The sequence below is a fragment of the Bariatricus sp. HCP28S3_A4 genome, from assembly GCF_052066395.1.
GTDB lineage: Bacteria > Bacillota > Clostridia > Lachnospirales > Lachnospiraceae > Allocoprococcus.
In genome coordinates, this window is the sequence record NZ_JBQHSE010000012.1 from 1 (window position 1) to 57,671 (window position 57,671).

The 57,671-nt window shown below is 43.3% G+C and carries 51 protein-coding genes, 4 pseudogenes and 1 riboswitch (1 of these 56 running past the window's edge); of the genes and pseudogenes, 42 read left to right on the top strand and 13 right to left on the bottom strand.

Annotation, left to right across the window (positions count from 1 at the left end; genetic code table 11):
* Positions 1-568 precede the first annotated feature (568 nt).
* From ACTNBF_RS07790 to ACTNBF_RS07835, 10 genes are all read left to right on the top strand, one after another.
* Complete coding sequence (locus ACTNBF_RS07790) at positions 569-1,384, top strand: carbon-nitrogen hydrolase family protein (protein ID WP_342999608.1); 816 nt, start codon at positions 569-571, stop codon at positions 1,382-1,384.
* 22 nt (positions 1,385-1,406) lie between these two features.
* Positions 1,407-2,339 (top strand): DUF1177 domain-containing protein, encoded by a 933-nt coding sequence (locus ACTNBF_RS07795; protein ID WP_117557174.1) that lies wholly within the window; start codon positions 1,407-1,409, stop codon positions 2,337-2,339.
* Positions 2,340-2,373: 34 nt separating this feature from the next.
* The gene (locus ACTNBF_RS07800; RefSeq protein WP_427820171.1) at positions 2,374-3,990 is read left to right on the top strand and encodes an ABC transporter substrate-binding protein; all 1,617 of its coding nucleotides are present in this window, start codon (positions 2,374-2,376) and stop codon (positions 3,988-3,990) included.
* 94 nt (positions 3,991-4,084) lie between these two features.
* Entirely contained in the window at positions 4,085-5,047 is a 963-nt protein-coding gene (locus tag ACTNBF_RS07805) for an ABC transporter permease (protein WP_427820170.1), read from the top strand.
* The gene (locus ACTNBF_RS07810; RefSeq protein WP_055156032.1) at positions 5,047-5,952 is read left to right on the top strand and encodes an ABC transporter permease; all 906 of its coding nucleotides are present in this window, start codon (positions 5,047-5,049) and stop codon (positions 5,950-5,952) included. Before ACTNBF_RS07805 ends, ACTNBF_RS07810 begins: the two co-directional genes overlap by 1 nt.
* Before the next feature lie 13 nt (positions 5,953-5,965).
* Positions 5,966-6,976 (top strand): ABC transporter ATP-binding protein, encoded by a 1,011-nt coding sequence (locus ACTNBF_RS07815; protein WP_055156033.1) that lies wholly within the window; start codon positions 5,966-5,968, stop codon positions 6,974-6,976.
* Positions 6,976-7,971, top strand: coding sequence for an ABC transporter ATP-binding protein (locus ACTNBF_RS07820; protein WP_427820169.1), 996 nt, complete (start codon positions 6,976-6,978; stop codon positions 7,969-7,971). Before ACTNBF_RS07815 ends, ACTNBF_RS07820 begins: the two co-directional genes overlap by 1 nt.
* A gap of 162 nt (positions 7,972-8,133) precedes the next feature.
* Positions 8,134-9,336, top strand: coding sequence for a PucR family transcriptional regulator (locus ACTNBF_RS07825; protein WP_427820168.1), 1,203 nt, complete (start codon positions 8,134-8,136; stop codon positions 9,334-9,336).
* 320 nt (positions 9,337-9,656) lie between these two features.
* Positions 9,657-10,727, top strand: a complete 1,071-nt coding sequence (gene rsmH / locus ACTNBF_RS07830; RefSeq protein WP_427820167.1) for a 16S rRNA (cytosine(1402)-N(4))-methyltransferase RsmH — start codon at positions 9,657-9,659, stop codon at positions 10,725-10,727.
* A 39-nt stretch (positions 10,728-10,766) separates the two neighbouring features.
* Positions 10,767-11,024, top strand: coding sequence for a hypothetical protein (locus ACTNBF_RS07835; RefSeq protein WP_441027125.1), 258 nt, complete (start codon positions 10,767-10,769; stop codon positions 11,022-11,024).
* A 252-nt stretch (positions 11,025-11,276) separates the two neighbouring features.
* Here ACTNBF_RS07835 and ACTNBF_RS07840 read toward each other — a convergent pair whose 3' ends face one another.
* The 3 genes from ACTNBF_RS07840 to ACTNBF_RS07850 form a co-directional block, all read right to left on the bottom strand.
* Complete coding sequence (locus tag ACTNBF_RS07840) at positions 11,277-12,347, bottom strand: DUF3810 domain-containing protein (protein ID WP_427820166.1); 1,071 nt, start codon at positions 12,345-12,347, stop codon at positions 11,277-11,279.
* Positions 12,334-12,855 (bottom strand): SanA/YdcF family protein, encoded by a 522-nt coding sequence (locus ACTNBF_RS07845; protein WP_441089048.1) that lies wholly within the window; start codon positions 12,853-12,855, stop codon positions 12,334-12,336. Before ACTNBF_RS07845 ends, ACTNBF_RS07840 begins: the two co-directional genes overlap by 14 nt.
* A 276-nt stretch (positions 12,856-13,131) precedes the next feature.
* The gene (locus tag ACTNBF_RS07850) at positions 13,132-13,620 is read right to left on the bottom strand and encodes a hypothetical protein (protein ID WP_427808352.1); all 489 of its coding nucleotides are present in this window, start codon (positions 13,618-13,620) and stop codon (positions 13,132-13,134) included.
* A 195-nt stretch (positions 13,621-13,815) separates the two neighbouring features.
* Here ACTNBF_RS07850 and ACTNBF_RS07855 point away from each other — a divergent pair, with 195 nt between their 5' ends.
* The 3 genes from ACTNBF_RS07855 to ACTNBF_RS07865 all read left to right on the top strand — a co-directional run bounded on the left by ACTNBF_RS07855 (position 13,816) and on the right by ACTNBF_RS07865 (position 15,954).
* On the top strand, positions 13,816-14,283 hold the full coding sequence (locus ACTNBF_RS07855; protein WP_427808354.1) for an HAD family hydrolase: 468 nt from the start codon (positions 13,816-13,818) through the stop codon (positions 14,281-14,283).
* Positions 14,284-14,371: 88 nt separating this feature from the next.
* Positions 14,372-14,728: an arsenate reductase family protein gene (locus tag ACTNBF_RS07860; protein ID WP_427808356.1), complete on the top strand. Its 357-nt coding sequence runs from the start codon at positions 14,372-14,374 to the stop codon at positions 14,726-14,728.
* 23 nt (positions 14,729-14,751) lie between these two features.
* Positions 14,752-15,954, top strand: a complete 1,203-nt coding sequence (locus tag ACTNBF_RS07865; RefSeq protein WP_427820165.1) for a class I SAM-dependent rRNA methyltransferase — start codon at positions 14,752-14,754, stop codon at positions 15,952-15,954.
* Positions 15,955-16,019: 65 nt separating this feature from the next.
* Here the strand turns inward: ACTNBF_RS07865 and ACTNBF_RS07870 are convergent, their stop codons facing one another.
* Positions 16,020-16,502, bottom strand: coding sequence for a hypothetical protein (locus ACTNBF_RS07870; protein ID WP_427820164.1), 483 nt, complete (start codon positions 16,500-16,502; stop codon positions 16,020-16,022).
* A 327-nt stretch (positions 16,503-16,829) separates the two neighbouring features.
* Between ACTNBF_RS07870 and ACTNBF_RS07875 the strand changes: the two genes are divergently transcribed.
* The 9 genes from ACTNBF_RS07875 (at position 16,830) to ACTNBF_RS07915 (ending at position 30,948) form a co-directional block, all read left to right on the top strand.
* On the top strand, positions 16,830-17,123 hold the full coding sequence (locus tag ACTNBF_RS07875) for a peptidylprolyl isomerase (RefSeq protein WP_441084653.1): 294 nt from the start codon (positions 16,830-16,832) through the stop codon (positions 17,121-17,123).
* Between the two features lie 38 nt (positions 17,124-17,161).
* Positions 17,162-17,659: an N-acetyltransferase family protein gene (locus ACTNBF_RS07880; RefSeq protein WP_427807931.1), complete on the top strand. Its 498-nt coding sequence runs from the start codon at positions 17,162-17,164 to the stop codon at positions 17,657-17,659.
* A gap of 35 nt (positions 17,660-17,694) precedes the next feature.
* Positions 17,695-20,538, top strand: coding sequence for an NYN domain-containing protein (locus ACTNBF_RS07885; protein ID WP_441089016.1), 2,844 nt, complete (start codon positions 17,695-17,697; stop codon positions 20,536-20,538).
* Positions 20,539-20,643: 105 nt separating this feature from the next.
* Entirely contained in the window at positions 20,644-21,714 is a 1,071-nt protein-coding gene (gene rsmH, locus ACTNBF_RS07890) for a 16S rRNA (cytosine(1402)-N(4))-methyltransferase RsmH (protein ID WP_441089017.1), read from the top strand.
* Positions 21,715-22,631: 917 nt separating this feature from the next.
* Entirely contained in the window at positions 22,632-24,332 is a 1,701-nt protein-coding gene (locus ACTNBF_RS07895) for a Na/Pi cotransporter family protein (protein ID WP_441089018.1), read from the top strand.
* A 178-nt stretch (positions 24,333-24,510) separates the two neighbouring features.
* A complete protein-coding gene (locus ACTNBF_RS07900) occupies positions 24,511-25,557 on the top strand; it encodes a hypothetical protein (protein ID WP_427807923.1) in 1,047 nt (348 codons plus the stop codon).
* A 42-nt stretch (positions 25,558-25,599) separates the two neighbouring features.
* Positions 25,600-27,057, top strand: coding sequence for an SPFH domain-containing protein (locus tag ACTNBF_RS07905; protein ID WP_441089019.1), 1,458 nt, complete (start codon positions 25,600-25,602; stop codon positions 27,055-27,057).
* 67 nt (positions 27,058-27,124) lie between these two features.
* Positions 27,125-28,252 carry an exonuclease SbcCD subunit D gene (locus ACTNBF_RS07910; RefSeq protein ID WP_427820157.1) on the top strand — a complete coding sequence of 376 codons (1,128 nt, stop codon included), beginning with the start codon at positions 27,125-27,127 and terminating at the stop codon, positions 28,250-28,252.
* Positions 28,249-30,948: an AAA family ATPase gene (locus ACTNBF_RS07915; RefSeq protein ID WP_441089020.1), complete on the top strand. Its 2,700-nt coding sequence runs from the start codon at positions 28,249-28,251 to the stop codon at positions 30,946-30,948. The genes ACTNBF_RS07910 and ACTNBF_RS07915 overlap by 4 nt, the downstream gene beginning before the upstream one ends.
* On the opposite strand, the gene ACTNBF_RS07920 is transcribed toward ACTNBF_RS07915, so the two are convergent.
* The 5 genes from ACTNBF_RS07920 to thiS all read right to left on the bottom strand — a co-directional run bounded on the left by ACTNBF_RS07920 (position 30,879) and on the right by thiS (position 34,516).
* Positions 30,879-31,505: a thiamine phosphate synthase gene (locus tag ACTNBF_RS07920; protein ID WP_427807915.1), complete on the bottom strand. Its 627-nt coding sequence runs from the start codon at positions 31,503-31,505 to the stop codon at positions 30,879-30,881. The two genes, ACTNBF_RS07915 and ACTNBF_RS07920, sit on opposite strands and share 70 nt — an antisense overlap.
* A gap of 95 nt (positions 31,506-31,600) precedes the next feature.
* A complete protein-coding gene (gene thiH / locus ACTNBF_RS07925) occupies positions 31,601-32,842 on the bottom strand; it encodes a 2-iminoacetate synthase ThiH (protein WP_441089021.1) in 1,242 nt (413 codons plus the stop codon).
* Positions 32,843-32,854: 12 nt separating this feature from the next.
* Positions 32,855-33,631 carry a thiazole synthase gene (locus ACTNBF_RS07930; protein ID WP_427820154.1) on the bottom strand — a complete coding sequence of 259 codons (777 nt, stop codon included), beginning with the start codon at positions 33,629-33,631 and terminating at the stop codon, positions 32,855-32,857.
* A 30-nt stretch (positions 33,632-33,661) separates the two neighbouring features.
* Entirely contained in the window at positions 33,662-34,306 is a 645-nt protein-coding gene (gene thiF, locus ACTNBF_RS07935; protein WP_441089049.1) for a sulfur carrier protein ThiS adenylyltransferase ThiF, read from the bottom strand.
* A 6-nt stretch (positions 34,307-34,312) separates the two neighbouring features.
* The gene (gene thiS, locus ACTNBF_RS07940) at positions 34,313-34,516 is read right to left on the bottom strand and encodes a sulfur carrier protein ThiS (protein WP_441089022.1); all 204 of its coding nucleotides are present in this window, start codon (positions 34,514-34,516) and stop codon (positions 34,313-34,315) included.
* 208 nt (positions 34,517-34,724) lie between these two features.
* A riboswitch (TPP riboswitch) is annotated at positions 34,725-34,832 on the bottom strand.
* A 343-nt stretch (positions 34,833-35,175) separates the two neighbouring features.
* On the opposite strand from thiS, the pseudogene ACTNBF_RS07945 reads away from it, so the two are divergent.
* The 5 genes and pseudogenes from ACTNBF_RS07945 to ACTNBF_RS07965 form a co-directional block, all read left to right on the top strand.
* Positions 35,176-36,552: pseudogene (locus ACTNBF_RS07945) on the top strand (IS1634 family transposase); the annotation flags it as partial.
* A 207-nt stretch (positions 36,553-36,759) separates the two neighbouring features.
* Entirely contained in the window at positions 36,760-37,320 is a 561-nt protein-coding gene (locus tag ACTNBF_RS07950) for a DUF234 domain-containing protein (protein WP_441089050.1), read from the top strand.
* A complete protein-coding gene (locus ACTNBF_RS07955; protein WP_441089023.1) occupies positions 37,298-38,383 on the top strand; it encodes a nucleotidyltransferase family protein in 1,086 nt (361 codons plus the stop codon). Before ACTNBF_RS07950 ends, ACTNBF_RS07955 begins: the two co-directional genes overlap by 23 nt.
* Before the next feature lie 90 nt (positions 38,384-38,473).
* Positions 38,474-39,751, top strand: coding sequence for a HipA domain-containing protein (locus ACTNBF_RS07960; RefSeq protein ID WP_441089024.1), 1,278 nt, complete (start codon positions 38,474-38,476; stop codon positions 39,749-39,751).
* Between the two features lie 9 nt (positions 39,752-39,760).
* Positions 39,761-40,048 (top strand): hypothetical protein, encoded by a 288-nt coding sequence (locus ACTNBF_RS07965; protein WP_427806189.1) that lies wholly within the window; start codon positions 39,761-39,763, stop codon positions 40,046-40,048.
* A gap of 97 nt (positions 40,049-40,145) precedes the next feature.
* Here the strand turns inward: ACTNBF_RS07965 and ACTNBF_RS07970 are convergent, their stop codons facing one another.
* A complete protein-coding gene (locus tag ACTNBF_RS07970; protein WP_441089025.1) occupies positions 40,146-41,522 on the bottom strand; it encodes a DUF4832 domain-containing protein in 1,377 nt (458 codons plus the stop codon).
* A gap of 186 nt (positions 41,523-41,708) precedes the next feature.
* On the opposite strand from ACTNBF_RS07970, the gene ACTNBF_RS07975 reads away from it, so the two are divergent.
* From ACTNBF_RS07975 to ACTNBF_RS07995, 5 genes and pseudogenes are all read left to right on the top strand, one after another.
* Positions 41,709-43,181, top strand: coding sequence for an ABC transporter ATP-binding protein (locus tag ACTNBF_RS07975; RefSeq protein ID WP_441089026.1), 1,473 nt, complete (start codon positions 41,709-41,711; stop codon positions 43,179-43,181).
* A gap of 258 nt (positions 43,182-43,439) precedes the next feature.
* Positions 43,440-44,994 (top strand): annotated as a pseudogene (locus tag ACTNBF_RS07980) (AAA family ATPase).
* Positions 44,995-45,027: 33 nt separating this feature from the next.
* Positions 45,028-45,153: a hypothetical protein gene (locus tag ACTNBF_RS07985; protein WP_441089027.1), complete on the top strand. Its 126-nt coding sequence runs from the start codon at positions 45,028-45,030 to the stop codon at positions 45,151-45,153.
* A gap of 199 nt (positions 45,154-45,352) precedes the next feature.
* A complete protein-coding gene (locus tag ACTNBF_RS07990; RefSeq protein WP_427806185.1) occupies positions 45,353-45,940 on the top strand; it encodes a 50S ribosomal protein L25 in 588 nt (195 codons plus the stop codon).
* A gap of 250 nt (positions 45,941-46,190) precedes the next feature.
* On the top strand, positions 46,191-47,015 hold the full coding sequence (locus ACTNBF_RS07995; protein WP_441089028.1) for a deoxyribonuclease IV: 825 nt from the start codon (positions 46,191-46,193) through the stop codon (positions 47,013-47,015).
* 64 nt (positions 47,016-47,079) lie between these two features.
* Here the strand turns inward: ACTNBF_RS07995 and ACTNBF_RS08000 are convergent, their stop codons facing one another.
* Entirely contained in the window at positions 47,080-48,135 is a 1,056-nt protein-coding gene (locus ACTNBF_RS08000) for a LacI family DNA-binding transcriptional regulator (protein WP_441089029.1), read from the bottom strand.
* Positions 48,136-48,180: 45 nt separating this feature from the next.
* Between ACTNBF_RS08000 and ACTNBF_RS08005 the strand changes: the two genes are divergently transcribed.
* The 7 genes and pseudogenes from ACTNBF_RS08005 to ACTNBF_RS08035 all read left to right on the top strand — a co-directional run bounded on the left by ACTNBF_RS08005 (position 48,181) and on the right by ACTNBF_RS08035 (position 53,669).
* Positions 48,181-49,140: an ABC transporter substrate-binding protein gene (locus tag ACTNBF_RS08005; protein WP_441017409.1), complete on the top strand. Its 960-nt coding sequence runs from the start codon at positions 48,181-48,183 to the stop codon at positions 49,138-49,140.
* Positions 49,141-49,155: 15 nt separating this feature from the next.
* The gene (locus ACTNBF_RS08010; protein ID WP_427806181.1) at positions 49,156-50,028 is read left to right on the top strand and encodes a carbohydrate ABC transporter permease; all 873 of its coding nucleotides are present in this window, start codon (positions 49,156-49,158) and stop codon (positions 50,026-50,028) included.
* Positions 50,028-50,888, top strand: coding sequence for a carbohydrate ABC transporter permease (locus ACTNBF_RS08015; RefSeq protein WP_427806180.1), 861 nt, complete (start codon positions 50,028-50,030; stop codon positions 50,886-50,888). Before ACTNBF_RS08010 ends, ACTNBF_RS08015 begins: the two co-directional genes overlap by 1 nt.
* Before the next feature lie 15 nt (positions 50,889-50,903).
* Positions 50,904-52,256 (top strand): glycoside hydrolase family 32 protein, encoded by a 1,353-nt coding sequence (locus ACTNBF_RS08020; RefSeq protein WP_427806179.1) that lies wholly within the window; start codon positions 50,904-50,906, stop codon positions 52,254-52,256.
* Positions 52,257-52,477: 221 nt separating this feature from the next.
* A pseudogene (locus tag ACTNBF_RS08025) lies at positions 52,478-52,585 on the top strand (aspartate 1-decarboxylase); the annotation flags it as partial.
* A pseudogene (locus ACTNBF_RS08030) lies at positions 52,578-52,676 on the top strand (pantoate--beta-alanine ligase); the annotation flags it as partial. The pseudogenes ACTNBF_RS08025 and ACTNBF_RS08030, both read left to right, overlap by 8 nt.
* A gap of 3 nt (positions 52,677-52,679) precedes the next feature.
* Complete coding sequence (locus ACTNBF_RS08035; protein ID WP_441089030.1) at positions 52,680-53,669, top strand: bile acid:sodium symporter family protein; 990 nt, start codon at positions 52,680-52,682, stop codon at positions 53,667-53,669.
* 67 nt (positions 53,670-53,736) lie between these two features.
* Here the strand turns inward: ACTNBF_RS08035 and ACTNBF_RS08040 are convergent, their stop codons facing one another.
* Both ACTNBF_RS08040 and ACTNBF_RS08045 read right to left on the bottom strand, forming a co-directional pair.
* Positions 53,737-54,306 (bottom strand): hypothetical protein, encoded by a 570-nt coding sequence (locus ACTNBF_RS08040; protein ID WP_441025219.1) that lies wholly within the window; start codon positions 54,304-54,306, stop codon positions 53,737-53,739.
* 420 nt (positions 54,307-54,726) lie between these two features.
* Positions 54,727-55,362 carry a helix-turn-helix domain-containing protein gene (locus ACTNBF_RS08045; RefSeq protein ID WP_441089031.1) on the bottom strand — a complete coding sequence of 212 codons (636 nt, stop codon included), beginning with the start codon at positions 55,360-55,362 and terminating at the stop codon, positions 54,727-54,729.
* A gap of 248 nt (positions 55,363-55,610) precedes the next feature.
* On the opposite strand from ACTNBF_RS08045, the gene ACTNBF_RS08050 reads away from it, so the two are divergent.
* The 3 genes in view from ACTNBF_RS08050 to ACTNBF_RS08060 are tightly spaced (at most 4 nt apart) and all read left to right on the top strand, a layout consistent with a single transcriptional unit that may run on beyond the window.
* A complete protein-coding gene (locus tag ACTNBF_RS08050; RefSeq protein WP_441089032.1) occupies positions 55,611-55,790 on the top strand; it encodes a polyprenyl synthetase solanesyl diphosphate synthase in 180 nt (59 codons plus the stop codon).
* A gap of 4 nt (positions 55,791-55,794) precedes the next feature.
* The gene (locus ACTNBF_RS08055; protein ID WP_441025213.1) at positions 55,795-56,166 is read left to right on the top strand and encodes a hypothetical protein; all 372 of its coding nucleotides are present in this window, start codon (positions 55,795-55,797) and stop codon (positions 56,164-56,166) included.
* Positions 56,163-57,671 carry the 5' portion of a bifunctional DNA primase/polymerase gene (locus ACTNBF_RS08060; protein WP_441089033.1) on the top strand. The gene runs 375 nt beyond the window's last position, so 1,509 of the gene's 1,884 nt are visible here — the first part of the coding sequence; it begins with the start codon at positions 56,163-56,165; the stop codon falls past the right edge of the window. The genes ACTNBF_RS08055 and ACTNBF_RS08060 overlap by 4 nt, the downstream gene beginning before the upstream one ends.

Below are 57,671 nucleotides of genomic sequence, written 5' to 3' on the forward strand. Positions count from 1 at the left end.
GTTCCTTTGCAACTGGCATAAAAATACTCCTTTTCGATAAAAATTGTCATATCTGAATTCTTACCAAAAAGGAGCCATTTTTTTCAAAAACACAAAATATTTTACACTACCTAATAACACCTCGAAAAACAACCTGAAAACATAGCTTTATTCAGTTGCTAAAGTGCGCTATGTGATGTCAATACTTTTGACACCTTTGATACCAGATTGCTACGTGCTTTGCACTCTTGCAATCCTCAAAAACATTCGTAATCCGCTCATTTTTCTTTGAAAAATGGCTACTTACTCATGTTTTTGACGGGTCAAGAGGTCAAAAATCCTCTTGCAAGCAAGCTTGCATCGGCTTTCTGACCTTTTGACCCTGGTATCATCATATTTATTAAAAAAAATAATAATACGAACCTTAAATTTGTTCAGTCAATAGGTAAAAAGAAAAATTATGCAATATGCACAACTCAAAACTGTATATGCACAAAAATAGGGCGATTTGTATAAAACGCTTTACGCTGATAGAGTGATAGAGTATACTGGGTTTAAACAAATTAATATTTTGAAGGAGGAAGGTAAAATGGATGGTCAGTTAAAAGTAGCAGCTGTTCAAGTTACAGTCGAACAAAATAATATTAAGAAAAATATGGAAAACGTTGAGAAAATGGCAATGACAGTTGCTGAAAATGAAAAGAATGTTGATTTAATTCTTTTTCATGAAGCCTGTTTGGAAAGCGGCGTCCAACTTCCAGAATTCGATAAGAAATTATCTGATGAAATTCATGACTTTTGGAAGAGCATAGCGAAAAAAGTAGGAACAAATGTTTTGGCAGGTCGGTTAGAACGAAAAGAAGATGGCATTTACAACAAGGCAACGGTATATGCACCTGATGGACGTATTCTTGCAGACTATGCTAAAATCCATTTATTTAATAGTGAGCGTGAAACACTGATTCCTGGAAAGGAACTGGTAATGTTCGAACTGAATGGAATTAAAATCGGCATCATGATTTGTGCAGACTTTGGATTCCCGGAACTTTCCAGAGCGTATGCGGTGAATGGATGTCATATGTTAGCAGTAACAAGCAGTTGGGCATATCCGGATGATGATCTGTGGACAATTTGTAACCAGGCACGTTCTTCTGAAAATGGAGTCTACTGTGTTTCGGTTGACAGAATTGGACCAGCCGGTAATGGTTGTATAAAAGTAGGACGTTCTATGGTATGTAATCCGGATGGACTCATTATCGCGAATTTATGGGAAAAAACAGATACCTATTATGTACAGACAATTTACAGAGAAGAAGTTGAAAAACGTCACCAAACAATGAAATGGCTTGAATGGTTACGTCCGGATTTGTATACAGATTGGCTGAAAACATATAAATGGGATTAATACTCTGGGGGGAGAAAAAAGTATGTTAATGCGTCAGGTTTTAGATGTTTATGAGCTGCTGGATAGAGCAGATGCTTCAGGAGAAAAAATGGAAGAATACTTAAGGCATCTGGGAGCAGAAGAGGTTGAAGTTACAACTATTGAAGGTCCAAAAGGTAAGACGGATATGATTCGTGTAACCATTCCCGGAACGAATGGAAAAAGTGCAGGCGGAAAGGCTCCTACATTAGGTGTTTTGGGAAGGTTAGGCGGACTTGGTGCAAGACCGGAACAAATTGGCTTTGTATCAGATGGAGATGGTGCACTGGTTGCACTGGCAGTTGCGGCAAAGTTACTCGATATGAAGAGTAAGGGAGATCAGCTGGAAGGGGATGTTGTATGTTGCACGCACATTTGTCCGGATGCGCCTACCAGTCCTCATAAACCGGTTCCATTCATGGGTTCACCGGTTGATATGGCAACAGTGAACAAACATGAGGTAAATGGAAGTTTAGATGCAATTTTATCAATTGATACGACAAAAGGTAACCGAATAATAAATACTAGAGGATTTGCTATTTCGCCTACCGTAAAAGATGGTTATATTTTAAGAGTAAGTGAAGATTTATTGGATATTATGCAGATGACGACAGGAAAAATGCCATATGTGTTTGCTCTTTCAACGCAGGATATTACACCATATGGAAATAATCTATTTCATTTGAATAGTATTCTTCAACCATCGACAGCGACAGAGGCACCGGTTGTAGGAGTCGCGATTACCACAGAGGTTCCTGTGGCAGGATGTGCGACCGGAGCAACACATGCCGGAGATCTTGAAGAAGCTGCAAGATTTGTGATTGAAACAGCCAAAGCTTACGGGCGCTGCGAATGTGAGTTTTATGACAAAGAAGAATTTGGAAGGATCGTTTCAAAATATGGAAACATGAAACATATACAGACTCTAGGAAAATAACTGTAAATTTGATTGGTTATAAAGGAGGAGCTTTATGAAGAAAAGAAATAAGTTAGTAGCAGTTTTGTTGAGTTGTTGTATGGCAGTAGCATTATTTGCCGGATGCGGTAATAATGATAAAGGTACCGCTGAAAATGATAACAATCAAGGAGAGCAGATAGAAGTAAGTGAAGAAGACAAATATGGTGGAACATTAAGAATTGGGATGGCAGCTGTAGCGAATAATATTGATCCGGTTAAATATACAGGAATATATGAAAATGCAATTATTGAAAATATAGGGGATACACTTGTTGTCTACAGTGATGATTTATCAGAGTTTCTTCCTAGTCTGGCAACAGAGTGGGAAGTAAATGAAGCAGGAAATGAGTACACATTTAAACTTCGTGAGGATGTTTACTTCCACCCGGGTAAATTTCAGGATGGTCGTCAGATGACAGCAGAAGATGTTAAATATTCACTGGAGCGATCTCATAATGAATCTGCATTGGCAAGATTGGCAATGCTGGATCATTGCGAAGTTATTGATGATTTTACTGTAAAATGTGTTCTTCCAAATCCGGATGCATCCTTTTTAGCGGCACTTACTAACAGTGGAAATGTAATTGTTCCAAAAGAAGAAGTTGAAGGTTGGGGAGATGAGTTTGGAGCTCATTTCGTAGGAACCGGTCCTTTTATGATGAAGGAATGGAAAACAGATGAAGCTGTAGAATTTGTCAGATCAGAAAATTTCTGGGGCGGAGAAGTTTATCTTGACGGATTAAATTTCGTATATATTACAGATATCAACCAGAGAGTTAATGCATTAAAAAATGGAGATATAGATATCGCTTGTGATCTTGCAGGAGAAGGTATTGATGAAATCAAAGCGGATAATAATCTTGTAATGAGCCAGGAACCTGGTATGGGAGTAAACTATATCTATTTTAATATGGAGAATGGTCCAACGGCAGATATCAAAGTTCGTAAGGCTTTGCAAATGGCAGTAGATCGAGATGCTATGTGTGCAGCACTTTATCAATATGGTGAATGTAGTCCGGCATACTTGCCTTTACCGCCTGCATCATGGGGATATGATGAATCATTAGAAGATTTAGTACCAAAATATGATGTTAAAGGTGCAAAAAAATTACTTGCAGAAGCAGGGTATCCGGATGGATTTGAACTTGAATATTATACAAGTGATTCGGCTTCATCTAAGAAAATCGGAGAAATTTTACAGCAATTTTGTGCTAAGGTTGATGTTAAAGTGAATATACATCAGGCTTCATGGGGAACATTTAGTGAAATTGGTGCATCAGGAAATGCGGATGCTATTGGAATGAGCTGGACATGGTTCCCGGATCCTTATTTCTACTTGAACAAAATGTTCCATGAAGAATCGCTTGGTACTTTGGGTAATGGACAACAGTTTAATATACCGGAAGTTAATGAATTGTTAGACAAAGCTGTTGAAGTCAGTGATCAGGAAGAAAGAGCTAAACTTTATAAAGAAGCCTTAAAACTGATTGTTGAGCAATATCCACAAATTGATTATTGTTTAGCTAACATCAACACAGGTTTGAATAAAAAAGTTCAGAATTATGTTGTTCGCCCTGATAAGACAATTGAAATCGCAGGTGACGGACATAACGTATGGTTGGCTAAATAAGCAGCCGAATGAAAATTAGGAGTGCCGTACTACAGGCACTCCTAATTTTTAAATCACTAATTACAATTTTCAACGATGAAAGGAGAACAACGGTATGATAAAGATGATATTAAAGCGTATCTTCCAGTTGATTCCAGTACTGTTGATCACGATGAGTATGACATTCGTTATTACTCGAGTTCTTCCGGGAAATCCTGCAGTATCAATTCTTGGTCCACAGGCAACAGCAGAGGATATCGCTAAAATGGAAGAAGAAATGGGACTGCACGATCCGATGCCGGTTCAATATATCAATTATATGAAGAGAATTTTAACCGGAGATTTAGGAACTTCTTATCGATATAACCGACCGGTAGCAGATCTTATTTTTGAAAAACTTCCAAATACATTACAAATTGCATTGGCAAGTTTAATTATAGCTTTACTTATTGGGGTTCCGGTAGGCATCATTTCAGCAGTAAAGCAATATTCGGTATTTGACTATATTTCGATGATAGCTGCGCTAATAGGAGTATCAATGCCGTCATTTTGGTTAGGATTAATGCTTGTTCTTATATTTAGTGTTAATCTGGGATGGTTTCCGACTATGGGAATGGGAGCTATCAGCAATGGAATTGGTGACGTTATATCACATTTATTTTTGCCGTCACTTTGTCTTTCCTTCGGAAGTATGGCTAACTTCGCAAGAATTAGTCGTTCCAGTATGTTGGAAGTAATCGATCAGGATTATATGAAAGCTGTCCGGGCAAAGGGAATTCGCGAGAATGTTGTCATCATTAAACATGGTTTAAAAAATGCCCTTCCACCAATTGTTACAGTACTGGGTATGCGTATAGCAGCACTTATGACAGGCGCAATCATGATTGAGACGATTTTCGCATGGCCTGGAATCGGCCGATTGATTGTTGATGCAATCAATAATAATGACTTTGAAATGATTCAGGGTACTGTATTATTTATGGCAATTCTATATGTAACAGTAAATCTTGTGGTGGATATTATCTATCTGTATATCAATCCAAAAGTAAGCTATGAATCCGAAAGGAGGGCCGGCTAATGGAAAATAAAGAAGTAAAAAGAGATTTAAGCGAAGCTAGTCAGCAGGAAATGTTGTTAAAAGAACGAAAAGCAAACAGTGCATGGAGAAAACTTCGCAGAAATAAATCTGCAATGTTTGGTTTGATTCTGGTAGTGTTTGTAACTTTGTTTTCTTTAGTAGGACCATTTATATATAGAGTAGATCCTGCTGCAATGGATTTTTTAAAAGTAAATGCGAAGCCTGGTACACCGGGTCTTCCATTAGGGGCTGATAATTTAGGAAGAGATTTGCTTGCAAGGTTGATCCATGGAGGTCGTGTCTCCTTGATCGTGGCAGTCGGAGGAATGGCGGTTGGTGCTGTGATCGGTATTCTGGCTGGCTTAATTTCAGGATATGCAGGTGGAAAAGTAGATATAATTATCATGCGAGTGATGGATGGTATGTCAGCATTCCCCTTTACATTATTAGCTTTAATGCTTATGACTGCTCTTGGAGCAGGAATCGAAAACGTTATTCTTTCCATTGGTATTGCAAGTGTTCCGGGATATGCCAGAATGGCCAGAGGACAGGTACTTGTTGTAAAAAATGAAGAATATATTAAAGCAGTGAAAGCGTTTGGAGCAAGCAATAGTCGCATTTTATTTAAACACTTGCTTCCAAATATTGTATCATCGTTAATTGTATATGCAACACTGAATGTTGCAGGTGCAATTTTGACAGAAGCTTCACTTAGTTTCCTTGGAATGGGAATTACGCCTCCGGATGTATCTTGGGGTGCAATTTTGAAAGATGGACAGGATGTTATCAGAAGTGCCAGTCATATTGCAACTTATTCAGGACTTGCTATTTTAATCACAGTATTAGGCTTTAATCTATTGGGAGATGGAATACGTGATGTATTAGACCCTAAGATGAAAAAATAAAAGGGGAGATAATATGAATAAAGAACCATTATTAAAAGTGGATAATTTAAAAACACATTTTAACACTGCTACTGGTATAGTGAAAGCAGTAGATGGTGTTACTTTTTCATTGGATTCCGGACAGACATTAGGAATAGTAGGAGAATCCGGGTGTGGTAAAAGTGTAACTTCTTCTTCAATTATGCGTCTTCTGCCTAAAAATGGTCATATTGTTGAAGGATCTATTCTTTTTGAAGGCAAGGATATCGTTAAACTCAGTCAGAAAGAAATGCTTCAAATACGTGGAAATGATATTTCAATGATTTTTCAGGATCCGATGACTGCGCTTGATCCGGTTTATACAATTGGCTCACAAATAATGGAAGTAATCAATGCACATCAAAAGATGTCAAAAGCAGAAGCAAAAGAATATGCTGTAAAAGTGTTGAAAATGGTAGGAATACCAGAAGCCGAAAAGCGTTTGAAATCCTATCCGCATGAATTCTCCGGCGGAATGCGGCAACGTGTAATTATCGCAATGGCAATTGCCTGTAATCCGAAACTTATTATTGCAGATGAACCTACAACAGCATTAGATGTTACTGTTCAGGCCCAGGTGTTGGGATTAATGAAAAATCTGCAGAAAGAATCGAATTCGTCAATTATTCTAGTAACACACAATTTGGGTGTGGTTTGGAAAATGTGTGATACAGTTATGGTTATGTATGCGGGAAAAACAGTAGAATATGCAGATGTAAAAATGATATATTCCGATGCACGACATCCATATACATGGGGATTACTTAAATCAATGCCTAAAGTAACGGATGATCCGAATATTCCTTTAGCTTCTATTCCTGGAACACCGCCAGATCTGAAGTTAACCGGAGGAAGCTGCAATTTTCATAATCGTTGTAAATACTGTCAGGAAATATGCAAAAATAAATGTCCTGAAATGAAAGAGGTAGAGCCGGGACATTTTGTTGCCTGCCACTTCTCAAAAGAAGAATTAGTTGAGATGGAACGGAGAGGAGGGAATGATTAATGGGTGAAAAACAAGATGATATTATCTTAAAAGTTGATCATTTGACAAAGACATTCCAGGTGAAAAGTCCAAGACTTTTTGAAAAACCACTTGCTCTAAATGCGGTAAATGATGTTTCTTTTGAAGTGAAGAGAGGAGAGACCATTGGAGTTATCGGCGAATCAGGGTGTGGGAAATCAACATTGGGGAAAGCAATTCTTCAATTGATCCCGGCAACTTCAGGGAATGTGATTTACAATGGGCAATCACTGATGAAACTTAATCAGAAGGAAATGAATGAACTTCGCAAAGAGATCAATATGGTATTTCAGGATCCATATTCATCCTTAGATCCTCGTATGACCACGGGTGAATTGATAGAAGAACCTATGATTATTCATAATATTGGGACTCCTGAAGAACGAAAAAAACGAGTAATTGAATTATTGAAATTAGTCGGATTAGATTACTATCATTCCATTCGTTACCCGCATGAGTTTTCCGGGGGACAGCGCCAACGTATCAATATTGCCCGAGCACTGTCAATGGATATAAAACTTCTTGTCTGTGACGAACCGGTTTCCGCTCTGGATGTTTCTGTTCAGGCACAAGTGCTTAATTTGTTGAAAAAACTGAAAGATGAACTTGGACTGACATATATTTTTATTTCTCATGATCTAAGTGTAGTAAAATATATCAGTGATCGAATCATCATTATGTATTTGGGAAGAATCATGGAGATTGGTGACGCAAAAGAAATATATGCAAATCCGGCACATCCTTATACAAAGGCATTATTTTCAGCAATTCCTCCGGTAAGTCCATATGAAAAAAAAGAAACGATCGAACTCAAAGGAGAAATTCCTAGTCCGTTAAATATGCCGCCGGGATGCCCATTCGGAAACAGATGTCCATTCTGTACTGAAATATGTAAGCAGAGTGTTCCGGAATTGAAAGCAATTGGAGATAACCACGAAGTTGCATGTGTGAGATATCAAAAGGGAGAAATATCATAAATATAATAAGGTAATACATAGAATTCTTTGCAAGCACAATTGGTTTAAGAGATGGGCAGAGTTTTATATTATTCATAATTCACAAAGTACATTTTTTTGAGTAGATAATATTGTGTAAATATGCTATTATGAAGAAAAGGTTTTGTGGAAGGATGAATAAAATTGGCAATTACAGTGAAGGATATTGTAGAAATAGCCCAAAAAAAAGGTTGTGAGCTTGCAACAGGGGAAGGCAAACTGTATAAAGAAGTGTACTATGTTGATACAATGGAGATTCCGGATATGGAAGCATGGATGAAACCAAATGTCTTATACATTACAACAGGATATGCTTATAGTGGGACAAAAGAGAAGGTTTTGTCACTGATAAAAGGTTTACATGATGTAAATGCAGCAGCACTTGCAATTAAATCCCGTTTTATCGGTGCTTACATGAAAGATTTTTTAAAACTTGCCAGAGAATATGAATTTCCGATTATCATAATGCCTGAGGAGCTTCCTTTTGTGGAACTGAATTATGCGGTTATGGAAGCACTTGTTACATCACAACATCATGAAGAGTTAAAATTAAAATCAGAAGAGCTAAATAAAAGAAAAGCAGATAGAAAATTATTTTCTGATCTTTTAGCGGGAAATGTTGTGATCAATGAGGAACAGAATCAATATTTTCATGAGCAAAACTGGCCAAAACCACCATACTATATTATGCTGATAGAATTTGAAAGACTCACGGGCAGTTATACTGATAAGGAATTTAGAAATCTGGAACAATGTATTCGTAAGGTCTTTGCAGAAGAACAGTTTGATTCAATTGTATTATCGAACAGGAAGATATTTCCTTGTATTATTAAGAAAGACGAAAAAAAATATAATCAGCAATATTTTGAAAGAATTAAAAAAGTGATTGCAGAGCGGTCTGGACATAATATTTTAATGGGTATTTCTAATGAAAGCGAAACATATAAAACGTTTCAGGTGACTTATAAAAACGCGATGAAAGCACTGGAGATTGCTCGTATTCGAAAAAAAGAATGCCCGGTAGTTTGGAGCGAAAAGATTGGATATTGGAAACTACTCAAGGAAATGAGCCAACAACAGCAGTGTAAAGAATTTGTTTCAAAAAAAATAGATGCTTTAATTCAGTATGACAAAGAAAATGAAAGTGATCTCATTGAAACCTTAGAAGCTCTTGTAAATCATTTAGGAGCCAGAAATACAACGGCAACAAGTTTGTATCTACATAGAAATACCTTAATGTATCGAATAAAAAAAATTGAGAATCTGACAGGATATGATTTATCGGATCCGGAAAGTATTTTAGAATTATCGCTTGCTTTAAGATTGAATAAATTTATGAATCATTGAATAAGTATTTTAAAGTGTTGCAGATGATATGATTAATACTTTAAAAGGCAGATCATCAAAATGGAATCAATGGATTTAATAAAAAATCCGCTATACTGGAGAGAAGTTGCTAGTGCAGAATTGGCAGTAGCGACGGACGATTCATATAGCGGATTTTTTATATGAGATGATTGCGAAAATAGAAAGTGGAATTAAGTCAATGGATGAAACGGGCAGTGTTAGCTGGATAGTGGAAAAGTTCCAAATGAGTCAACAAAATCGATGGAGTGGACCAGAGATTCGAAAAACCAAAAATAAATCAACAAGTAAGGAGATAATGTATGGCAGAACAGGAAAAGAACATTGAACAAGGTGTTCACAAGCGCCGCACAAGGTACAAGGGAAAATATCCACGAAAATTTGAAGAAAAATACAAAGAATTACAGCCGGAGAAATATCAGGACATGATTGCCCATGTCATTCAGAAAGGAAATACACCTGCCGGAATGCACATTTCGATCATGGTGCAGGAAATTCTTGACTTCTTGAAGATCCAGCCGGGAGAGGTGGGATTTGATGCAACGCTTGGCTATGGCGGACATACAAAAGCAATGCTGAAATGTCTGGAAGGAAAGGGGCACATTTACGCGACAGATGTAGATCCGGAAGAATCTGCAAAGACAAAAAAACGTCTGGAAGAACAGGGATTTGGGGAGGATATTTTAACAATCCGTCTTCAGAACTTTTGTACTATCGATGAGATTGCAAAAGAAGTTGGGGGATTTGATTTTATTTTGGCTGATCTGGGTGTGTCTTCCATGCAGATTGACAACCCGAAGAGAGGATTTTCTTTCAAAGTGGACGGACCTCTGGATCTGCGACTGAATCAGGAAAAAGGGATCAGTGCAGCCGAGAGACTGGATACAATTTCAAGAGAAGAACTTGCCGGGATGTTATATGAAAATTCGGATGAGCCGTACTGTGAAGAACTGGCAAAGGCAATCACCGAAGAAATCCGGAAAGGACACCGGATTGATACTACGACAAAGTTACGTCAGGTGATCGAACAGACCTTGTCTTTCCTTCCGGAAAATAAGGAGAAAAAAGATATCATCAGGAAGACCTGTCAGCGGACTTTCCAGGCACTTCGAATTGACGTGAATCATGAATTTGAAGTACTCTATGAATTTATGGAAAAACTGCCGGGCACTTTGAAACCGGGAGGAAGAGTAGCAATTCTGACATTCCATTCAGGAGAAGACAAACTGGTGAAGAAAGCTTTAAAAGCAGGATATCGCGAGGGAGTTTATTCCGAATATGCCAAAGATGTAGTTCGACCTTCGGCAGAAGAGTGTGCACAGAATGGGCGTGCAAGATCTACGAAGATGCGCTGGGCTGTGAAGGCGGAGTAAAAGTAAGTGTAGGCTGATTAGAATATTGACAAAACAAAAATCAAGGATCATAATGCGGTGCAGGAAGAAAAGTTTTTGAATGTGTTAAAATCCAGAATGGTAGATGGGATCATTTATGTCAGTTCGGATTATGCGACCAGTAACAAGCTACTTGCAGATTTATCAATCCCAGTTGTATTTATTGATCGTAAGATTGAAAAGAGTGGTAATAAGGGAAGTGTGCAGATTGATAATTATCAGGCTATGACGGAAGTCGCTGAGTATATCAGTAAAAAAGGATGCAATGGATCGGATTGAAAATATTCTTGGATTTAAGAGATTTGAGCGTCACGTTGGATAAAAAAAGAAGAGTAGAAAGATGCTGCAAAGTTATCAAAACAGATAACAGAGCGGCATCTTTTGTTATTTGAAAAATGATTAAAATATATAACAGAAAATTATAAGCCGATTTGTACTTTAGTCTACAAATTCAGATGCCGGCAGGAGGTAAGATTATGGAATTTTTCGGAGGCTTAGCTGTATTGATGGTATCGATTTTGCCGTGAAATTCTATTCATTATAATATGCCATAATCAAATCGACCATCCGGTCATAGCTGGCAACTCCGTCATCTTGACCATTTGCCTTCAGATAACTGTCATTGATCTGATTGGATACTTCAGCAATCTGTCCGTCATATGTATTCCAGAACTGCGTGTTTGCCGCAAGATCAATCTGTGACTGATTGTTGAGCATGGAATGTATCCGTTCGTAGGCTTCGTAATCTGCATGATAGAGCTGGTTGGTTGCGTAAAGCCAACCCAACATATAGCCGCTGTATTGGAACTCAGGAGAGTCCGCGTTGACGCATGCCAGAAACGCAATAAAATTCGCTTCTTCCTCCTGCATAAAACCCCGTAAATGAGAAAGCTCGTGACAGGCGGTAAAGGGAAGATTGTACTCCGTCATGTCATCGTTATAATTTGCTTCTATTGTAAAAGGCGAATAGATGCCGGACAGGTTCTGGTAGGAAAGTGTCTCGGAAACCGTCAATCGCTTTGGAAGAGGATAATATCCATCAAGTTCATCATAAAGCGTGCCGATATGCTCCATAGCCTTTTTGGCATTCCGGGGAACCATCTTCTTTCCCATAAGAGAAGTACCGTCTTCGGCACAGGAAATTTCAGGGGCAAGCCGGTTTAAGTGATTCGTAAGAAGCTCACATACGGAAGCAAGTTCTTCTGCGGTATAGGAAGAAGTAGTAATTCCCGTTGCCACAGAGAAGGACTTATGGCCGTAATTGATCCCGCAGCACAGGGTGTATGTAAAGAAGAGAATCGAGGCGAAAAGAAGTACATTTGCTCCCCATCTGCGCAGGCGTTTCCTGCGGATTGCGTAAATAAGAGACAGTATCAGCACAAAGATAGCCAGATAAAGTCCGAATTCTACCGCGGAAAATGGAAATATTCCCCAGAATCTCCCGAGCGTTTCTACCAGAATGGAATAAACATGAGCTGTGTACCAGTCGGCAAAAGCCGGAATATTCTGAGCAGCGTAAAGAAGGCACAGGCTTCCTGCAGCCAGTATGACGGCAGTGAAGGCTCGTCTCAGGTCAGAAATTGCTGAATCAGTTTTCATCATTCGTCAAATCTCCGTCTCCGGCGATGGGGATGACATCGCCAAGATATTTAGGTAGTGGTTTGAAAATAGATACGAAGAAATCCTTATCTCTTGCCAGAATTTCACGGAAGTCCCGATAAGCCTGTCCGCTGTACCTGCGGGTATCGGCGGATATGCCCCATGCGTCAAGTCCCAGAGAACGTGCGATGTAAAGGGCACGATAAAGATGATATTTCTGGGTGACGATGATCACCTTTCTGGCCTGGAAAACATCCCGTGCGCGGTAAAGACTGTCATATGTGGAGAAACCGGCGTGATCCATGAACACATCTTCGGAGGGAACCCCTTGGTCAAGGGCGATATCCTTCATCGTTTGCACTTCATTATATTTTTTTCTTCCGTGATCGCCGCTCATCAAAAGCTTCGGCGCAGCACCGTTCTGGTAAAGTTCGATTCCGGTGTTCAGACGATCCTGCAGCATAGGAGATGGAGAGCCGTCAGTACGGATTCCGGCGCCAAGGACCAGAATACAATCTGCGTCGGAAACGGAAGAAACATCCTCTCCTTTGTAGGGTCAATCTAAATGAGTCCATATATTTTCATTATATATGGCGTGTGAAAATGTGTAAATGAGAAGTCGGAAGGTTCAGGAAAATTTAAGAAATTATGTAATTGTTCAACGCCCTTTTTTGACAAATCCGCTTGGCTCTGAACAGTTACAAAATTATCGAGACTGTGCGGTACTGACAAAAAAATCGGGAACCCGGAGATAAGAACAGGGCTTCCCGATTTTACAGGTTCGTTGTTAAGACTCCATGCCGAACGTAAAATCAAGCTTCTCTTCGGCGGCATCCAGAAGTTCCTCAAGATTTTCAATTTCCCTTTCTTTTTCCAGAAAATACGCTCTGGAAATGTTTGAAGACCGGTAATCATTTTCCAGAGAATCTTCAAAACGATCTAATTCTGTTTCGAGCTTTTCCACTTCGTTTTTTAAATCCAGATATTGCGTCCGATGCTCTTCGGCCGTTCCTGTCGGAGAAGAATTGTCGATTTTGGAAATCATGCCGGATGTCTGGGAAGTCAGATCACTGAGCGAGGCATCATGTTTTTCAGTGAGGGATTCATTTGTGGTGTCGGAAGATTCCGAGTTTCCTGCAGATGCCGTATTTTCGGTTGAATTGGAAGCACCGGAAGAGGTTCCGTCTGAAATAGTCTGGCTTTTGCATCCCGCAGCAAGGAACGTCAGAACAAGAGTTATTGTCAGAAAGAGTTGTGTTATTGCGCTTTTTTTCATAATACGTATGTCCTTTCCGTAATTTGTCAATATAGTTTATTGTAACGATGGTAGTATTTCCGATTGCTGAAAAAATATGAATCACAAAAAATCTGCCCGGAATAAAGTTTTCTGTGTGAAAACGGTTTATCTCTGGTATTTTTATGTTATTATATACATGAAAAAAATCAGGACATATGAAAACGAGAGGTGCTTATGAAAATAGTAATTCCCGAATACAAAACATTGGATATAGATACGTTGTTTCTGGACTTTAACGGAACGATTGCAGTGGACGGAATCATTCCGGCGGGAGTAAAGCAGAGACTGACTGCATTGGCAGAACTGTTCCGCATCTATATATTGACGGCGGATACCAATGGAAATGCGAAGGATCAGTGCGAAGGTCTGCCCGTGATTTTACAGACGTTTCCTACAGGCAATGCCAGAGAATATAAAAAAGAACTGATCAAGGCGACCGGCAGCAAACATTGCGCGGCGATGGGAAATGGGCGAAATGATGAACTGATGCTGAAAGAAGCGGCGCTTTCCATTGCAATCATGGATAAAGAAGGAATGTATGGAAGACTGTTTAAAGAGGCAGATATCTGTGTCCGCTCCATGCAGGACGGGCTGGATCTGTTCCTGTATCCGAACCGGATCATTGCAGGACTGCGCGGATAGAATGCCGGGACATACTATAGTAGTCAATTGATCACCGGATGCGGGTGATAAATGAGAATAGATATTTTATTTTGAAAGGAAGAAAGAGATGAGCATATTATTTGTAGAATATCCAAAATGTACGACATGCCAGAAGGCAAAAAAATGGCTGGAATCTGAGAACGTAACATTTGAAGACCGACATATCGTAGAGAACAATCCGTCTGTGGAGGAATTAAAAAAATGGCACAAAATGAGCGGACTTCCGCTTAAGAGATTCTTCAATACCAGTGGAATGAAATATAAAGAACTGGGACTTAAGGATAGGATTCCGCAGATGACAGAAGAAGAACAGTATGAACTGCTTGCAACAGACGGCATGCTGGTGAAAAGACCGATTCTCGTAGGAGATACGTTCGCTTTCCCGGGATTTCGGGAAAAAGAATGGAAAGATCTGATTGGATAAATGTGCGGTGAGGGAGGAACAAGATGAGTCAGGCAATAGTGACATTGAAAAAAGGGGAAGGACGATTACTGAAATCCGGAGGCGCATGGGTCTTCGATAATGAGATCGCTTCTATCGTCGGAGAATTTGAAAACGGGGACATTGTGATCGTTCATGATTATGACGGCTATGGAATGGGACGCGGATTTATCAATATGAATTCCAAAATCCGTATCCGTATGATGACAAGAAAACAAGAACAGGAGATCAATTATGAGTTTCTGGAAATGCGTGTGCGCGATGCGTGGGAATACCGAAAGAAAACGGTGGATACAGGCAGCTGCCGCGTGATCTTCGGTGAAGCGGATTTCCTTCCGGGACTGGTAATCGACAAATTCGAAGACGTGCTGGTCGTGCAGTCCCTGGCCCTTGGAATCGACAAAATGAAAGAAGAGATCATCGATATTCTGAAAACGGTTCTGAAGGAGGATGGAATCGAGATCCGCGGCGTCTACGAGAGAAGTGACGCCAAGGTAAGAAAGCAGGAAGGAATGGAACTGGCAAAAGGCTTCATCGGCCCGGAATTCGATACCAATGTGGAAATCACAGAAAACGGTGTCAAATACCTGGTCGATGTCAAAGAAGGGCAGAAAACCGGATTCTTTCTGGACCAGAAATATAACCGGAAAGCGATTCAACGGTTGTGCAAAGGCGCGAAGGTTCTGGACTGCTTCACCCATACAGGTTCTTTTGCACTGAATGCAGGAATTGCAGGGGCAGACAGCGTACTCGGTGTGGATGCATCCGAACTTGGAGTAGAACAGGCACGCCTGAATGCACAGCTGAACCATCTCGAAGACCGCGTCAAATTCAAATGCGCCGATGTATTCGAACTGCTCCCGGAACTCGAAGAAAAAGGCGAAAAATTCGATGTAATCATCCTGGATCCGCCGGCATTCACCAAATCCAGAAATTCGGTGAAAAATGCAGTAAAAGGATACCGCGAGATCAATCTCCGCGCAATGAAGATGGTGAAGGACGGCGGCTATCTCGCCACCTGTTCCTGCTCCCACTTCATGACACCGGAATTATTTACGCAAACGATCGCGCAGGCGGCAAAAAATGTACATAAGAGACTGCGCCAGATCGAATACCGGACACAGGCACCGGATCACCCGATCCTGTGGGCGGCAGATGAATCTTATTATCTGAAATTTTATATTTTCCAGGTAGTAGATGAGAAGTGATTTTGAGAGTATTAAAAATGCTGAATTAGTTAGGGGCTGCTGTAAATAGCAACCCCTTTTATTTTTTATTCAATATTTTGACCATCAATTACAGTAAAGTAATTTATTTTTTTTGAATTTATATCTGTTTGGAATTTCATTTCAATTTTATGAGTAACGGTTATATCCCCATTTTTTAGTTTGAGAAATGCGGTTGCTAAATATCCATTTTTTTCTTTAGTAACAATTACCTTTGTAATATAATAAGAATCATATTTTTGTAATATGCGAATAGGGATATATTCAAAAGCATTTCTGAATGATTTATAAATTTTAAAATTAGTGAAATAATTTTCCAATCGATCTTCCAGAATAGAATCATATGTTCCTGTTAAAATGGCATTTTGATAACTCGTTTGAATTTTTTTATCATCAGTAAACCATTCCGTAACAAATTTTTTGATATTATATTCTTCATAAAAAAAATTGTAAAATATGGAAGTTGAACATACTATGAAAAGTAATATTAAAATAATTAGAAATCCGATACTTCGATGAATCCTTCTCATAACAATACTCCTTTCTTTTATAAATTTACTTCAAACAAAAATGCACATAAATTCTGGATTCAAATTAACATATATCTGATTACTTGTCAATGATATCTTAAAATACTAATTATTATAATTTTGAATTATATATATTCTGACATTTAATGGGAAATAGGGACGTTCCTTTTGACCCCAGCATCTTGCCACGACCATCGCCCATTGGCTTGCCAGCCGCGATGAAGGTGTGCTATACTGACTTCACGGAAAGTCGGGAACACATAAAAGGCGGCCTACCCCTCCATACTTAGAAGGGGCATCACCGTCCAGACGAAAGAAAGGAGGGTGATGCCATTGTTTGTTACATATTCGGATCTGATCCAGATAGGTATATTCATTGTCACTCTCGTAGGATTGTGTTATACAGTCTTTGGCAAAAGAACCGTCCCTGCGATCACAATTATTGTGGGACCGGTGAAGACACAGTTCGGCTATCATTTGATTAAGGTGGAGAAGAAAAATGAGGCGTCCAAGGTTCCATTTGCGGAGGCGGAACCGGGAATCAGACAGAACCTTATGCAGCAGAAGCAGAATGTGGCTTATACGGCAAAGGTGGAAGCGCTGAAAGCGAAATATATGTGATTTTATTGGAGCTTTTTTAATTTCAGGAGAATGAGTGAATGATAATAAGAAAATCAACAATGGAGGATCTCCCGAAGATCATGGAGATGTATGAAGAGGCCCGACAGTTCATGAGGGATAACGGGAATCCGGATCAATGGGGGACTTCAAATCCAAAAGAGGAATGGATCGTTCTTGATATAGAAGACGGAGACAGCTATGTCTGTACAAAAGACGGAGAGATTGTCGGCACGTTTTATTTTAGAATCGGAGAGGATCCGACATACAGACAAATCTATGATGGATCGTGGATGGATGATTCGCCTTATGGTGTTGTGCATCGGATTACCACGGACCGGAAAGCACGGGGGACGGCGACGTTTTGCCTGAACTGGGCGGTACGGCAGGCGGGCGGTCATCTTCGGATCGATACGCACGAAGATAACCGCCCGATGAGAAAGCTTCTGGAAAAGCTTGGATTTTCCAGAAGAGGAACGGTTGTCGTGGAGGACGGAACCGAAAGAATTGCGTTTGAAAAAGTGCTGATCGGTGAATAAAGAATAGATTCATAGCAATAGAAGGGGACATTTGGATGGCTGATACTTCAGAAAACACAACAGTAACAAAACAACATATATGCACAGCGCTGCTCGCCCATGTAGATGCCGGGAAAACAACGCTTTCCGAGAGTATCCTGTATTTGTGCGGAAATATCAGAAAACTGGGACGAGTGGATCACGGGAACGCATTCTTGGACACGAATTCTCTGGAACGTAGCCGCGGTATCACGATTTTCTCAAAGCAGGCAGTGGTGGAGCTGCCGAAGAAGCAGATGAAAATGACGATTCTGGATACACCGGGGCATGTGGATTTTTCCGCGGAAATGGAACGGACGCTGCAGGTGCTGGATTACGCCATCCTTGTCATCAGCGGGGCGGACGGCGTGCAGGGGCACACCCGCACGTTATGGAATCTGCTGAAACGCTACCGGATTCCAGTTTTTCTATTTATCAATAAAATGGATCAGAACGGGACAGACAGAGCAGCCCGTCTGGAAGAATTGAAACAGAAATTGGATGACGGATGCATTGCATTTGACGGGGCGGAAGAGAAGGACACATTCTGGGAAAATATCGCCATGTGTGATGAAGATGCGCTTGGAGAATATCTGGAACATGGAGAAATCTCAAAAGAAATGCTGATCCGCCTGATCGCAGAACGTAAAGTGTTTCCATGTTATTTCGGATCGGCACTGAAAGTAGAGGGAGTGCAGGACTTATTGGAGGGACTGGAAGAATATACACGCCCTGCCCGTGCTTTACTCGCGCCCGGGAAGAAGATCGATGATCTGTCAAATGAATTATTTGGGGCAAGGGTTTACAAAATATCCAGAGACAATCAGGGCAACCGACTGACCCATTTGCGGATCACTTCCGGGATCTTGAAGGTGAAAGATACGCTGGAAAATGCGCCGGAGTCGTCGGAACACTGGGAGGAGAAGGTGAACCAGATTCGGATTTATTCCGGTGAGAAATACGAGATGGTACAGGAAGCGGGGGCCGGAATGATCTGTGCCGTAACCGGACTTGGCTATACCAGGCCCGGTGAAGGACTTGGCATCGGGCAGGAGGCAAAAGGCCCGGTCCTGGAACCGGTGTTGAATTACCGTGTGATCCTGCCGGAAGGGTGCGATGTCCATACGATGCTTCGGAACTTAAGACTTTTAGAAGAAGAAGATCCGATGCTGCGGATCGTGTGGAATGAAGAGCTTGGCGAGATACATGTGCAGCTGATGGGGGCTGTGCAGACGGAAATACTTCAAAGCCTGATTAAAGACAGATTTGGCGTGGAAGTGACATTTGGAACCGGAAATATTGTTTATAAAGAAACGATACGAAATGTAGTAGAAGGAGTCGGACATTTTGAACCGCTCCGCCATTACGCGGAGGTACATTTGCTGATGGAACCGGGAGAGCCGGGAAGCGGTCTTACTCTGGACACCATGTGCAGTACGGATGTGCTGGATCTGAACTGGCAGCGGCTGATACTTACGCATCTTGCTGAGAAAGTGCACAGAGGTGTACTGACAGGCGCGGCGCTAACGGATGTAAAGATTACCTTGATTGCAGGGAGAGCACATCTGAAACACACAGAAGGCGGGGATTTCCGGCAGTCTACATACCGGGCTGTGCGTCAGGGACTGATGCAGGCAGAAAATGTATTGCTTGAGCCTTATTATGATTTCCGCCTTGAAATCCCATCGGAATGTGTCGGACGGGCCCTTACGGATATTCAGAAAATGGCAGGCGAATTCCAGCCCCCGCAGGCAGACGGAGATTTGACGGTTATAACAGGCTATGCTCCGGTGGCGACCATGCGCGATTATCAGATGGAAGTCACCGGCTATACGAAAGGCAGGGGGAAAATCTTCTGTACATTCAAAGGTTATGAGCCGTGCCATAATTCGGAAGAAATCATAGAAGCATCCGGCTATGATCCGGAACGGGATCTTGAAAATCCCCCCGGGTCTGTATTTTGTGCGCATGGGGCAGGATTTAACGTATCCTGGGAACAAGTTCCGGAATATATGCATCTTGAGCCGCAGCTTGAGCGGATACTAAAAGAGAGAGAAGAAAGCCGGATGCCCGGAGAGATTCCGGCAAAGGACGGAACAGGGGAAAGAACGGGACAAAGCGCCCAGAGAACCGGAAATCCACAGAATACCGGGCGATCCGCTTCCAAAGCCGGAGCAGAGCGCTATGAACGCCATGCCCGTGAATCGAAAGAACTGGAAGAAATATTTATCCGTACTTACGGAAAAATTGAGAGAAAACAGGTAAGCAGCCAGAAAACGGTTACGGCACCGGTAAAAAAGAACCATAGAGCAAAAAAGGAAGAATTTGTACAGGAATATCTGCTTGTGGACGGATACAATGTCATTTTTGCGTGGGATGATCTGAAAGATCTGGCAAAGACGAATATTGAAGCGGCAAGAGGAAAACTTATGGATATTCTCTGTAATTATCAGGGATTTAAGAAATGCATCGTGATCCTTGTATTTGACGCATACAAAGTAGAAGGCTACAATCTGGAGATCCAGAAATACCATAATATTCATGTAGTTTATACCAAAGAGGCCGAGACCGCTGACCAGTATATCGAAAAGGTCGTGCATGAAATCGGTCATAAATATCACGTAACAGTCGTGACGTCGGACGGTGTAGAGCAGGTGGTAACACTTGGACAGGGAGGGACCCTGATTTCCTCCAGAGAATTCAAAGAAGAAGTAGAGATTGTGAGTCGTCAGATCCGGGAAGAAGCACAAAGCCGCAGAGAAAGCGGAAAGAACTATCTCTTTGACCATATGGATGAGGAAATGGCAAAAACGATGGAGGCAGTTCGCCTGGGGAAGAAGAAATCACCGTTTGAATCGTAACGAGACGATGAAATGACGATTTACGGAAAAGGTAAAAATGGTGATTCGCGAAAAAACATAGAAAGTAGTGAAATGCGATTTGTGGAAAACGTATAGGAGGCGCAGATGGAAAATCAGGAGAAACAGGCCAATCAAGAACAACAGCATAAACGTCGTGTACGGTATTCGGGGACGCATCCGAAAACGTATAAAGAAAAATACAAAGAGCACCAGCCGGAGAAATACGCTGATACCATTCAGAAGGTCATCAGCAAAGGAAGTACCCCGGCGGGAATGCATATTTCAATTTGCGTAAAAGAAATATTGGATTTCCTTCAGATTCAACCGGGACAGACCGGACTGGATGCGACTCTTGGATATGGCGGTCACACAAAAGTGATGTTGGAGTGCCTGAAAGGTGAAGGACATATTTACGCATTGGATGTGGATCCAATTGAATCGACAAAAACGAAAGAACGTCTGGAAAAACAGGGATTTGGAGAAGAGATTTTGACCGTGCGGCTGCAGAATTTTGCAGATATTGATCAGGTATCAAAAGAAACAGGAAAGAAATTTGATTTTATTCTTGCCGATCTTGGCGTTTCGTCCATGCAGATCGACAATCCGGATCGAGGGTTTTCCTATAAAGTAGAAGGCCCTCTGGATCTCAGAATGAACCCTCAAAAAGGAATTAGCGCCGCTCGGCGTCTTGTGGGAATCTCGCAGGAGGAACTTCAGGGCATGTTGATTGAAAATGCAGACGAGCCTTACGCAGAAGAAATCGCGAAAACAGTCGTGAATCTGCAAAAAAGAGGTAAAAAAATTGAAACGACCACACAGCTGAAAGAAGCGATTGAACAGGCACTCCGGTTTCTTCCGGAAGCAGAGCGGAAAGAGGCATTGAAGAAATCCTGCCAGCGAACGTTCCAGGCGCTTAGAATCGATGTGAACAGTGAATATGAAGTACTGTACACATTTCTGGAAAAACTGCCGGAAGTGCTGGCACCAAACGGACGTGTGGCAATACTGACCTTCCATTCCGGAGAAGATCGGCTGGTGAAGAAGTCATTTAAACAATTCAAGAAAGAGGGACTTTACAGTGAGATCTCCGAAGAAGTGATCCGCCCGTCCGCAGAAGAGTGCGCAAGAAATGGACGTGCGAAGTCCACGAAGATGAGGTGGGCAATACGAGAGTAGATTAAATTACAAGTTCAATGAAAAACAGACTAAAATATGATAAACTTCTATCAGGAACAACCGTGTTATAGGGTGGCTGACCTCTATTCTACATAGAATGGGGGTGGTGCTGGTGGACAAGAAACCTTTTGATTTCAAGGATTTGATGGCTTTTGGCATGTTCATTCTGGCATTACTGACATTCGTATTTACGTTTATCAGATAATGTTTTAAAGCATAGAAAAACCACCCCAGAACTTTGACGAGAGATGGAGTGGTGATTCTTTAACCATATGTCGAGGTCAACCCCTTGTGGGCGGTTGTTCTCCTTGTGTTTATAATATATCATATCAAACTACAAAACGCAAGGGATGAATTTACTGGAGCAATACATCAGAATGTGGAAAGCAATGTAGAAGCAGATTAAATTACAAGTTCAATGAAAAACAGACTAAAATATGATAAACTTCTATCATGAACAACCGTGTTATAGGGTGGCTGACCTCTATTCTACATAGAATGGGGGTGGTGCTGGTGGACAAGAAACCTTTTGATTTCAAGGATTTGATGACTTTTGGCATGTTCATTCTGGCGTTACTGACACTCGTATTTACGTTTATCAGATAATGAATTAAGGCATAGAAAAACCACCCCAGAACTTTGAACAAAAAGGGTGGTGATTCTATACTGAATTACAACAATGAGGTCAATCCCCTTGTGGGCGGTTGTTCTCTTTGTGCTTATAATATATCATATCAATCCACAAGGCGCAAGGGATGAATGGGCAATAAGTCAGCAAAAGTTTCCCACCTACAAATCATGCATATCAGTCTTCATTTTACACAGATTTAACATTTCTCCGATATGTATTTTACATTCTCAAATTATAGTAAAGAAGATAATAGGATCAATATGAGAATGTGAATAAGGAGAACACTATGAGCGATTCAACAAGAATTGTATTTGGTTTACTGGGAGGACTTGCCATTTTTATTTATGGTATGAATCTGATGAGTGAATGTCTGCAGAAAGCGGCAGGGGAGAGGATGAAGAGCATTCTTGCCCTTCTGACGCGCAATCCTGTCATGGGCGTGCTTGCAGGAGCGCTGACGACGGCGGTGCTGCAGAGCAGCAGTGCGACGACGGTCATGACGATTGGATTTGTCAGTGCCGGTTTGATGAACCTGCCTCAGGCGATTTCGATTATTTTGGGTGCAAATATCGGTACAACGATGACCGCACAGATTATAGCATTTAAGATCAGTGACTACATATATGTGTTTATTTTTGGAGGCTTCATTGCGTCATTTCTTGCGAAAAATGAAAAGGTGAAGAACATCGGACAGACGGTATTTGCTTTTGGACTTTTGTTCCTTGGAATTGAGACGATGGGGGATGTTATGAAACCTCTGGCGTCCAGCCCGGTGTTTACGGATCTGATCGGGAAGGTGGCGGACATTCCGGTTCTGGGAGTTCTGGTAGGTACTTTGATGACGCTGGTTGTGCAGAGCAGCAGTGCAACCATTGCGGTATTGCAGAATTTTGCATCGCAGGCGGGGCCGGATGGCGTGACGAGTATTCTCGGACTTGCGGGCGCGATCCCGATTCTTCTTGGAGATAATATCGGAACGACGATTACGGCAATTCTGGCAAGTGTAGGGCAGCCGAAGGATGCCAGGAGAACCGCAGTGGCACATTGTGTATTCAACGTGTCCGGAGCATGTTTATTCATCTGGTTTGTGAAACCATATGCGCAGTTCGTCCAGTGGATCTCACCGAAAGGACCGGAAGTGGAAGTGATCGCGAGGCAGATTGCGAATGCGCACACTATATTTAATATCGTAATGACGCTTATCTGGATTCCACTTATCGGAATTCTGGTGAAAATAGTTATGACACTTGTGCCGGATGGAAGGGAAATGGTGCATGCGCCGGGCGAACCGCTTTTCCTGGATGAAAAACTGACAGCACAGCCTGCGGCGGCACTGGAACTGGTGACCAAAGAAGTGATCCGCTGCAGCGAGCTTGCAGGCGGTGTACTGGAGGAGCTTGCAAAGACAGTCAGAAAAGAAGAAAAAGATCTGCTTCAGCATGTGCTTGAGAATGTGGAAAATGTTCAGACATTGAGCAAGCATATCACAGATTATCTCTCGGATCTTTTTGCGGCCGGTGTTATGACGGAAGAACAGACATCCCAGACGGCGGGAATGATGTATGTTTTGAGTGATGTGGAACGTCTCGGATCATTGTGCGGAGATATAGCAGAAGCGCTGACGGAACGCCTTGGTAAGAAAAAGCGGTATTCAAAGGAAGCGTTAAAAGATCTGGAAAGCAGTCTGATCCTTATGGGTGACATGTATGCCGATGTGCTGGAGATGATGGTGACGGGAAACGAGGATGGCAGTGCAGAAATCCAGAAAAAGAAGGAAAAGGTCATGGATCTGGATATTGAGATGAGAAAAGCGCATATGAACCGTGTCGGGAAGGGAAAATGCGTGGCAAATCTCACGGTACCGTTCGGACAGATCCTGCACGATATCGACAGAATGGGAAATTGCTGTGTCAATATAGCAGATGCAGTGACCGGTCAGACAAAGCTGCGTAATTTTATGAATGTCCAGCAAGAGCAGGCGAGCTGAGCGGGAAAATAGAATTTATCATATGACAAGGTGCACAATTTGATTAAATACAGATTGTGCACCTTTTTTAATGGCATGAATTTTACAGAAGTTAACGAAAAATAATGTTTATCACTATATTATTTTGTCTCAAATCATGGTAAATTAGTAATATAGAAAATGCTCAGGAGGTGATGCGATGAAACGGATACTGGCATGGATTTTGATTATGGTACTGCTTGTCGGCTGTGCAGGGTGCAAGGAAAATGAAACGGAAAAAGAACAGACGGGGTCTGAAAATTTAGAGACAGCAACGGATGGCGAAAATAAGCCCGTTTCCGTGGACAACACAGACGAAACGGAAAATGATGATTTCCGGTTGACATTTTACACGGATCTGTATTCCGAAGAGTATCAGGAATTGGGGAACGCGCAGATGTGGCTGTCCGGTTTTTCGGAAGAGACGGAAGGCAAGAAGATTCGGTTCTGCTCAGATGTAGATGATGTGTATGTGACGCTGGAACAGGGAGAGTGGATGGAAGCCCCCTTATATTTCCGCCCGGTGGATTGCATGTTTAATGTGGAGACAAAAGCCGGTAAGGTCTATGAGTTCGACGGGTATCTCGCGGAGTGCATACCGCTGTATCGTATCACTGCATTTAAAGGAGACAAAACCGCAGTGTGGTATCTGATGGAGGACGGAAAAGATGGAAAGCAGGTATTTGAGGTTGCAGGAGAGGAACCCCATGCGACCTGTCCGGAAATAACGGATCCGATTCTATCACTTTGTGCCGTATATGCCGGATTATCGATCAGAGTCGAAGAAGATATCGCATATAAGCCTGAGCAGTTCTGGACTGCGATTGCGAACGCGGTTACAATTGTGACGCTTCAGACTGCAGATGCAGATGCGGAAGGCAATATTTATCTGGATTATGAAACGTTGAACAAGTATGCGGAGGCCATGTTTCCGGAAACGGGAGTGTACCCTGACATCAAGGAGAGCGATGGCATCATCTGGCCGGAAAGTGCGGAAGATTCTGTTATTGTGAAAGCCAATTTTACAGTAGATGACTCTACAGTAGTCGTTCGGTCGATGGAAGTGACCGATGACCGGAATGTAGATGTAACATTGTTGTTCAAAGGAGAGATTGAGGAGTATGCGGCCGTCCACATTTCACCGGTCAGTGAAGTGCAGAACCCATTTAAGTGGGTGATTACAGGAGTGGAACTTGCGAAAGGATAATACATAAAGATAATTAACAAGCAGTGAAAGGAGAATTCAATTATGGGATTAATTAAAGCAGGAATGGGGGCAATCGGCGGGACATTGGCAGATCAGTGGCTGGAGTTTTTCTACTGTGATGCACTTGCCAATGATGTTCTGGTTGTGAAAGGAAAGAAAAGAACGAGCGGACGTTCATCCAACACAAGGGGGAACGATAATGTAATCACCAATGGTTCCGGAATCGCTGTGGCGAACGGGCAGTGCATGATCATCGTGGATCAGGGGAAAATCGTAGAATTCTGCGCAGAACCGGGAGAGTACACTTATAATACTTCGTCAGAGCCAAGTATTTTTACGGGGGATCTGGGAGACGGCATCAAGCAGGCATTCCTGAATATCGGAAAACGTTTTGCATATGGCGGGGACGCCGGAAAGGATCAGCGAGTATATTACTTTAACACCAAAGAGATTATGGATAACAAATTCGGAACACCGAATCCATTTATGTTTGACGTGGTAAATAAAGAAATCGGTATCCGCAGAACGGTTCAGGTCAGATGCAACGGTGTTTATTCTTATAAGATTACAAACCCGATCCTCTTCTATTCAGAGGTCTGTGGAAACGTAGAACAGGAATTTACAAAAGATGAGATTGAAGGACAGCTGAAGACCGAGTTTATCGATGCTCTGCAGCCTGCTTTTGCAGCACTTTCTGAGCTGCAGCTTCGTCCGGCTCAGATTCCTGCGCATGCAAATGAACTGAAAGATGCGATGAACAATACGTTGCGGAATGAATGGTCAGAGCGCAGAGGTATTACGATCCAGCGAATTGCCCTCAATCCGATCACGCTGACGGAAGAGGATATGAAGAAGATCAATCAGATGGAAGACGCCGCTTCTATGGGAAGCAATCCATTTATGATGGCAGGGCGCATGACAGATGCAACTGCAGCTACAATGGAAAATGCCGCATCCAATCCGAACGGCTCCATGAACGGATTCTTCGGTATGGGAATGGCAATGAATGCAGGCGGCGGTACAGGAGGATTCCAAGCCGCGCAGAATTTCTACAATGCCGGAGTTCAGCAGCAGGCGGCACAGCAGGAGGCAAACCGTCAGGCAGCGGCAAAGCAGCAGGCAGCACAGCAACAGGCAGCTGCGACCGACACGTGGAAATGCAGCTGCGGCGCAGTTGTAAAAGGTAAATTCTGCCCGGAATGCGGGACAAAGAAGCCGGAACCGGCGCCTGTTGGATCATGGAAATGTAAATGCGGCGCAACAGTAAACGGCAAATTCTGTCCGGAATGTGGATCGCCAAAACCGGCCGATGACGGATGGACCTGCTCTTGTGGAACGGTGAACAAAGGAAAATTCTGTACAGAATGCGGAGCGAAAAAACCGGCAGGCATCCCGCTCTACCGCTGCGATAAATGCGGATGGGAACCGGCTGACCCGGCAAATCCGCCACGCTTCTGTCCGGAATGCGGGGATCCTTTTAATGATGAGGATATCCAGTAAAGAATTTTCTGGATGTATATCTTCCTGAGAGTGGATATCTGGATTTGAGATAAGGAGCTGAAAATTCATGAGAATATTGCATACTTCGGACTGGCATCTTGGAATGTCGGTCGGAACCGGAACGCTGGCAGGTGACCAGCGTTTCTTCTTGGAACAATTATATGGCATCATAGAAGAAGAACAGGCAGATATCCTTCTGCTTGCGGGAGATGTGTATGACAGCAGTGTTTCCAATGCGGAAGCAATCTCTGTTTATAATGAGGCAACAACCAGAATCTGTGCGGATATGGGGAAAAAGATGGTCGTGATCGCAGGAAATCACGATGGTGCAGAGCGGCTCGCAGCATGCAGTGAGCTGCTTAAGGGAGCGGGACTTTATGTGTCGGGCCGCCTGACCCGAGAGATCACACCGATCCTTGCCGGGAATACAGCGATTTACCCGCTGCCCTTTTTTAACCGCGAGGAGGTCATCGCCTTGTTCCCTGAAAAAAGTACAGAGATTACTTCTCAGGAGAAAGCAATGAAAGTCGTCTGCGACCATATCCGGGAAGAGATGGATCCGTCCCGTTTCAATATTGTGGTGGCACATGCGCTGATCGTAAGTGCAGAGCTTTCCGAATCGGACCGGTCGGCGAGAGTCGGACAGGCATCGGCTGTTTCCAAAGATGTATTCGAAGGCTTCGATTATGTTGCGCTCGGGCATATTCACAAGCCGCAGATGATCGACGAGCATATCTGTTATTCGGGAAGCCCGGTAAAGTATTCCTTTGGAAATGAAGAGGGCCAGCAAAAAGGAGTCGTGCTCATCGATACCGAATCTTCCGAGATTCGAACCATACCGATTCAGATGCTGCATGACCGTAAAACTGTGCGGGGGACCTATGAAGAAATCATAGAAAGGGAAGATCTGTCAGAGGATTATCTGAGGCTCTATGTAAGTGACCGGTATGCCGGTCTGGAACTGTTGTCCGCATTGCAGCAGAAGTTTCCTTATTTATTGGAGCTTTACGGGAAAGCATTGGAAGAAGGGGACGGTCAGACGGCATTGACGGTAGGAGAACTTCAGTCGCTGGACGAAGTGGATATCATGATGAGATTTTGCGGGGAAAATGGCGGAGCCCTTCCAAATGAAGAACAGCTTTCACTTTTTAAGGAAGTACTGGAATGGTGTGAGAAAGAAGGTGAATTATCATGAGACCTGTATCGCTTAGATTTCGCTGTTTTGGTCCTTATATGGAAGAACAGTTTATTGATTTTGAGGCACTCGAAAAGAGTGGGCTCTTTCTGATCTGCGGTGAGACGGGCGCCGGGAAAACGACGATTCTGGACGCTATCTGTTATGCACTTTATGGTAAATCCAGCGGCGGACTGCGGGGGGATATGAGCGTGATGCGCTGCAAACTGGCGGAAAAAGAAGATGAGACAATGGTGGAATTTGTATTTGATGCCGGTCAAAAGAGATATAAATTCACACGTTCTTTGCGTTATGGGAGAAAGAATCTGAGGGATTATCACAATTGTATGGTTCTGGAGGATGGAAATTATGTTCCGATATTTGCAAATCCTAAAAAGCAGAACGTGAGCGCCAAGGCAGAAGAAATCATCGGCTTAAACGATGAGCAGTTCCGACAGGTCGTGATCCTTCCGCAGGGACAGTTTGAGCGATTTCTGGTTTCGGATTCGGCAGAAAAAGAAAGCATCCTCGTCAGTCTGTTTGGGGCGGACAAATGGCAAAAGATCGCGGAGGAGATTTATCGGAGAATTACGGAAGAAGACCAAAAGCTCATCCGGGAAAGAGCAGATATCCAAAGCCGCCTGAAAGACTATTCCTGTGAAAATGTGGAAGAACTGCAGATCCTGGCAGCCCAAAAAGAGCAGGAACTGATCTGTCTGCAAAGTCTTGCCGAACGTGTGGAAAAAGAAATGGCAGAAAAGAAAAGGCGTTATGAGCAGGCAGTACTACTGAATGCGGAATTTGAAGTTCTGGAAAAATGGCAGATAAAAATGGAGCAGCTGAAAGCAAAAGCGGGAAAGATGGAAGCGACCGCGCAAAGGCTTGCCAAATCGGATATAGCGGATCAGATCCAGCCTTTATATGCAGAGACGGTCAGAGCCAAAGAGGAATATGCCCGGCGAAAGAATGCCCAGAAGTCCGCAGAAGAAGAAAAAATTGCGGCTGAATGCAGACTGCAGGGAATACAGAACAAGCAGAATAAGCATGAAGAAATGCGGGTGACATACGATCGGGAAACCAAACGTCTTGCATTGTTGGAGCGTGCAGAGGGTCTGTATGAATCTTTGGAACAGAAGAAAGGCGTGGCAGAAAACGCTGAAAAAGAATGGAACCTGCTGAAGAAAAAGCTTGCGGACAAGAAACAGTCTTTTGAACAGGCCAATGTTGTTTGGATGGAAGCGATGGAAAGTCAGCAAAAGTGTATGGATGCATATACCGCTGCTCAGAAACAGTATCTGGACGGAATCAGTGGTACGCTGGCTGAGAAGCTGATACCTGGAGAGCCCTGCCCGGTGTGCGGAAGCAGGGAACATCCGAAGCCGGCGAGACTGAGCCAGAAGAAGGTGACAGAAAAGGAATTGGATACCCTGAATAAAAAGCTCAACACATGCACCAAAGCAGTCAGCAGGAATGCAGAACTTCGCAGGAACGCGGAAGCGGTATACCAGAATTTACAGCAGGAGGCCGGAAAAGCTGAGCAGAATATGATTGCCCTTCAAACTGCCTATGAAGAACTTCTGGGGCAGAAAATTAGCGGTATCGAAAATGCGATGCAGCTTTTGAAGGAGCGTAAAACATCAGAAACATGGATTCTTTCTTTCCGGGAAGAAGAGAAACAGATCCAGCAGTTGCTGACAGCAGTTCAGGGAGAAGTGACTGCGGCGAACGTGCAGCTCGCGAAAGCGCAAGAAGCATCCAAAGAGGGAAAACTGCGATTTGAAGAACAGCAAACGATATGGAAGCAGGCATTATCAGAGCATGGATTTGCAGATGAGGAAGAATTTATTCGCAGCCTGATGCAGACAAAGGAAAAGAACACTTGCCGGGAGACATTGATTTCCTATCGGACTACTTTGGAAAATGTGAGAACTGAAGAGCAAAAACAACAGGAAAAACTGGAAGGAAAGATCCGGCCGAAGCTGAAAGAGATGGAATACGAACTGCAGATTGCTGAGACTGAGCAGAAAAACAGATCCAAAGAATTGATTCTGGCACAGCAGGAGGTTCAGCGCATAAAACGAATAGAAGACTCCCTTGCCAAACGGAAAGCAAAATATGAAAAAGAACGCCTCCGTGTCGATGCGAATCTGGAATTTGCAGGACGACTCAGAGGAAGATCCGGGATCAGCCTTCAAAGATATGTGCTTGGCGTGATGCTTTCCTCAGTCACCGTAGAGGCCAATCGCCTCTTAAAACAGGTGCATGGCGGGCGCTACCGCCTCTATCGGACGAATGAAATCGCAGGAACCAGCCATAAAGGCGGTCTGGAACTGGAAGTACTGGATGCATTAAGCGGAGAAAGAAGAAGCGTGACGACCCTGTCCGGAGGAGAGAAATTCCTGGTTGCACTCAGCCTTGCAATTGGCCTTTCGACCATCGTGCAGACCCAGGGGAACGGCATGCGCCTTGGCGCCATGTTTGTCGATGAAGGCTTCGGAACACTGGATCAACATTCCGTTTACGATGCATTGGAAGTCCTTCAGGGAATACAAAAGGCCAACGGCCTGGTCGGAATCATATCCCATGTAGAAATGCTGAAGGATGTGATTCCTGTAAAATTGGAAATCCTGAAAGGGAAGAATGGAAGTTATATTTCCATCATCCCCGACATAATACAGCCTCCGATTGCCCCGCACTCCTTCACTTCTTCGATTTGACCGGTTCCCGGGTTAATCCCTCCGATAGCGTAGACCGGAATATTCACAGCCTGACAGATACTGCGAAGAAACTCTGTTCCTCTCGGCGGCAGATCCTTTTTGCAGTCGGTGGCATAGATATGACCTGCGGTGATATAAGACGCGCCCAGTCGTTCCGCAATTTTGGCTTCACCTACCGAATGAACAGAAGTGCCAATACTTACGAAAGGTTCGTAGAATGTATACGGCAGAGTCCCTTCTTTTATCTCGGCATCATATTTGCGAAAACGTTCAAGCGGCAGATGGATGTTCCCCGTTCCAAGTTCTTTCGCAACCTGGACATAGGTATGCAAAATGCAGGGAATATCGTAAGTCCTGCATATTTCCAGGACCTGTGCGGCAAGCTTTTTGTATTCATCTGCCGAAAGATCTTTCTCGCGCAGCAGGATTGCTTCCGGGTGGCATTTGCAGATTCTTTCGACCTGCTCTAAAAAGGGCCGTTTACTTAAGTGCCGGTTGGTAACGGCGATCACATTCTGAAATGGATTATGTTCGCAATAGTTATTCGTATCATTCATATATCAATCATCCTTTCCTGGTACGGCAATCTGCAAATGGCGGTGCCGGTGTTGCGCCTGCAAAACGCCGTACCAGGAAAGCTCATTTGCAGTTGCTATACATAAATATAATCATTCATAACAGGCTGAAGGTCATGCGCCAGAAGCGCGTCATAAACTTCTTTGACAGACCGGTCATCAGAGATTTCGAACTGATCATCTCCCTTTTCTTCAATATCATCCGCGTGTTCCCCGATACCGGTGCTGACGCCGGCGGAAATCTTCGTTGCGGCAATATTTACCATATTATCACGCACTCTTGCGCACTCACGAGTGGAGACTGTGATGCTGGCAAATGGCATGAACAAACGGTAAGCGCACACAACCTGAAGAAGCTGGGGCTCGTGAACATCCATCGGATTGATCCGGTCATTGTTGATGATCGGGCGGAGCCGAGGGCAGGAAAATGCGATCTCGGCGTGTGGGTATTTCCGCTGAAGCAGGTAGGCGTGATAGCCTGTGGCAAATGCATCTTTGCGGAAATCATCCAGTCCCAGAAGGGCACCGAAGCCGACACCGCGCATTCCGCCCATCAGAGCACGTTCCTGTGCGTTCAGACGATATGGGAAAATACGTTTGTGCCCGGCAAGATGTAGCGTCTCATACTTATCGGAATTATAAGTTTCCTGGAAAACAGTTACGTAGTCCGCTCCGCATTCGTGGAGATAAGCATATTCGTCCGAGTTCATCGGATACACCTCAAGGCCGATGACTCGGAAGTATTTCCGGGCGATCTTGCAGGCCTCACCAATGTATTTTACATCGGATTTGGCACGGCTTTCACCGGTCAGGATCAGAATCTCCTGAAGTCCGGTTTCGGCGATGGCTTTCATTTCTTTTTCGATCTGTTCTGGGTTAAGCATAGCACGATTGATCTTGTTATGGCAATTAAAACCGCAGTAAATACAATAATTTTCACAGTAATTGGCAATATAGAGCGGTGTGAACATGTAAACACTGTTGCCGAAATGCTTCCGTGTCTCCCGTCGTGCCTCCTGCGCGATCTCCTCAAGGAGCGGGAGGGCGGCAGGAGAAAGAAGCGCTGCGAAATCCTCCGGAGTCCGGTTGTCATGGGCAAGGGCGCGGCGCACGTCAGCTTCCGTATATTTCTCGTAATCATAATGGTTCATGGCATCAATGACTTTGTCCATGATATCGGAATGCGGATCCTCCATTCCCGGCAGATACGTCATGTGGTCGATTCGGTTTTGCTTTAAATCCTCCAGAATCACTTCATTTACGATACTCTCGTTCCAGTGCTCTTTGGAAGAATTCTCTGTTATGGTATCCTGACTCATAAATCGCACCTCCTAATCCTGAAGATAACCGGTCAGCGGTGAAGATGCGCTGGCACCTTTGTCGAGTGTTCTTCCCATGCCGGAAAGATAAGCGCTTCGGCCCGCTTCGATTGCCTTCTTGAAGGCCTCAGCCATGGCTGGTACATCCCCTGCAGTAGCAATCGCGGTATTTGCCATGACGGCAGCAGCACCCATTTCCATCGCTTCGCAGGCCTGGGAAGGACGGCCGATTCCGGCATCGACAATGATCGGAAGATCGATTTCGTTGATCAGGATCTGAATAAATTCTCTGGTACAAAGACCCTTGTTGGAGCCGATCGGAGAACCAAGCGGCATGATACAGGCAGCACCTGCATTTGCAAGATCACGTGCGGCATTCAGATCCGGATACATATACGGCATTACGACAAAACCTTCTTTTGCGAGAATCTCTGTCGCCTTGATAGTCTCATAATTGTCCGGCAGCAGATATTTGGAGTCATGTACCACTTCAATTTTAACAAAATCACTTCCGCACACTTCGCGGGAAAGGCGGGCAATCCGGACTGCTTCGTCCGCAGTTCTGGCGCCGGAGGTGTTCGGAAGGAGGGTAACGGTATCCGGGATATAGTCCAGGATATTGGCGAGACCGCCCTCATTTGCACGGCGCAGCGCAAGCGTAATGATCTGAGCATCCGCCTTCTCAATACATGCTTTTACAAGGTCCAGCGAAAATTTGCCGGAGCCGAGGATAAAACGGGAGGTGAATTCATGTCCTCCGAGGATAAATTTGTCATTTGTCTTACTCATAAGGTTTCCTTCTTTCTGTTTTGCTTCTTCTTATACACATTCTTCGCCAAGTAACAGGCGCGTGATCATATTTGCTTCATGGGCCGCGCAGATTGCAACCCGGGGAGCCATTAACCCCCTCGCGTAGGCAGGCTCGGTGACCTCATCTCCGCAGAGATAGAAGTTCGGCAGGACCCGCCGGGTATGGATCAGATTACTGCTCTCAAACCCCGCCATTCCGGAAGCCGATACCAGTTTTTTCTCCGGAAAATGCTCCAGAACGCCATTTACCAGCATGGCCTTGCATTCCGGCACATCAAATGCTTCGCAGATAATGTCTTCATTATTAAAAAGCATCTCAATATTTTCTTCGGTCACACGTACCTGATCGGTTACGATATCAAGATAAGGATTGATGCGCAGAAGCTCGGATTTCAAAGCCTCTGTTTTCGGCATTCCGACATGCTCCAGAAAATATTGCTGTCGGTTTAAGTTGGTCAGGTCCACAACGTCAAAATCGACGAGATGAAGATGCCCGACACCGATACGCGTCAGGGCAAATGCCACATTGGAACCCAGACCGCCGAGCCCTGCGATGGCAACGCGGCCCGCCTCAAGGCGCTTCTGCACTTCTTCAGAATGGCGTATTACTAAAGCTTCCTGGATGGCTTCTTTCGTTATGATATTGTTTGGCATTCTCATCTAGCCTCCTCCTACAAAAGTTACAACTTCCATGGTATCTGCTTCCGTGAGTGTTGTGGTGGAATAGGCAGATTTTGGAAGAATGGCGCCGTTTAATTCCACTGCGATTCGGGTCAGTGTGTAATTACGCGATGTTAAGAATTCCGTGACGGTGACCGGATTCTCGAGTTCTACTTTAGAATCGTTGACTGTGATCTGAATCATGAATGCAATCCTCCTTTCTGAACAATCAAGGTCAATTCTGCAAAAAAAGAAGTCCACAAAGAAATGTACCCGTGGTGGTGCACCCCTTCATGAACTCATAATGCCGGTTCAATCTCAATTGTTCCCTGTATATATTTGTAAAATGTAAATTGCCGGTTTGAATGATTGCATGAAAAAACGGGAGATGCCATAGGCTTCTCCCGCGATCTTAGCTCTTTTGCGTTTGTTCCTACGTTGGCATTATCCAAATCAGGTATGCGGGTCGAAGTTCTGAACTTCCTCTCAGCCTGGCGCACAAGCTCCCCGGATCAATTTACAAGATTCAGTATAAAGACATGTAAAAGGATTGTCAAGAATAGATTAAATAAAAAAGATAATATTAGTAACAGTTCAGCCATAAAGCTCGAGCCGACTGCTTCGCAGTCTTTCTCGCTGCATATGTAGCTAAGGCTCTCTCTCATGGCTGAACTGTTACTAATATTATATATTGCTTGAATCTGAACTTCCTTGATAATTAACTCTCGTTTCTGAGAACAGGGTTAGAAATTTTCAAAAACCTTGATTTTAAGCTAAAAACTGGCTGTATTTCTTACATTTCCCAGGTAAATGTGCTATTGTTATAGAGAGTTAATTAACTCTCTATAGGAGGGCGTATGTAACTGGATTACAAGGTAAAAATACCGGATTCCACGTCCGGAATTTCAAGAAAAACAATCAAGGGTGTTACTTATATTTACTATTCCTATGGCCGAAGATACGACCCTGGCAAAAAATACACGGTGCCGATCAACACAACCATAGGTAAATGCACGGATGGTAATTCGGATATGATGTATCCGAATACAAATTTCCTGAAATATTTTCCGGACACGGAGCTTCCGGAAATAAAAGATACTGCCTGCCGCAGTGGCTGCCTTCGGATCGGGGCATTCCTTGTACTGCGTCGTATCATTGCTGAATATCATCTGGATGAGATCATCGGCAGACTGATCGGCCGTGACAGCGGTTTGTTTCTGGATCTGATTGCCTATTCGATCATAGCAGAAAATAATGCCGGACAGTATTATCCGGATTACGCGTATAATCATCCTCTTTTTACAAAAGGAATGAAAATATACAGCGATTCAAAGGTCTCTGATTTTATTAACAGTATCACAAGAGACCAGAGTATCGCTTTTCAAAACGAGTGGAACCAGTCCCGTGATCACAGAGAAAAGATCTATATTTCCTATGATTCAACCAATAAGAATTGCCAGGCCGGAGACATCGATTTTGTAGAATACGGCCATGCAAAAGATGACAAGGGTCTGCCGGTGCTCAACTATTCTATTGCTTATGACCACAATAATTCAGAGCCGCTTTTTTATGAGGAATATCCCGGAAGCATCGTCGATATCTCACAGCTTCAGCTGATGCTGGAAAAAGCAAACGGATACGGCTACAAACATGTCGGATTCATACTTGACAGAGGATATTTCAGCAAAGAAAATATTCGATACATGGACAAATGTGGTTATGAGTTCGTGATCATGATGAAAGGCATGAAGGAACTTGTAAAAAGCCTGGTTCTTGAAGTAAAAGGGACTTTCGAAGAGAACCGTGCCTATAGCATCCGTGATTATAAAGTCAGCGGCATTACCGTAAAAAGACAGCTATACCCATCCGATGGAAAAGAACGGTATTGTTATGAGGATGCCTTGGAAGAAATCACAACAATGTCATCGCATAAACGTATGGTGTTTGTTATTGATGAGTACCCATATTTGGCAAAGGCTGAGAAATCATTTTCATCACGCCTTCAGCATATTATTGACCATCAGTGGCAGGACGGACAGCTATATTTGATTCTGTGTGGTTCATCCAAGAGTTTTATGGAGTATCAGGTGCTGGGGTATGAAAGTCCTCTTTACGGACACCAAACGGCACAGTTTAAGATACAGGCACTGCCTTACCGTGAGATTACAGCATGTTATCCGGATCTGTCGACAGAGGATCAGGCACTTTTATATGGTGTGACCGGTGGTATTCCTCACTATATCAACAAGCTTGATGTAGAAAAAAATTTAGATGAAGCACTATTGGAAAATTTGTTCAATATCTCCAGTTATCTGTTTGAAGAGCCGGAAAATTTATTAAAACAAGAGTTGCGGGAGCCGGCAATCTATAATTCAGTCATTGCTGCTATTGCTGGCGGTGCCAGTCGTTCAAATGAAATTTCTACAAAAGTAGGACTTGAATCCGGTGTGTGTGCAAAATATTTGAAGGTATTGTTGGATTTGGGCCTTTTGAAGAAAGAAACTCCTATTACAGAAAAGCCTGGAAAGAAAACAGTTTATGGCATTGATGATAATTTCTTCCGTTTCTGGTACCGTTTTGTTCCGAGGAATATGTCTCTAATCAGTGCAGGACGTATGCAGCAGGTTTATGAGCAGGCGGTAAAACGGTATTATCCGGATTATATGGGGCTGGTCTTTGAAAAAATGTGTCGAGAATATCTGCTTCGCTATGCATCCAATCTTCCTGTTTTGTTAAGCAATGTTGGACAGTGGTGGGGAACAGATGCAAAAACCAGAAAAGAAATTCAAATCGATATTGTTGGAACGCCGGTGGAAGGAAATGAGTATCTGATAGGTTCCTGCAAGTATCGAAATGAGAAAACTGGGATCGGGGAATTGGAACTGATTCGCAGATATGCTTCGGTATTTCGCAAGAATGGAACATTTCATTACTATATCTTCTCCAGGGGAGGATTTACACAAGAATTGATAATGGCAGCAACTTGTGGCTTATGCAGACCGTCATGAAGTGCTGTCACTGCTTGAGAATGTATTGGAGATGGACAGGATTCCGGAAGAACCGAGGTTTGCTGTGCAGTTTAAAACAGCGAAAACTGTGCACAAAGGAATTCAATTACAGGTATTGAATTCCAGACTCACCGCGCTTTTGGAGAAAGCGGGAATTATTGCTGTCACAATGAAAGGCAGTGCGGTTGCAAGATTTTACCCGGTTCCGGAATACCGGAAGACAACCGATCTGGATCTGTTTATAGCAAGTGCAAATGATGTCGGGAAGGCAGTCCGGATTCTGAAAGACAATGGTTTCGCATCTTTCGGCAAATGGCATGCGAACCATCATATCGTTCTGGTTTCCGGGAAGAATGAAGTGGTAGAGCTTCACACAACGTGGGCGGAAGCTTTTAAGGAAAAGCATTTGAATCAATATCTGGAAAGGTGTCAGAAAGAAAGTGTTCAGCACGTCCACCTTGTAGAATGGCAGGGATTACAGATGTATGCATATGAGACGGCATGGCAGGGATTTTATCTGCTGATCCATATGCTGCAGCATTTTGTCGGGAGTGGATTTGGGCTTCGCAATCTCTGTGACTGGGTTGTCTTGTGGGAAAACTGTGATGAGGAAAAAGCGCGGAGAGATTTCTGGGAAATGGCCTGCGAGAGCGGTACGGCAGAATTTGCAAAAGCGATAACGGCTATATGCGTGAGATATCTTGGATTGAATCCAAAGAAGAGTCCGGTTCCGGCGGAGCATCCGGCAGAGCAGGACGTGACGGACGCATTGCTGAGAGACATCTTGGATGCAGGAGAATTCGGCTACAGTGAAGCAGAACGTATGGTAGGCATGGAAGGAAATTCGCTGGCGGCTTATGTGAGAGAATTCCATCATCAGATGCATATTAATTTCCCAAAGGCGGGGAGAATAGCAGTCTTCTGGCCGGTTCTGTGGGTTGCTACACTGGTGCGTTTCCTGAGAAATAATAAGAAACTGAATCGTGCACCTGTCTCTGCGATCATGAAGAAAGCAGGAGAGCGAGGGACGTTGGTGAAACGCCTTACATCATACGAAGAGTAGTAATGAAGTCAAGTATCAATTCTCACCATACCCTTGGACTTGGGCATTTATTCTGATATAATGGTAATGCATAGCTGGATGGTTGAGTGTGTGGATAAGAATGGATTCCGATGCATTCGTCATAGTAGAGGAAGGAAGGTGATTGTTATCAATTCCGATATTATTCCAAACAATCTTTTTGTGTTAAAGCATAAAGATTTGGATGTGGGCATGGTACGAATTAATTTGAATTCGGGAGAAATAGAGCAGGTACTGGCAATCTATTTACCGGAAGAATTACCTGTTGGGTGCAGTGCGGATAATCACAATAGTATTGTAACCTGGTGGAGATCAAGGGCAATTCCAGATTCCAGAAGAGGGATTCAACAGGTGTTGAATTATCTGAAGGAACAATCCAGTCTGGCTTTGATGTTATCTGGATATGGGCTTAGTCTTACGGATCATTATTGGATGCAGCCTCTGGGAAAAGAGCTTTACTGGAAAAAATTGAATTTTTATGATAATACATTTTCAGACGACCTTGGTTCGCTTCTGACGGATTCTGAGAAAATCGATGTTGATGCTGAGATTTCAAGATTTTCTCCGTCCTCATCGGTTACAGGGGAAATGAAAAAGAAATGGGTTATTAGAGATGGTATCAGATATTTAATAAAAATAAATGCCAATGATTATGGACAGCAATCTGTGAATGAACTGATTGCCAGTCATTTACATGAACGATTAGGATGGAAGAATTATGTGCCTTATCAGATTGAAACAGCAAAAATCGATGAGCAGGAGATTTCCTGTTCGTTGAGTCCGTTGTTTACATCTTCAAAGTTGGAATTCGTGTCAGCGTATCAGTTAGTTAGAAATTATAAGATACCGAATGAAATGTCTTCATATGAAGCTATGATTCATCAGGCAGTTAAGATGGGAATGGACGAGAAGGTAGTACGTGAACAATTGGAATATACGATTCTTATAGACTTTATCTTGACGAATACAGACAGACATTTTAATAATTTTGGATTTTTGTATGATTCAAGAGAGAGAAAGCTTGTTGCAATGGCACCTATATTTGACACTGGAAATGCCTTGTTTTACAATAATGATATTATTCCTACAAAAGATAATTTGTTGAATATCAGAGTGACATCTTTTTGTCAGAAAGAAGTTGATCTGCTTCGATATGTAGAAAATAAGAAGCTTATTGATTTAGATATGTTGGATGGCTTTTCTGTGGAAGTTTGTGAGTTGTTGGAAAAATATACTAATATGCCGTCAGACAGAGCAGAAAAGATTGCACAGACGATTGTTCAAAAAGTAGAGTATTTGAAATTATTTCAGCAAGGAAAGAAAATCTGGAAAAAAGAGAAGTATTGGTAAGGTGGTAATGTGAATAAAATTAACGTTAAGAGAGATGGAAATATTCTTACGATTGGTGATACACCTCAATTAGTAGTTGATTTGGAAAATCAGAAGAATTATATAGCATTTGCAGACAATCAGGTGCCATATCATCAGGAGATTGTGTTTAGCGAAGATATTCTTGCGGGAAAAAGAGAAAATGTATTTCAGACAGCAGTAAATTATTATTATGAACAAGCATGTGAGTTCATTAAAGGAATAAAGATTGCGGAGGAATATAGACCGTTCGTAAATAAGAGTACCAGGGAGTATTAATTATTTTGCTAATCAGTGAATTTCGGTAATCGGCAGATTTTCGCTTGCTTCCACTGAAGGCAGAAGCGGAGGAAGCGAGGGCAGTTGGTGAAATGCCTTACTTCTCCAACTGCCCTAACAGATACCCATCATCTGTAGCTTCATTCTTATTCCCCAGCAGAATCATTTCACCGCTTGTTTCATCTGTTACAGAAAAATAAATTTGATATCTGCCGTGTTTCAGATCTTTCACAGGAAGTTTCACTGTGAAAGATTTTTTTTGCCCGCTGCAGAGCTTTCGAAGATCTGCACCGAATGGAACGCTGATACATTCTCCGGTTTCTGCATTTTTTAGTACAATCGAAGTTAGAAATGGTTTCAGTGTGTTGGCAAATCCGACGTTCTGCAGGGTCAGCGTGAGGGATAAATTCTGTCTTAGTACTCCGGATTGCCTGAGTTTGCAGGATTGGATCAGGTAGCGATATCCGAGATGTTCCTGCACATAGTAGTATCCGTCGCACCCACGAAAAGCATCCTTTTCGGTCCAGAGAGTATTTCTCCATTTATCCAGAACGCGGCTGTCGTAATCGGCATTCAGGTATGAGACATGCATGGCCTGAAGTGCGGACACGGAGGTGTTCAGATTGCTCAGTGTGCTTTGGTAAATGACTTCGCCGCCGTTTGGCACATACCGGCATAAGCGATTCTGGAATTCCAGTTCTTCTGTTCGTGTGCCCTGGTAAGCCGGAGAACCGGCATCGCGTCTTGCGGTCGATCCGTATGTGCCAAGGTCAGATTCGGAACCAAGCATCCCGTCATTGAAAAGACCAAGTCTTCCCATCAGAGAGTCATCTGTTCCAAATGCCGGGAAGTTCGAGGGGACATCATACACATCGTTGATCATTCTCCACTGCGCGGGCGTGCGGACGGAAAGGTAGATGGAAGGTGCGATGACAGCATTTAAGTGGCGGATGAGTGTGCCTACGGAAGCGCCATCCATAAAACGCGAATGATGCATTTCGCCCCAGTTTCCTATGAATATCCCTTGTATGATGTAAATCAGATCCTGATGCTGATTGACCAGTGGACTGATCTGATCCATATGTGTCAGAATCCGATCCAGTGAATCCGGTTCGGTAACCGCTGCGATGCCATCCCAGTCATAAAGAAAACGGAGGATCAGTTTTGGATTGGAAGGGGCTTGTGACCAGGCTTCCAGAATGTCATTGAATTGTGCGAGTCCGGTTTCACTTATTTCGGTTTTACGGTAATTTTTCAGATTGATTTCCAGCAGCGCCAGAGAAGCTGTGTAAGAATCCGTCTGATAAGAAGCATTTGCAGATGTATATTCATCGGACAAGGTATAGCCGATGATGTGGTAAAAGCCCCGGTAAGGATTGGCAAGCGGCTCGCTGCTTTCGGCAAAAGCTTCTGCCATATAAGTGATGCGGTTTGCATAGGAGGTCAACAGATAGGCAATTATGATTCCTAACAAAAGAAAGACCAGTATCCATAATCTGAAAGAAAAAGCATTCATGAATTTCATTGTATGTGCTCCGTTTCCTAAAAGCTTTCTTGCAGCAATTCGAACCGCCGTACGAATAGCTACGTCTTATTTTAAATTTACTCTAACAGACGATAAGAAGGATGTCAAACTCTTGTTCAAACATAAAGATACGCCATGATGATCCGGTGCCTTTCCTTAGGTTTGGGACTGCTGAATACGAAGACGAATGCGCTTCTTTTAAAAGAAATGCGGTCTATGATTCTGAAGAGCCTGTTGGGGAAACAGTATGCGGGATTGAATGGCTACCACAGTGGGGAATTGGTCAATCGCATGTTCTCGGATGTAAATGTTGTCAAAAACGGCATCGTGGAGATCGTGCCGGGGGTGGTCGGCATGGGCGTGAGCTTTCTCGGAGCCGCGGCTATTTTGATCGCCATGGACTGGAGATTTGTGGTGGTGCTGGTTCTGGGAGGAATGCTGGGACTTCTGCTATTGATCCTGTTCAGGAAACCCATGAAGCAAAGGCATAAAGAAGTACAGGAAAAAGAAGGACAGCTGCATGCGATGCTGCAGGAAACTTTGGAGAATCTGCGACTGATCAAGGCGAGTGGCTCTGAAAAGCGGATAGAGTACCAGATGGATGTACGGCAGCAGCATTTTCAGGAAGCACAGATGCGAAAGGGCGCTTTTTCTGTGTATATGAACAACAGTATCAATCTGATTTTCCAGTTTGGGTGGCTGTTTTGTATGCTCTGGGGCGGCTTTGGCATTTACAGGGGAAATCTGACATACGGAATGCTGGCGGCGATCATCCAGCTGGTGGGGCAGATTCAAAAGCCGATCGCAAGTGCCGCAGGAGTAGCCGGTCAGGTCTATGGAACCATCAGTTCCGCGGAGCGATTGAAAGAGATCCTGGAGCTTCCGGAAGAGGAGAATGGTGTTTGTGCAGACGGAAGAGAACTTTACAAAGATTTTTCGGCAATACAGATGCGTAATCTGTGCTTTTCCTATGGAAAAGACAGGCAGCCTGTGCTGGGACAGGTGAATATCCGCATCGGAAAAGGCGATTTTGTTGCTGTGACAGGTATTTCGGGTGGAGGCAAGAGCACACTGTTTCAGCTCCTTTTGGGAATTTATCAGCCAAGTAGTGGGCAGTTGGGCTTCTGCTTTGATAATGGGACAGAGGAGATGCCGTCCCGCAGGATGAGATCGCTCTTTGCTTATGTTCCTCAGGGAAATACACTATTTTCCGGAACACTTCGGGAGAATTTTACCATGTTTACGGATGACGCCACCGATGAAGAGATCCTGCAGGCAGCAAAAGCGGCCTGTATCGAACGGTTGATTGTGAAAAGTGATGCCGGACTGGATACGGTCATTGGAGAACGGGGAATCGGATTGTCGGAAGGTCAGGCTCAGCGTGTAGCCGTGGCGAGGGCTTTGCTTAGCCGGGCACCGATCCTGTTACTGGATGAAAGCACCAGTGCGCTGGACGAAGAGACGGAGGCAAAGCTGCTTGGGAATATTGCGTCGCTGAAGGAGAAGACCTGTTTGATCGTGACGCACAGGAAGGCGGCACTTAAGATTTGCGATTATCGGATCCATATTGAGAATGGCGGAGTAAAGAGAATGGAAATATCGACGTGAGGTTACTGACGTAAAGAACGCCCTGACCACGACTTGCATAATGCTAATGCAAAGGAATACTGGGACGGTAGAAATACTCTGATCTAGCCGAATAGAATCCGTTTGTTTCGTGCAGGCTACACTTGATGATGATGGATAATCCGGCGAAGAAAGGCAGGAAGAAAAGCGGGAATCAAGTGTCCTCTTGAAAACCGCGTCAGCTATTGTTACAATAAGATAACAGTGAATGAAGTGTAGTTTAGGGAAAGGAGCGGACTGATGACGGACAGAGGACTTTTGAAGCTTCCGGTCGGGATAGAAAGCTTTGAAAAAATCCGGACAGAAGGGTTCTACTATGTTGATAAAACGGCGATGATTCGGGACCTGTTGTGCAAATGGGGTGAAGTGAATTTATTTACCAGACCCAGACGATTTGGTAAGTCGCTGGATATGAGCATGCTGAAAGCATTTCTGGAAATCGGATGTGATAAAGCTCTTTTTGAAGGACTTGCCATAGCAGAAGAACAGGAACTTTGCGAGAAATATATGGGGAAATTCCCGGTTGTGTCTATTACGCTTAAAGGGGTGAACGGCGCTGACTATGCATCGGCTCGGTCAGTGGTATGCCCCTGTTGGAAGCGAGGCATTAAGATTTCAATTCCTTACAGAAAGCGAGAGGTTTACCGAAAAAGAGAAAAAACTGTATAATCAGTTGACAACAGTGGATGAGACGAATCAGGAGCTGTTTCTCATGTCTGATTCTGTCCTCATGAGCAGCCTGAGAATACTGTCGGATTTGTTGAATAAGCATTATCAGAGAAAAGTAATCATTTTGATCGATGAGTATGATGTTCCGCTGGCCAAAGCGAATGATCAAGGTTATTATGATCAGATGGTAACGCTGATCCGAAATATGTTCGAACAGGCGCTGAAAACGAATGAAGCATTGTATTTTGCAGTGCTGACAGGTTGCCTTCGGGTGGCGAAGGAAAGTATTTTTACAGGACTGAATAATCCTAAAAATCTTTCCATAACAACAGCCCGGTTTGATGAGTATTTTGGATTTACTGACGATGAAGTAAAAGAAATGTTGAAATACTATGACCTTGAAGAAAAGTATCATGCCATGAAAGAATGGTATGACGGATATCATTTTGGAAATGTTGATGTATACTGTCCCTGGGATGTAATCAGTTACTGTGATGAGCTGACGGATGATCCGAGGATAGAACCCAGGGATTACTGGTCCAATACGAGCAGCAACGACGTTGTCAGGCATTTTATAGAGAAGACAGGAAATGGACTTACTAAAAGTGAAATTGAAGCGCTGGTTGCCGGGAAAACGGTGACGAAGGAGATTTGCGAGCAACTGACGTACAACCAGCTGTATGATTCCATCGAACATATTTGGAGTGTCCTTTTTGCAACGGGATATTTGACACAGCGCGGGAAGCCGGACGGGAACAGAATGCAGCTTGCGATTCCCAATATGGAGATACGGAATATTTTCACCAGTCAGATTATGAATATGTTTCGGAAAGAAGCAGGGCGGGATGGCGAATTATTAAGTGCATTTTGCGATGCACTTCAGACAGGCAACGGCTATGGTGATATTATTGTAAAAATTGAAAGTAAAGAGATTGGGATTGTCATTGAAGTCAAATATGCCGGGAATTCCAGACTTGAAACTGCTTGTCGGGAAGCACTGGCACAGATTGAGAAAGAAAAATATGATACAGAACTGAGAGAAGAGGGATATCATACGATTTATAAATTCGGCATTGCATGTTATAAGAAGAAATGTAAGGTAATGAGTGTAAAAGTACAGAATTAACAGTATAAGCTGTTAATATATACGCTGGTAGGGATGGAATCGGCACAGGACTTCGGGGAAATGATCTATTATGTACTGAAACAGATCCTGACAGATTGTTACTTCATGGTTAGTGGCACTTACGAGAGCACTTCACGAACTGCATTTGATTGTGGATAGAGATTTAAGTAACTGCTTTGATTAGAAATTGTGCAAAAACGCGAGAAAAACATGCAAAATAAATCGATATTTATGCATCTTTTCCGATGGATGCGTGTTATAATACACGTGTAACAAGGAAATACTTAACTGACCTGTATTTGTAAGAGAGTATGAAGAAAGGCCGCTAAGCAATCAGTTCTGTAGGAGGAAAAGATAAATGAATACTTTGAAAGCTGAAAAAAGAGACATGGAAACGAAAGCAAAAAAGCTTAGACGGGAAGGATTTGTTACCGGAAACATTTTTGGAAAAGAAATTGAAGGATCTATACCAGTCAAAATGGAGAAAGCAGAGGTAGATAAGCTCCTTAAGACGAAAAACAAAGGAAGCCAGATCGTCCTGGATGTGGATGGACAGAAGATGCATGTACTGATCAAAGAAGTAGATTACAACACCTTGAAGAAACAGGTGGATGAAGTGGATTTTCAGGCATTGGTAAGTGGAGAGAAAGTTCATTCGGTTGCAGAAGTTGTTCTGTTGAACCACGAGATGGTCATGGAAGGTGTACTGGAACCGGTATTGACTGAAATCGCATATAAGGCAGTTCCGGAAGCACTTGTCGAGAAGGTCGAGATTGACGTGGCAAATATGAAACCGGGTGAGTCTGTGAAAGTGAAAGATCTGCCGATTGCATCGAATAAAGATATTGATCTGATGACGGATCTGGAGATGACAGTGGTCACCGTTCTGGAAGCACACAATGCGGCAGTTGATGATACAGAAGAGGAAACAGTGGAAGAAGCTTAGGCGGAGTTTAAAAGAGAGTTTTAACTGAACTGTGAGAATGCCTTTATTCAAGTATGAGTATGTTTGCTTGGATAAGGGCATTTTTGTATAATGTAAAACATCGATTTTAATAATTGGATGAAACCGTTATAGGCAGTAGACAGAACATTTGGTATAATATTAATATAGCGTCTCGAAAATAACTGGACTGTAAGATAGAAATACTGAATGAATGAAATACAAAACCATATGCAGGAAAGAGAGAAAAAAGATGATTATAGGAACGCATATGTCCATTGCCGGAGGACTGGAGAAGACGGCAAAAAATGTAGTGAAAATGGAAGCAAAGACCATGCAGATTTTCAGCCGGAATCCGAGGGGATCGAATTTTAAAGTGCCGTCGGAGAAAGAAGTATCAGAATTTCAACGAATCCGAAGAGAGAATAACTTTGGACCTGTTCTTGCACATGCTCCGTATACGATGAATCTTGCCAGCCCAAAGCCGGAGGTTTATGAATTCGCATGCACCGTGATCCGCGAGGATGTTGCCAGAATGGATGCACTTGGAATCGAGAATATGGTATTCCATCCGGGAAGCCATACCGGGATCGGAGTGGAGGCCGGTATTCAAAATATTATCGCAGGGCTGAATCAGGCGATTACCGGGAAAGAGAAGATTACAGTGCTTCTGGAGACGATGACCGGAAAGGGGACAGAAATAGGCGATCGATTTGAACATCTGAAAGCAATCAGAGATGGGGTGGATCATCCGGAACGGATCGGAATCTGTCTGGATACCTGCCATGTATTTGCGGCAGGATATGATATCGTGAAGAATCTGGACGGTGTGCTGGAAGAATTCGATAAAGTTCTGGGGCTGGATCTGCTGCGGGCGATTCATCTTAATGACAGTATGACGCCGTTTGAATCGCATAAGGATCGGCATGCAACGATCGGGAACGGTGAGATTGGACTGGAACCTTTGTTGAATGTACTGAGACATCCGGCACTGAAAGATTTGCCTTTCTATCTGGAAACACCGCTGGATGATGCAGGACATAGAGATGAGATAAAAATGTTGAAAGAGATGATATAGAGGGGGACTGCGAACTCATCCCCTCTAGTCACTCTATAACTTGCTCTTTCTCCGATTGCACAGATCAAAAAGCCTCAGCGTAGCCGGACTCTTTTTCCGTAGTTTCGCGACGCAAAAGAATCGGTGCAATAATCTTATGAACCGGTTTTTCCTGCAGGTGTGGACGGCGTTTTTTACGTTCAGTCATCTGATCGACTAAAAGGCTGACAGCCTCACCTGCGATGGTGTTGATCTGCTGGCCGATGGTACTGATTGGCATGACAGCTTCTCTTGAAATCGGAGAATTGTCAAAACCGATGATCAGATAGTCATCCGGCAAGAATCCGTATTTCCGGAACAGAATATTCAGAAGTACATTTGCATGGGTATCATTTGAAATAAAGATACCTTTTTTCATGCCCTGGTACTCTTGCTCAAGTTCTTCGACAATCGAAAACAGTACATCGTAAGTACTTTCGAAGCTGTGTCCCATTTCCCGGACATATGTCTTGTAATTCAACTGTCTCTCTTCGCATAGATCCAGAAATCCCTGTAGTCGCCCGTAGGACGGAACGGACTTTGCAGTTGGGGAATTGATGTGGATCAGTATGTCACATTTGTGCCAGGCAAGCAGGCTGGTGGCCTGATAGCCACCCATGTAGTTGTCGGTGTTTACACTTGAGACAAACTCATCCTCTCTCTCGATGGTTACAACAGGAATCTGAAGGGAAGCGAGTTCCCGTGAGGGAATAGTATGGCTCATGATAATCAGACCTTCGATCTTGTATGCCATCAGTTCCTGAATATAGCAGCGTTCTGTCTCTTCGTGTTCGTTCCCGATAAACACAAGGAATTTGTAACCGAATTTTTCGTATGAAGCGAGTATCTGATTCAACATTTCAGAATAATAGTGGTGGTATAGATCCGGTACGATCACGCCGATGAATTCTGTCTTGCCGTTCGCGAGAATTCGGGCTACTTTATTCTCTTTATAATTCAGTTTCTCCAGCGCATCGGCGATAATCTGCTGATTTTCCAGAGTGAGCGAATCCGGATTATTGAAATAACGGGAAATCGTTGTTTTGGAAAAATGGGTATATTCCGCAATGTCACTGAAGGTTACGTTTTTCTTGGTTCCCATAACCTCCTCCTTTTCTCCTCTCTTGAGGGTACTGAGATCACGCTTTTGAATACGAAAGCGGAGATTCAGGTAGCACTGGAGAAGATGGGAGCGGCTTTTGAAGAGAAATCCGGAGTTCATGTGGAGGTTATGCCGGTAACGGACGGAGATTCACCCTATACGAAGATGGTCAGCCTTTATAACTCAGGAAATCCGCCTACACTGGCGATCCTGGATACCACAGATGTGATTGCGCTTGCTGAGGAGAAAGCGGCGGATCTGACAGAAGAACCGTGGACTGCGGAAGCGGAAGAGTATTTGACAAGGATTAACGGAAAAGTATACAGCTTCCCACTTTGTATTGAAGGAAGAGGTCTGATCTACAATAAGAAAGTGATTGAAGGTGCATTGGGAGAAGAATTCGATCCGAAATCCGTTACCACTCTGGATGAGTTTGTTGGATTGCTCGACAGACTGGTGGATGCGGGAATCGAAAAGCCTGTTTCCCTTGCAAAGGAAGACTGGTCACTGGGGGCACACCATCTCCAGTACATATATGAGACCTATGACGGCACTTCTGAGGGTGCGGCGAAGATAATTGAAGAATTGAAAAACGGAGATTTGAAAGTTGAATCTTACGATCGCGTTTATGAATTACTGGATATGTTCGATGTCCTGAAGAAATATAACGTGGCAAAGGGTGATCCGCTGGGAGCAGACTACGATGAGATGGCAATTGACCTGGCAGACGGAAAAACGGCTTTCTGGTTCAACGGAAACTGGGCTTGGCCGAATCTTGAGGAAGCCGGAGCGGAAACTGAGGATGAATATGGTTTCCTCCCGTATTTTATGAACAATGATCCGGACGATTTCGTGAACTGCAGGATTCAGGCTTCTCCGTCCAAACAGGTGATGAATGATCACTGGTCTATTCTGGGATCTGCAATGCAGAAATATCTCGCGGGCCGCAGTGACAGGGAAGAACTGATTGAGTCAATTCAAGATTACTGGGATGAACAGGAATAAGAAAGGGATGGAGTTATGGAATCAAATAATAAAGGAAAAGATTTCTGTATGTTTGCGTTACCGGGGCTGTTTTGCTTCGTGGCAGTTGTGATTGTTCCGTTTGTATATGGTGTTTACCTTACGCTGACAGACTGGAATGGTGTATCAAAGGTTAAAAATTTTGTGGGGCTTAAGAATTTCGCAGGAGTGATGAGAGACGGTCAGTTCTGGACATCCCTGCTTCTGACCTTCAAATATGTGATTGTGGTGGTATTGCTGGTAAATGTACTCGCCTTTGGAATCGCGTATCTTTTGACCAGAGGAATGAAAGGTCAGAATTTCTTCCGGGCCGGATTCTTTACGCCAAACCTGATCGGAGGTATCGTACTTGGTTATATCTGGCAGTTTGTATTTTCCAGAGTATTCGTAAGTATTGGGGAGACGACCGGATGGAAATTGTTCGAGGTGTCATGGCTGTCAGATCCGGACAAGGCGTTTGCGGCGTTGGTGCTGGTGTCTGTTTGGCAGCTTTCTGGATATATGATCCTGATCTATGTGGCAGGATTTATGGGACTCAGTGAGGACGTGATGGAAGCGGCACAGATTGATGGAGCTTCCGGATTTGTGAAATTAAAAAGTATTATCATGCCACTTATGATGTCATCGGTTACGATTTGCCTGTTCCTGACATTATCACGTGCATTTATGGTTTACGATGTGAACCTGTCATTGACAGCAGGCGCGCCTTACGGAACAACAGAGATGGCGGCAATGCACGTGTATGAGAAGGCATTTACATCCAGACAGTTTGGTGTAGGTCAGGCGGAAGCGTTGATATTATTTGTGATTGTGGCTTGTATCAGTGGAATTCAGGTATACCTGACGAAGAAGCAGGAGGTAGAAGCATAATGAAGCAGACAAAAGTTGGAGGAAATAAGAAAAAAGCAGCAGATATGCTTGCGATGCTGGGACTTATCATTATTTTTGCAGCGTACATGTTCCCGTTTTTGATGGTAGTGATCAACTCTCTGAAACAGAAGAGAGACATTATCAAGAGCCCGTTTTCATGGTTGTTTACAATCAAAGGCCTGTCATTTGACAATTTTGTAAAAGCATTTACACAGATGGATTTCTTGAACGCATTCAAGAATTCGCTGATCGTGACGGTTTCGGCAACTCTGCTTGTGACGCTGTTTGCGGCAATGCTTGCGTATTATATCGTTCGAAATAACAATGTGATCTCAAAAATTACATTTGCCCTGATGGTGGCTTCCATGATCATTCCGTTCCAGGCACTTATGATTCCGTTGGTTAGTATTTACGGAGGCACACTGAATATTCTGAATCACCGGGCAACCTTGATCTTCCTGCATACAGGATTTTCAATGGCGATGTCAGTATTCATGTTCCACGGATTTATCAAAGGAAATATTCCGATTGCACTGGAAGAAGCGGCTTACATTGACGGATGTACACATTCACAGACCTTCTTTAAGGTCGTACTCCCGCTTCTTAAGCCGATTATTTCCACGATGGTCATCCTGAATTCTATGGCTTTCTGGAATGACTTCCTGCTGCCGTCGCTGGTTCTGACAGATAAGAAGCTGTTGACGCTGCCGCTTTCAACGTACAGTTTTTACGGAACCTATTCTGCGGATTATGGTACAATTATGGCAGGACTGCTGCTTTGTGTGATCCCGATTCTGGTCCTTTATATTATCCTTCAGAAACAGATTATCGGCGGAGTGGTAGCAGGTGCAGTAAAATAAAAGGATGGCTTGAATATGATGAGAAATGTATTGCATTTAAAAGCTCCGGGAAACTGGATCAACGATCCGAACGGATTTATATATTACAAAGGAAAATACCATTTGTTCTATCAGCATTTCCCGTATGCTCCTGTGTGGGGAACCATGCACTGGGGGCATGCGGTGAGTGAAGACCTCGTCCATTGGGAACATCAGGGCATTGCGTTGTTCCCGACGAAAGAATACGATCAGAATGGTGTGTTCTCCGGCAGTGCGCTGGAAGTGGATGGAAAGCTGTATTTGTACTATTCTGCTGTAAAATATCTGGAAGCGGAAAGTGAAAATATCCATATGGCAAAGAACGGAAAATTTGAGACCAGCCAGGCGCTGGTGATTTCTGAGGATGCAGTGCATTTTGATAACTGGAAAGAAAAAATGCAGATCATACCTGTAAACCATGATGATGCACAGGCACACGCCGTACATACGAGAGATCCGAAGGTATGGAAAGAAGGAGACACGTATTATATGGCGCTCGGAAGTACCTTCAGGGAAGAGACTGGTAGGCTTGTGATCTATACCAGTAAGGACGGGATACACTGGGATTTTGCGAATCAGATGCTGGATGGCAGATTCGGAAAGATCCTGGAATGCCCGGATATTTTCAGAGTGGGAGATGACTGGGTGTTTGAAGGTTCGGCGATGTATATCGGAGATCCGGAAGAAGGGTATGAAAGTCACGCAATCTGTGCCCCGGCTGTATTTGAGCCGGGGAAATGTGAACTGTCCATTTCGGGAGAGTGCAAGTATATGGATTATGGAATGGATCTCTATGCACCGCAGACCAATCTGGATAAAGATGGCCGGAGAGTGATGATAGGATGGATGCGTATGCCACAGGCAGTGAAAGAAAAAAACGGTATGGAGTGGAATGGGATGATGTGTCAGCCAAGAGTCATAGATGTGGAAAACGGACATATCTTTTTCCGGGTTCATCCGGAAGTAAGAGCATATTTTAATCAAGAAACACCGATTCCGGAGAAATTGGATTATTCTCGTCCTTTCTGTCTGAAAATGAATCTGGAGGAGGGAGAAATCCTGAATATCGGAGGGTACCGTATCTGGATGGAAAATGGTGCGGTACATACAGACAGAAGCATTGTTTTTGCAGGAATGAAAAGCTGTTCGCTGATTGGCAAAAGTCCGGATGTATCCGGAAGGTGTGAACTTGAGATTTTCGTTGATAAAAATCTGATTGAAATCTTTATAAATGACGGAGAATTTGTGATCAGCCATGTTGTATATGGATTGGGAGAATGTATGGAACTGTCCTGCAGTTCCGGGAAAAAAATTCTGTTTTTGCGGCATGGCGGGGATGAAGAGATGTAAGTTGTTTTTCACACAGTAGCCGGTATTTACTGCGGGCTACGTGCCGGGAGCGTACATGAGCCACGATGTAAAAGGGGCAGCAAAAAATATACGGATTCGTTGTTGCAAGATGAAATGTCAGGGTGCTATAATACCTGCGGAGATAGTATTCCAAGGAAGCTATACTCTGTCTGATTCACTGTGATTTTCATGCCGAAATGATTTGGGAAAGGAAGTTGAAGATGACAGTAGAAATGCTTAAAGGGAAGATACATCGTGCGACTGTTAAGCAGGCTGAACTGGATTATGTGGGAAGTATCACAGTAGATGAAGATCTGTTGGATGCAGCCAGTGGAGCGTGTAGAGAAGGATGTCCTGGCGGCGATGGCTGTCTACATCGGTAAAACGAGACTGATCGATAATTTCAGTTACGAGGTGTAGGCGATGGAAAAAATAATGAAAAAAATCGGGAGAATCAGTTCATTTCTTACGAGATACATCGGAGTGATCATTATTATTTTTTCTATAATAGCCTTCTGTTGGCGTGACGGATTTGCATGGACGACAAATTATACATCCATGTTCCTCGGGATTGCCATGTTCGGAATGGGACTTACAATAAAAATGGGAGATTTTCAGGTCGTATTTTCCAGACCGAAAGAAATACTCATCGGATGTCTGGCACAGTATACGGTCATGCCGTTCCTGGCGTGGATCCTTGCAGTTGTGTTGAAATTACCGGAAGATCTGGCGCTGGGAGTGATTCTGGTGGGATGCTGTCCGGGCGGGACTGCGAGTAATGTGATTACATATATTACAGGAGGGGATGTGGCATTGTCGGTTGGAATGACGATTGTATCGACACTTGTTGCACCGCTTGCAACACCATCTTTAGTGTACGTGCTTGCCGGCGCATGGGTAGAGGTCTCCTTCATTGCAATGGTCCTTTCGGTTGTGAAGGTGATTCTGGTTCCGGTTCTTCTCGGAATCCTGATCAGAAGTATTCTGGGAAAACAGATTCAGAAGATATCTGAGCTTCTGCCCCTGATATCGGTGGTATCGATTGTGATGATCATTTCCGGAATTGTTGCGGTGAACGCAGATAAGATTATCAGCTGCGGCATGCTGGTTCTGGGAGTTGTAATCCTGCATAATCTGTGCGGAATGGGAATCGGATTGGCAACAGCTAAGCTCCTGAAGGTACCGTATGATAAAGTGACTGCGATTGCCATCGAAGTGGGGATGCAGAACAGCGGACTTGCGATTTCACTTGCGACAGCCAATTTTGCGGCGAACCCGCTTGCAACCTTGCCGGGAGCGATCTTCAGTGTATGGCATAATATATCCGGTTCTGTTTTTGCGGGAATACGCCGAAGAGGAGAAAGACAGGAAACCAATACGAATGTACAGGAAGAGAAAATGAAATGTGCATAGACGAATAAATAGAAAATACCAGGAAACGTTTGAAACATCCTGGTATTTTTTATGAACATTCCGATTATCAGTCAATAGAAGTGTCTGGTCCCGGTTCCGTAACCGTTCCCGAGAGCATGCGGACCGGGCTGGATTTGTCGATATCCTCGGCGATTTTCTGGGCTTTCAGAAGAATATCCGTTATTTCGGTTTCTTCTTCGGCCTCTTCCGGTACAAAGCAGCGTGCACTTTCGTCCGGAAACAGATGATTTTTAAGCTTAAATGCCATGAGAAAGGCTTCAAGTTCCTGCTGAAGAGCATCCTTGTAGAATTCAAAGTAGAATTTGATTTCCGTTTTTTCAAAATTCGTGCAAATGCATCCGCACTGATTGCCATGGGTGCGGCTCTGACGCCGGAAATATTCCGGATCCCCTGTTACCATATAGAAAATCTGAACCAGAAGGTTCTCTTCAATATCACTTTCATATGTAAACCAGTGCTTACTCAGCGTGTCCTTCTGCAGTGACTCTTCATCAATGTCGTATTTTTTTAATAATTTCTGATAAAGCTTGATTGCGGATTCCCGTTCTCCGCCTTCTCCGCGCTCGGCAAGAGCTTTGATTTTTAAGAGTTTGGCTTCTAATTTGTTCTCATCCACTGAAATAGTTCCCCTTATTATTTTGTCGCTGCTGCCATTATACCACAAGATGGTAACAATGTGGTTTGTGATTTGCTAAAATATTAAGTTTTATATAAAATCATCACTGGAATACACCCATTTATTGTTCTTAAATTATAGGAACCCCAGTAAATACGGCATTTGTTGATTCACGTGGGACGCAGTATATGAAACTGAAATCAGTGCGAAAATGCGAAGTTGTCCAAGATTTGTCCAAGATTGGAAAGTTAATGACGAGAAACGAACACCCCCGGTGCCAAAAAATCGAAAATTCTGATCAGACAGTAGACCGGCGTACAACCTCTCCTGGGGAGTTTTGAATTGTTACGCGTGCGAGTGATTTGGAGTGGTCACGGCATTCTAGTAATAAAAGAAAAGTGAAATAGATTCCACCAGTTATTATGGCTGGTGGATTTGTTTAATCAGTCCGATTTCTGTATCTGGATCAGATAAATCTATTTTCGAATTGCGATAGCAACATTGCAAATTATCTAAAAAGTTTTCAACTGCAAAGTGTACAAAGTTTTCAATATTCGGGAAAAAATTCCAAAAAGCAACTGGACTTAATACTATGTCATAATCATTTGAACTTATTTCAACGAATGTGTATTGGTCCACTTTTACGCAATCGTCGGGTAAAATTTCATAATCTTTCTGAAATTCTTCCGATGAAGCGCACCAAAACGCCTCTGTTGTGTTGCTTCCGGGAGCCACGTTAACAAATTTAATATGTATACCGATAGTTTCCAGATATGCAAAACAACATCCCATTGAATTAGTATAGGATTTTTTGCATGCGCTCTTATATTCGGCCTCTGTCTTATAATCACTTTCACAAAGCAAATAAGCTTCACTTACTCCTAAGTATTTAGAGAACGCTTTAGCGGCGGTTACAGTCATCGGTTTTTTGCCATTGGCAATATTGCTAATATACTGCATTGTGAAATTAACTTTCGCTGAAAGTTCTTTTAGAGTCATTTCTTTAGCTTTTATACACTCTTTTAACCTTTGTCCGCATTTTTTGTTTAACTCCATAAAATTCACTCCTTTAAATAAGTTGTTAAATTAATCTGTATTTGGATAGCATGAGTTATATTTGATTGCATATCGCTGTATTCGTTAGTAACAATTTTTAATATAATTCATCAATATTAAACTTAAACATCATATTAATTTATGTTGAATGAATTATAACAAAAGTTTAAAATATAGTCAAGAGTTACTCAATCAACACAGATAAAGAAAGGAAAGAAGTTAACATGACAGAAAGAAAAAATATTTCAATGGTAAGCGAAAAACGTTTGATTGATGCCAATGAGGTGTGTATGTATTTGAGTCTTGGTAGAAATCGCGGTGTAGAATTTGCGAGGTCTATTGGAGCCGAGAGAAAAATCGGAAGGCGTAGCTTGTATGATAAGGTTGTGATAGATCGTTATCTTGATAAGCAGGCGATGGAGGTGTAGGGTCGTGAAAAAAAATAAGCATAACCAAGTACATACAGATCAGAACGGCAATTCTGAATTTGTAATAGCTGGACTGCTGCCCCTTGGAAAAGAGAATGCGATTTCTACAGAGGACTTAGTAAAGCTCACCGGGTGCAGCTCGGCTAGGGAGCTTCAGCAGTATATAGCACAGGAGCGAAAAGCCGGAGCATTAATATGTTCATCCACCACGGGAGGGTATTTCTTTCCGGAGACCAGAAGGGAAATAGCGGAGTTCCGCAGATCATTGAAGAGCAGGGCAGAAAATACATTGGTAGCCATAGAGAGTGCAGAGAAAGCACTGAACTCTCCAGAGTGGCAGCAGGACGGAAAGGACAGCGAGGAAATAAATAGATGAATGACACATTGAAAGAAGCAGCACTTCAATATGCTGATATGGGTTTTGCGGTTTTTCCAATTATTCCTCCAAGATTTGGAGGAAAATCACCTGGAAAAAGACCATACATAGCAGAATGGCAGCGTGATGCATCCACCGAAAAAGAAAAGGTTTCCCAATGGTGGAGTAAATATCCGGATGCGAATATTGGAATCGCGACAGGAAAGAAATCTGGAGGACTTGTAATACTCGACTTTGATAAGAAAGAAGAAAAAGGGATAGATGCAACTGAATTTCTGAGGGATTGGGAGCGCGATCATGGAGAGCTTCCGGATACTTGGAGAGTTATTTCTTCTCATGGAGGGTATCATTATTACTACAGAGATAATGCTTCACATGGATGTAGGGCGGGATTGTACCCGGGCGTCGATATTCGAGGTGATGGGGGCTATATTGTCGCGCCGCCCAGTATTCTTGAGAATGGACGAGAATATGAGTGGGAGCAAGGACCTGGAGATGGAATCGAGATTGCGAAAGTGAACGATAAAGTATTGGAGTTTCTTTCTGGTCCGAAGAAAGAAGATGATAGCGCGCAAGGGTTTAAAATGCCGGAGCAGATTCCGGAAGGTCAGCGTACCCAATGGTTGGTAAAAATGGTATGCAGTATGCAAGCAAAAGGTGCTTCAGATGGAGCTATAAGTGTAGCAGTCAAAGCGGAAAATGAAGCAAAGTGTGTACCGCCACTTTCTGATGAAGAACTGGAAAAAGAGGTATTCCCTGCTCTTAAAAGGTATGAAAAAGGAACAGATCCATATATTGCAGTTTCCGATCAGGGACGTTTTCGACAGCAGAAGAATCACAGCCTTGAAATGGTTACAATGGAACTTGCGGAAGAAAAGGAACCCGACTGGCTTATTACGGATTATATGCCGAGGTATCAGATCACGTCACTTGCTGGAGACGGCGGAAGTGGAAAAACTACAGTATGGTGTTCGATCGCGGCAGCAGTCAGCAGCGGAAACAGATCTTTTTTGCTTGATGGGATGGTGCCTTCCGATTTCGCAAAATGTAATCCGGAAAAAGTAATGTTTTTCTCTGCGGAGGATTCTTTTGAATATACGCTCAAACGGCGTCTTAGAGAAAACGGAGCGAATTTAAGCAATATTTTGTCAATAGACATCGCAGATGAACGATTTCAGGATATTAAGTTTAATAGTTACTTTCTGGAACAGCTTCTAGAAAAATACCGGCCAGCGTTGTGTATATTCGATCCAATTCAAGCGTTTGTCCCTCCGGATATTCGAATGGGCGATAGAAACGCCATGAGAAGCTGTCTTGCCCCTTTGATTGGATACGGTGAAAAGTATGGGACAACATTCCTGATTGTAGAACATGCGAATAAACAATCAGGTGTTTGGGGGAGAAAACGAATTGCCGATAGTGCAGATATTTGGGACATAAGCCGATCGGTAATTATGGCAGGAGAGACCAACGAACCGGGGGTCAGGTATTTATCACATGAAAAG

What these genes read in the sequence shown, in the direction of transcription:
- ACTNBF_RS07790 (WP_342999608.1), top strand. Translation starts at nt 569, where the DNA reads ATGGATGGTCAGTTAAAAGTAGCAGCTGTTCAAGTTACAGTCGAACAA.
- ACTNBF_RS07795 (WP_117557174.1), top strand. Translation starts at nt 1,407, where the DNA reads ATGTTAATGCGTCAGGTTTTAGATGTTTATGAGCTGCTGGATAGAGCA.
- ACTNBF_RS07800 (WP_427820171.1), top strand. Translation starts at nt 2,374, where the DNA reads ATGAAGAAAAGAAATAAGTTAGTAGCAGTTTTGTTGAGTTGTTGTATG.
- ACTNBF_RS07805 (WP_427820170.1), top strand. Translation starts at nt 4,085, where the DNA reads ATGATAAAGATGATATTAAAGCGTATCTTCCAGTTGATTCCAGTACTG.
- ACTNBF_RS07810 (WP_055156032.1), top strand. Translation starts at nt 5,047, where the DNA reads ATGGAAAATAAAGAAGTAAAAAGAGATTTAAGCGAAGCTAGTCAGCAG.
- ACTNBF_RS07815 (WP_055156033.1), top strand. Translation starts at nt 5,966, where the DNA reads ATGAATAAAGAACCATTATTAAAAGTGGATAATTTAAAAACACATTTT.
- ACTNBF_RS07820 (WP_427820169.1), top strand. Translation starts at nt 6,976, where the DNA reads ATGGGTGAAAAACAAGATGATATTATCTTAAAAGTTGATCATTTGACA.
- rsmH (WP_427820167.1), top strand. Translation starts at nt 9,657, where the DNA reads ATGGCAGAACAGGAAAAGAACATTGAACAAGGTGTTCACAAGCGCCGC.
- ACTNBF_RS07840 (WP_427820166.1), bottom strand. Translation starts at nt 12,347, where the DNA reads ATGATGAAAACTGATTCAGCAATTTCTGACCTGAGACGAGCCTTCACT.
- ACTNBF_RS07850 (WP_427808352.1), bottom strand. Translation starts at nt 13,620, where the DNA reads ATGAAAAAAAGCGCAATAACACAACTCTTTCTGACAATAACTCTTGTT.
- ACTNBF_RS07855 (WP_427808354.1), top strand. Translation starts at nt 13,816, where the DNA reads ATGAAAATAGTAATTCCCGAATACAAAACATTGGATATAGATACGTTG.
- ACTNBF_RS07860 (WP_427808356.1), top strand. Translation starts at nt 14,372, where the DNA reads ATGAGCATATTATTTGTAGAATATCCAAAATGTACGACATGCCAGAAG.
- ACTNBF_RS07865 (WP_427820165.1), top strand. Translation starts at nt 14,752, where the DNA reads ATGAGTCAGGCAATAGTGACATTGAAAAAAGGGGAAGGACGATTACTG.
- ACTNBF_RS07870 (WP_427820164.1), bottom strand. Translation starts at nt 16,502, where the DNA reads ATGAGAAGGATTCATCGAAGTATCGGATTTCTAATTATTTTAATATTA.
- ACTNBF_RS07875 (WP_441084653.1), top strand. Translation starts at nt 16,830, where the DNA reads ATGCCATTGTTTGTTACATATTCGGATCTGATCCAGATAGGTATATTC.
- ACTNBF_RS07880 (WP_427807931.1), top strand. Translation starts at nt 17,162, where the DNA reads ATGATAATAAGAAAATCAACAATGGAGGATCTCCCGAAGATCATGGAG.
- ACTNBF_RS07885 (WP_441089016.1), top strand. Translation starts at nt 17,695, where the DNA reads ATGGCTGATACTTCAGAAAACACAACAGTAACAAAACAACATATATGC.
- rsmH (WP_441089017.1), top strand. Translation starts at nt 20,644, where the DNA reads ATGGAAAATCAGGAGAAACAGGCCAATCAAGAACAACAGCATAAACGT.
- ACTNBF_RS07895 (WP_441089018.1), top strand. Translation starts at nt 22,632, where the DNA reads ATGAGCGATTCAACAAGAATTGTATTTGGTTTACTGGGAGGACTTGCC.
- ACTNBF_RS07900 (WP_427807923.1), top strand. Translation starts at nt 24,511, where the DNA reads ATGAAACGGATACTGGCATGGATTTTGATTATGGTACTGCTTGTCGGC.
- ACTNBF_RS07905 (WP_441089019.1), top strand. Translation starts at nt 25,600, where the DNA reads ATGGGATTAATTAAAGCAGGAATGGGGGCAATCGGCGGGACATTGGCA.
- ACTNBF_RS07910 (WP_427820157.1), top strand. Translation starts at nt 27,125, where the DNA reads ATGAGAATATTGCATACTTCGGACTGGCATCTTGGAATGTCGGTCGGA.
- ACTNBF_RS07915 (WP_441089020.1), top strand. Translation starts at nt 28,249, where the DNA reads ATGAGACCTGTATCGCTTAGATTTCGCTGTTTTGGTCCTTATATGGAA.
- ACTNBF_RS07920 (WP_427807915.1), bottom strand. Translation starts at nt 31,505, where the DNA reads ATGAATGATACGAATAACTATTGCGAACATAATCCATTTCAGAATGTG.
- thiH (WP_441089021.1), bottom strand. Translation starts at nt 32,842, where the DNA reads ATGAGTCAGGATACCATAACAGAGAATTCTTCCAAAGAGCACTGGAAC.
- ACTNBF_RS07930 (WP_427820154.1), bottom strand. Translation starts at nt 33,631, where the DNA reads ATGAGTAAGACAAATGACAAATTTATCCTCGGAGGACATGAATTCACC.
- thiF (WP_441089049.1), bottom strand. Translation starts at nt 34,306, where the DNA reads ATGCCAAACAATATCATAACGAAAGAAGCCATCCAGGAAGCTTTAGTA.
- thiS (WP_441089022.1), bottom strand. Translation starts at nt 34,516, where the DNA reads ATGATTCAGATCACAGTCAACGATTCTAAAGTAGAACTCGAGAATCCG.
- ACTNBF_RS07975 (WP_441089026.1), top strand. Translation starts at nt 41,709, where the DNA reads ATGATGATCCGGTGCCTTTCCTTAGGTTTGGGACTGCTGAATACGAAG.
- ACTNBF_RS07985 (WP_441089027.1), top strand. Translation starts at nt 45,028, where the DNA reads ATGGAATCGGCACAGGACTTCGGGGAAATGATCTATTATGTACTGAAA.
- ACTNBF_RS07990 (WP_427806185.1), top strand. Translation starts at nt 45,353, where the DNA reads ATGAATACTTTGAAAGCTGAAAAAAGAGACATGGAAACGAAAGCAAAA.
- ACTNBF_RS07995 (WP_441089028.1), top strand. Translation starts at nt 46,191, where the DNA reads ATGATTATAGGAACGCATATGTCCATTGCCGGAGGACTGGAGAAGACG.
- ACTNBF_RS08000 (WP_441089029.1), bottom strand. Translation starts at nt 48,135, where the DNA reads ATGGGAACCAAGAAAAACGTAACCTTCAGTGACATTGCGGAATATACC.
- ACTNBF_RS08010 (WP_427806181.1), top strand. Translation starts at nt 49,156, where the DNA reads ATGGAATCAAATAATAAAGGAAAAGATTTCTGTATGTTTGCGTTACCG.
- ACTNBF_RS08015 (WP_427806180.1), top strand. Translation starts at nt 50,028, where the DNA reads ATGAAGCAGACAAAAGTTGGAGGAAATAAGAAAAAAGCAGCAGATATG.
- ACTNBF_RS08020 (WP_427806179.1), top strand. Translation starts at nt 50,904, where the DNA reads ATGATGAGAAATGTATTGCATTTAAAAGCTCCGGGAAACTGGATCAAC.
- ACTNBF_RS08035 (WP_441089030.1), top strand. Translation starts at nt 52,680, where the DNA reads ATGGAAAAAATAATGAAAAAAATCGGGAGAATCAGTTCATTTCTTACG.
- ACTNBF_RS08045 (WP_441089031.1), bottom strand. Translation starts at nt 55,362, where the DNA reads ATGGAGTTAAACAAAAAATGCGGACAAAGGTTAAAAGAGTGTATAAAA.
- ACTNBF_RS08050 (WP_441089032.1), top strand. Translation starts at nt 55,611, where the DNA reads ATGGTAAGCGAAAAACGTTTGATTGATGCCAATGAGGTGTGTATGTAT.